Origin of the sequence: Dyella japonica, from assembly GCF_040545895.1 — a bacterium.
GTDB classification, from domain to species: domain Bacteria; phylum Pseudomonadota; class Gammaproteobacteria; order Xanthomonadales; family Rhodanobacteraceae; genus Dyella; species Dyella japonica_D.
The window spans coordinates 687840-745510 of the sequence record NZ_JBEPMU010000001.1; the positions used below are offsets into that span (position 1 = coordinate 687840).

Sequence of the window (57671 nt, forward strand, 5' to 3'; positions counted from 1 at the left end):
CTGCCCCGAAGCGACCGCTGGGGCACCGCGCTGCGCTAGTCGATGACGTTCGCGTGGAGAAATACCTCCAAACCCATTGCCAGCCACCCCGTCACCACGTAAAATCGCCGGCTCGCGTGGACCACACGCACATCTTTGGAGAGGTGGCAGAGTGGTCGAATGTACCTGACTCGAAATCAGGCGTACGTGTAAGCGTACCGTGGGTTCGAATCCCACCCTCTCCGCCAGAAAAGCAAAACGCCCCCTCGTGGGGCGTTTTGCTTTTCTGAAGGTGATGGCGGGGACGAGAACCCACCGGTTCGACAAATTTGCCAGGAGCAAATTTGGACAGCCGCAGGCTGGCCCCGTAGCGCATAGCGCGAAGGGGTCAGGGCCATGGATGGCCCTGACAATCACACCCCATCACGCTGCGACGCCTCTGCTCGAGAAGCATCAGCGCATCACAAACCCCACATACTTCTTTACGCATTCATCCCCAATCCGTCATGCTCGCGTCGCATCGCCACACCAGGCATCCCATGATCGAGTTTGGACACGGAACCCACGTCGGCCTGCGCCGCACGCGGAACGAAGACACCTACTACGCCGACGCGTCGCTCGGTCTTTTTCTCGTGGCCGATGGCATGGGCGGGCATCAGCATGGCGAAGTGGCTTCTGCGATCGTGCGCGACGCCGTTGCCGATCTCGTCGCTCGCGGACACAGCCTGGTGGAAGCGGTGCGCGCCGCGGACGAACGATTGATCCAGCACAGCCGCAGCTTTCGCGATCCGCGCCCTATGGGTACGACGATTGCCGCCATTCGCCTGCATGCCGACAGTTACGAGGTGGTGTGGGTGGGCGATAGCCGCGTCTATCTCTGGCAGAAGACATTGCGCCAGGTGAGCCACGATCATTCGCTCGTGCAAGAACTGGTGGCGGCCGGAACGCTCGATGCAGCGCAGGCGGCCCGACATCCTCAACGCAACGTGATCACCCAGGCCCTGGGCATCACGGCCGCCGAGCAGTTGCACATCGGCATGGCGCGCGGGAAGCTGGAACACGGCATGTGCTTCCTGCTTTGCAGCGACGGGCTTACCGAAGAAGTGGACGATGCCATCATCGCGAACATCGTCTCGCGCCAGGATCTCTCGGCCCAGGAGAGTGCGGAGCATCTGCTGCTCGCCGCGCTCGATGGCGGCGGCAGCGACAACGTCACCATCATCCTCGCCCGCATCAATTGACGCGGGCGTTCGGCGTCAATTGACGGCAGGCGCTTCTTCTCGGCGCCACACGGAAACACCGCCCGCACTCTTGTCCAGCGCATCGAGGCGCTTTTCGTGCGCGGCTATTTCATCCGCGTTGGCGCGCAGCACGCGCGGACGGCGATCGAGCACCATCGGTGCCAGCGTCACCGAAACACCCTGCTCGTGCGCGCCTTCAAAGCCCAGATCCAGCACGACCTGGCCCGACGTCATGGCGATATAGACGTCCGCCAGCAACTGCGCGTCGATCAGGCCGCCATGCAAGTCGCGCGCGGAATTATCGACGCCCAGGCGTTTGCACAAGGCATCGAGGCTGTTGCGCTGGCCGGGATAACGCTCGCGCGCCATCATCAGCGTGTCGAGAACGCTGCAACGATCTTCCAGGCGCCCGTACGATTCACCCAGGCGCGCAAGCTCGGCGTTGATGAAGCCGACGTCGAACGTTGCGTTGTGGATGATCAGTTCCGCGCCGTCGATAAACGCCAGAAATTCTTCCACCACGTCCCCGAAACGCGGCTTGTCGAGCAGGAATTCGTCCTCGATGCCCGTGACCTGCCGTGCACCTTCATCGATGGCGCGGTCGGGATTGAGGTAAGTCTGGTAGTGCTTGCCGGTGGGACGACGCTCGATCATCTCCACGCAGGCGATTTCGATCAGGCGATGGCCCTGACGGACTTCGAGACCTGTGGTCTCGGTATCCAGAACGATCTGCCTCATGCCTTGCTCCTGAATTGTTCGGCCTGTTCGCGCGCCGCCACATCGACGCGCTCGTTTTCAGCATGGCCGTTGTGACCCTTGACCCATTGCCAGCGCACCTGATGCATCTGGGTCGCGTTGGACAAACGTTCCCACAGATCCTGGTTCTTTACCGGTTTCTTGTCGGCAGTTTTCCAGCCGTTGGCGCGCCACTTGGGTACCCACTCTTCGATGCCCTGCATCACGTAGCGCGAATCGGTGGTGAGCGCGACCTTGCAGGGACGCGTCAACGCCTCGAGCGCCGCGATGGCGGCCATGAGTTCCATCCGATTATTGGTGGTGGCTGGCTCACCACCTGAGAGCATGCGTTCCGTGCCTTTGGCGCGCAGCAGTGCGGCCCAGCCGCCCGGCCCTGGATTGCCGAGGCATGCGCCGTCGGTAAAAGCTTCTACTTCAGTCATTGTCACCATCGATGTGCGAAAAATCAGGATGCCGCATTGCGTCGGGCACCCGGTGCCAGGCCTACGTTGACCGTGGCCGGCAAGGTCTTGGGTTTGAGTCGAATGGGCGTCGCCATGCGACGACGCTTGCGCGCGATCAGCAGATAGCCGCCGCCCAGGGCATGCGTCGATTCGATGCCGGCGCGACTGCTTGGCCACAAGCGTCCCACGCGCTCGATACGCTCGATTTCCAGCTCACGACGGCGCACCCAGCGCTCCAGCAGCAGTGGTGAATGCATGGTGGGCGAATGCCCGCGCGTGCGCCACATCATCCAGGGCAGCCATGCGCTGAAGGGGTGCAGCCCGGTGAGTGCAAGTACGCCGCCTGGCGCGAGCACGCGCGAGGCTTCTTCGAGCATCTCCTGCGGCGTGCTGGAGACCTCCAGTGCGTGTCGCAGCAGCACCAGGTCGAACGCATCGTCGAGGAACGGCAGCGGCTCGTCCGTGCGCGCCGTGAGATCGCCAGCGTAATGTTGACCGCTCACGCTGAGTCGGGTCCAGCTGCCCAGCAGGGGCAGCACGGGTGGCTTGTCGTCCAGAGTGGCGCTCACCAGCAGCGCGTGGTTGCCGCTGCAACGCTGCAGGCCAGGCGTAAGTGCCACGGTCTCCTCAGCCAGTAGATGGCGCAACGGGGCACTGCTGTAGATGTCTTGATCACGCTGAGACATGAAGGGCCGACCGGTCGTATCGATAGGCCACAGTGTACCGGCAGCCCGCCGACAACGTGTCCTGGTCGACAGCCAGACCGGGGCCGGCCCCACAAGTCTGAACTGCCCCACAGAGAGTTAACGTCTCACTAACGAGCGAGCGAAAGGGGGGCTTTATAGTCGGGCACTTCGCGCAAGCCAGGAGGGCCTGCGTCAGTCGATACGAAACCGCGGAGGACGACTCCTTGCACGTCGTACCGTTACCGGCGCTTGCCGACAACTATATCTGGGTGCTGCACGACGACGATGGCCAGGCCATTGTCGTGGATCCGGGCGACGCCCAGCCGGTCGAGGCTGCCCTCACACAGAGGCAGCTGCAGCTTCGCGCCATCCTGCTCACGCATCATCATCACGATCATATCGGCGGCGTGGCTGCGTTGCTGGCGAAACACGAGGTGCCTGTCTACGCGCCTCATGACGAGCGCATCATCCAGGCAACGCATCGCGTCAGCGACGGCAACGTCGTGGAACTCGTGTCACCGGCGGCGCGTTTTGAAGTCATCGAAGTGCCTGGGCACACGACGACGCACATCGCCTATACCGGCGAAGGCATCCTGCTTTGTGGCGACACGCTTTTCAGCATGGGGTGCGGGCGCCTGTTCGAAGGTACGCCGGCGCAGATGCTGGCATCGCTTGATCGCCTGGCTGCATTGCCGGGCAATACCCTGGTGTGCTGCGCCCACGAATACACCGCGGCCAATGGACGCTTCGCGCAAACCATCGAGCCGACCAACACCGCGCTTGCCGCACGCCGACAGGAAGTTGCCGCGTTGCGCGCGAACGACAAACCCAGCCTTCCGGTCGCCCTGGCGACCGAGCAGGCGACCAACCCGTTCCTTCGCACGGACAACGATGCCGTGATCGCCTGGAGCCAACGCCAAGGCGTGGCCGGTGATCGCGTGGCGCGTTTCGCGGCGTTGCGGGCCAACAAGGACGTTTTCACCGGATGAAGACCACACGACGCCTTCGCCCCCTGCCCTTGGCCACGTCGGTATTCCTTGCCGCGTGCGCATCCGGCCCTGCACAAAAGCCTGCGCAGGCCCCGGCGCCCGTACCGGCTCCGCAAAGCCCGGCGTCCCACACGGTGGTGCCGTCGCGTCCCGCCCCGGTAGCATCCAACGCAGTCGAAGACGGCAACATCTGGCAGAACCTGCGCAACAGCTTCGCCATGGCCGACTGCGACGCCGACCCGAATATCCTCGCCTGGGCGCGCCGCTACACCAGCAATCCCCAGCGCTTCGAAGACCAGATCGCCGCTGCCGCGCCACGACTGGCCTATGTGCAGCAGGTCGCCGCACGACACAACGTGGCCGGCGAATTCGCGCTCGTTCCCTGGGTCGAAAGCCAATATCGCCCGGTCTACGGCGCGAAGGGCATGCCGTCGGGCATGTGGCAGATCATGCCGTCGACAGCCAACGCCATGGGCATACGCGTCGACAAGAATTTCGATGGACGCCTGGACGTGCCGGCGGCCACGGACGCCATCATGACGCTGCTCAGCCGCTATCACGATGATCTCGGCGACTGGCGCCTGGTGGACTATGCGTTCAACGCAGGCGAGTTCGGCATCAAGCGCGTCGTCAGCCAACATGGCACGCCGCCGGACGAGCCGGTGATCCCGAAGATGCCCGTGAAGCCGGTGACGCGCGAGCACTTGGTCAAGCTGCTCGCCATCGCATGCGTCATCCGCGAACCCGATCGCTTCAACGTCAGCCTGCCCACGCTGCCGTCCGAACAACGCCTGGTGAAGGTGGACATCGACAACTCGATGCCGATGGCGCGCGCCGCCAGCCACGCCGGCATGTCGCAGGACGATCTTAAGGACATGAATGCCGCGTTCCGCAATGGCGTGATCGATACGAACGCCTCGCCCTATCTGATGCTTCCCAGCAACAAGGTGCAGCAATTCCGCAACGCGTTGCTCGCCGAGAACAACGGCAACATCCAGAGCGTGCCCGGCACGGCGACACTGCCGCCCCTCGGTGCGGCACTCAGCGCAGCCAACGGCGATGGCGACGACAGCTCGACGTCGAATCAGCGCAGCGCATCGACACCAAATCGCACGCATACGGTGAAACCCGGCGAGAGCCTGTGGTCCATCGCGAAGCGCTACTCCGTCGACATCAAGCAACTGCAGCAGTGGAATCACCTGGCCGGAGCGGTGGTCAAGCCGGGACAGGTGCTGAAGATCAGCGCGCCGGGCTGACATGCACCATGCGAATGGGCGGCGGACGCTGATGAAACGCTGAAGCCATCGAGCACAAAAAAGGGCGACCCGACGGTCGCCCTTTTTCTTTTGCAGCGGAAGCGCCGCTTACATGCGATCGGCAGCGATCTTGATCTCGGTCTTCGCCTTCAACGAATCGATGTACGCCTGCGTGGCAAGAATGCCGTACGCCTGGCCCATCTGGTCGCGCAGCGTGCTGCGCTGCTCGGCAGAAATCTTGCTCAGGTCGCCGTCCTGCACCTTGTCGACACCCACCAGCGCATAGTTGCCGTCCTGGAGGGCGACACGGGCGAACTGGGCCTTGCCAGCAGCAGGATGCGGCAACAAGAAGGCCTGCTGCAGCACTTCCGGCGCCACGCCCTGCTGCATGCGCACGGCATCGGCCACGACCTGCACGGTCGCACCCGAGGACGCTGCGACGGCCTGCATGTCTTCGCCCTTCTGAAGGCGAGCCAGCAATGCGTCCGCACGCTTCTGCTCTTCGGCCGCGGTACGCTCCGCGAGGATCTTCTGGCGCACCTGGTCGCGCACTTCCGCCAGCGGACGCGCCGCGGCCGGCACGTGCTTGTCCATGCGCACCACCACAGCGTGATCCGAGCCCAGGTCGATCAGGCCGGAGTTGTTGCCCTGGAGCAGCACGTCGTCGGAGAAGGCAGCCTGCACCAGCTTCGGATCGGCAGTGATGCCCTGGCCACCCTTGCGGGAGAACAGCTCCGTGGTCTTCACCGGCAGGTTCAGTGCCTGCGCGGCGGGATCGAGCGTGGATGGATTCTGATACGTCTGGTCGGTGAGCTTGCCGGCCAGTTCGTTGTACTGACGGTCACGCTCGGTCGAGAGATAGTCCTTGGCGATCTGGTCGCGCACTTCGGCGAACGGCTTGGCATCGCCGCTGCGCACGTCGCGCAGCCACAGCACGTGGTAGCCCTCGTCGGACAGCACGGGCTTGGAAATCTGGCCCTTCTGCAGGGCGAACAGAGCAGAGTCGAAGGCCGCGTTGGTCACGCCCTTCTCCAGCCAACCCAGGTCGCCGCCCGAACGCTTGGAGCCCAAGTCGTCCGAGTCCTGCTCGGCCAGCTTGGCGAAATTGTCGGTCGTCGCTTCCGAGGCGATCTTCTCTGCCTTGGCGAGCGCAGCCTTCTGCTGGTCCGGCGTCGCGTTCTTGGGCACGTTCACCAGGATGTGCGAGACCAGGCGCTGCTCCGGCTGCACGAAGCGCTGCTTCTGCTCTTCATAACGCTTCTTCAGCTCGTCTTCGCTCGGCTGCGCGTCGATCTTCAGGTCGGCGCCATTGACCTCGATGTACTTCACCGAGACCTGCTCCGGATTCATGAAATCGGCCTGATGCTCCTTGTAGAAGGCATCAAGCTGCGCATCGGTCACGTCGGTATCGGTCAGCGTCGGGCGCGGCACCGCGAACCAGCGCAGGTCGCGGCGCTGGTACAGCAGGCCGAGGTAACGATCCATGTCGGCATCGGTGACGATGGTGCTGGCAATGATGGCCCGCGGCAGCAGGCTCGGCTCGAGCGATGCGCGCTGGCTGTTCTCGAACATCGCCGGCGTCATGTTCTGCGCAGCGAGAATGGCGCGGTACGTGGCGGGGTCAAACTGGCCATTGACCTGGAACGCCTGTTGGGTGGCAATGCGATCGCGCAGCTCGGTGCTGGAAACCTTCAGGCCCAGCGTGTCGTTGGTCTGGCGCAGCAGCTGTTCGTTGATCAGCTGGTCGAGGATCTGGCGCTTGGTTTCCGGCTTCTCGAATTCGGCGGCATCGAACTGGTCGCCCATGCGAGCCATGGCATCGCGGCGCGCCTCGTTAATGCGGTCCTGGAAATCGCGCTGGCTGATCTCGTGCTTGCCGACCATCGCGACGTACGTATCGGTGCGCGATGCGAAATACGATTCGATGCCGAAGAACGAGATGGCGAAGACGCAGATACCCAGAATGACAATGGAAGGCCATCCGTGAAGCTTGGTACGCAATGCCTGCAGCATGGAAATGTTCCCGGGCTCTCGTTGTTCGGCGCACCGAAGTGCGGGGTATTGAAATGACAAGGGCGCCACACGGGCGCCCTTGCGAACTGTGGCGGAGCGGACGGGACTCGAACCCGCGACCTCCGGCGTGACAGGCCAGCATTCTAACCGACTGAACTACCGCTCCACTTATTTCTGGTGGGTGCTGTAGGGATCGAACCTACGACCCTCGCCTTGTAAGGGCGACGCTCTACCGCTGAGCTAAGCACCCGAAACTAAGCAAGTAGCCGCTTAGTTTAGGGCATCCTTGAGGGTCTTGCCAGCCTTGAACGCCGGAACCTTCGAGGCCTTGATCTTGATCGTCTCATTGGTGCGCGGGTTGCGACCGGTACGGGCAGCGCGCTTGCGCACGGTGAAGGTACCAAAGCCGACCACCGACACGTCGTCACCCTTCTTCAGCGCCTTCTGCACGGTCTCGAAGAACGCTTCGAGAGCACGGCCGGCGTCAGCCTTGGTGAGTTCGGCCTTCTCGGCAATGGCATTGATCAGATCGGTTTTATTCATTGAGACACTCCCTTAAACGGTTATGCAGCCCGCATGGTCATTCTGGGACCAGGCGACGTCACCTCGCGACAAAGGCACCGGGACATCACCAAGCAACCCCGCATCACTGCGCATCGTGCTCGGCGTCAGGCTGCGGTGTCGCCTTTATACCAGTGGCCCCCAGGGTCCGCAATGACAAGCAATACCAAGGGTTCGCGCGGTTCAGCATGGTTCGCGAACGCTTGCAAAGTATGTGCTGAAACGTTATGCGGCCGCGGTATTTTCTGACGTGATCCAGATACGAAAACGGGCGGTTGCCCGCCCGTCTTCGGTGACACTCATCACGGATCAGTGAGGCCGCGTGTACGACTCCTGGTCCTGCGTCTCTTCGTGCGGCGCCTCCACCTTCGGCTTGTCGCCTTCGTTGGCCTGACGCGGGTGCAGGGGACGTTCCAGCGCGATATCCAGCACTTCATCGATCCAGCGCACGGGATGGATGTCCAGCGACGCGGTGATGTTGTCAGGGATGTCGGCCAGGTCCTTCTTGTTCTCGTCCGGAATGATCACGGTGGTGATGCCGCCGCGATGAGCCGCGAGCAACTTCTCCTTGAGGCCGCCAATCGGCAGCACGCGGCCGCGCAGCGTGATCTCGCCGGTCATGGCCACTTCGGAGCGCACCGGCACCTTAGTCAGGGCCGATACCAACGCAGTTCCCATGGCGATGCCAGCACTCGGTCCATCCTTCGGCGTGGCACCTTCCGGCACGTGGATGTGGATGTCGTATTTCTCGTGGAAATCCGGCTCGATACCGAGACGATCGGCCCGTGCGCGCACCACCGAAAGCGCTGCCTGGATCGACTCCTTCATCACGTCGCCAAGTTGGCCCGTATGCACCAGACGGCCCTTGCCCGGGACTATCGAGGCTTCGATGCTGAGCAGGTCGCCGCCCACCTGGGTCCAGGCCAGGCCCGTCACCAGGCCCACTTCGTTCTGCAATTCCTTGCGGCCGAAGTCGAAGCGACGCACGCCCAGGTACTGCTCGAGATTCGCCGAATTGACCGCGACACGACCCGGCGTCTTGGCCTTCGATTTGGCCGTCTTTACGGCCGATGCCGACTTGGCCGCAGTGCTCTTGGCTGCCGCCTTCTTGACCTGGCCCAGGGTGAGCTCCTTCACCACCTTGCGGCAGATCTTGGAAATCTCGCGCTCGAGGTTACGCACGCCCGATTCGCGCGTGTAGTAACGCACGATGTCACGCACGGCCTCTTCGTCGACGCTCAACTCCTCCGGCTTGAGGCCGTTGGCCTTGAGCTGCTTGGGCAGCAGATACTTCTGCGCGATGCCGAGCTTCTCATCCTCGGTGTAACCCGGAATGCGAATGACTTCCATGCGGTCCAGCAGCGGGCCCGGGATATTGAGCGAGTTCGCGGTAGCGATCCACATCACCTCGGACAGGTCGAGATCGACCTCAAGATAGTGGTCGTTGAAGGCGTGGTTCTGCTCGGGATCGAGCACTTCCAGCAGCGCCGAGGACGGATCACCACGGAAATCCATGGACATCTTGTCGATCTCGTCCAGCACGAACAGCGGATTCTTCGAACCCACCTTGTTCAAGTTCTGCACGATACGGCCCGGCATCGAACCGATGTAGGTACGGCGATGGCCACGAATCTCGGCCTCGTCACGCACGCCACCCAGGCTCATGCGAACGAATTTGCGGTTGGTGGCCTTGGCGATCGACTGACCCAGCGAGGTCTTGCCCACGCCGGGCGGACCAACGAGGCACAGGATCGGGCCCTTCATGGTGTTCACGCGTTGCTGCACGGCGAGGTACTCGAGGATGCGCTCCTTGACCTTCTCCAGACCGAAGTGATCGGCATCGAGCACGTCCTGCGCAAGCTGGAGATCCTTACGGACCTTGCTGCGCTTTTTCCACGGCACGCCCACCAGCCAGTCCAGGTAGTTGCGCACCACCGTGGCTTCGGCCGACATCGGCGACATCTGGCGCAGCTTGCCGAATTCCGCGCGCGCCTTGGCCAGCACCGGCTTGGGCATGCCGGCCGCTTCGATCTTCTTCTGCAGCTCTTCGATTTCGTTCGGGCCTTCCTCGCTCTCGCCGAGCTCCTTCTGGATGGCCTTCATCTGTTCGTTGAGGTAGTACTCGCGCTGGCTCTTCTCCATCTGCGACTTCACGCGGCCGCGGATGCGCTTTTCCACCTGCTGCAAATCCATCTCGCCATCGACCAGGCCGATGAGGAGTTCAAGACGCTGACCGACGTCCGACGTCTCCAGCACCTTCTGCTTGTCGGCCATGCGCACGGACAGGTGCGCCGCAATCGAGTCGGCAACACGCGAGGGATCATCGATGCCCGACAGCGTCGCCAATACTTCCGGCGGAAGCTTGCGACTCTGCTTGACCAACTGCTCGAACAGCGAAATGAGCGTGCGCGACACGACGTCGAGCTCGCGCTCCTTGGAGCTGTACACCGGCTCGATGACGCGCGACGTGGCGGTGAGCATGCCGCCGTCTTCGTTGTAGTTCTCGATTTCCACGCGCGACTGCCCCTCGACCAGCACCTTCACGGTGCCGTCGGGAAGCTTCAGCAGCTGCAACACGCCAGCGAGCGTGCCGATTTCGTGGAGGTCGCTGATCTTCGGGTCGTCGATGTCCGGGCTCTTCTGCGCCACCAGCAAGATCTGGCGCTCGCCCTCCATCGCGCGCTCCAGCGCACGCATGGATTTATCGCGTCCAACGAACAACGGAATGACCATATGGGGATAAACCACCACGTCACGCAACGGCAACACTGGAAGAGCATCCAGCGTGGCACCGGTGGCTTGGGGGTTGGGGGCGGTCTTTGCCATCGAAGAGAATCTCTCGTGATGAATTCGTCTTTGCACCGACACTGCGCCGGGTGCATCTGTACGTCAAGTGGTGGCTTTTGGCCATGCACTCAAGTGCATGACGGACCACAAAAACAAAATGGCCCCGGCATTTCTGCCAGGGCCATTCAAGTCACTGTCGCGCTTGAACTGCTCAGGCGGCGTCGCCACCCTCACCCGCTGCGCGCGGCTGCTTGAGGTTGCCGCGATAGATCAGATACGGCTCGGCCTGGCCTTCAATGACGGCATCGTCCACCACCACCTTGCTCACGTGCTCCAGCGACGGCAGCTCGTACATAGTGTCCAGCAGTACCTGTTCAAGAATGGTGCGCAGACCGCGTGCGCCGGTCTTGCGCTTGAGCGCCTTGCGGGCAATCGCCTGCAGTGCTTCCGGGCGGAACTCGAGCTCCACGCCTTCCATTTCGAACAACTTCTTGAACTGCTTGGTGACCGCGTTCTTCGGCTCGGTGAGGATCTTCACCAGCGCCGGCTCGTCGAGCTCGTCGAGCGTAGCGACCACCGGCAGGCGACCGACGAATTCCGGGATCAGGCCATAGCGCACCAGATCGGACGGCTCCACGTCGGACAGCACCTTGCCAAGATTTTCCCTGCGCTCCTTGCTGCGAACCTCGGCCGAGAAGCCGATGCCCGTCGTCTCGGAGCGCTGCTGGATCACCTTCTCCAGGCCTGCGAATGCACCACCGCAGATGAAGAGGATGTTCTTGGTGTCCACCTGCAGAAATTCCTGCTGCGGATGCTTGCGACCGCCCTGCGGCGGCACCGACGCCAGCGTGCCTTCGATGAGCTTCAGCAGCGCCTGCTGCACGCCTTCGCCGGACACGTCACGCGTGATGGACGGGTTTTCGCTCTTGCGCGAAATCTTGTCGATTTCGTCGATGTACACGATGCCCGACTGCGCCTTGTCGACGTCGTAGTCGCACTTCTGCAGCAGCTTCTGGATGATGTTTTCCACGTCCTCGCCCACGTAACCGGCTTCGGTCAGCGTGGTGGCGTCGGCGATGGTGAACGGCACGTTGAGCAGGCGCGCCAGCGTTTCGGCCAGCAGCGTCTTGCCCGAGCCGGTCGGGCCGATCAGGAGGATGTTGGACTTGCCCAGCTCGACGTCGTCGCTCTTCTGACGCGACTCCATGCGCTTGTAGTGGTTGTACACGGCAACGGCGAGCGCCTTCTTGGCGCGCGTCTGGCCGACCACGTACTGGTCAAGCGTTTCCATGATCTCGCGGGGCTTGGGCAGCTGGCTGCGCCCGGAGGCGGCCTTTTCCTCAAGCTCTTCGCGAATGATGTCGTTGCACAGCTCTACGCACTCGTCGCAAATGAACACGGACGGGCCCGCGATCAGCTTGCGCACTTCATGCTGGCTCTTGCCGCAGAAGGAGCAGTAGAGAATCTTACCGCTGTCGTTGGAACGGCCCTGCCGATCGTCGCTCATGCCTGGATCCTGCTGATAAATCGATTGCGGTTTGAGAATAGCACAGCGTTCCGCGTCTGCAGCGAGACGCGGAACAGCTTGCAAACCTGGTACCAGGTGGCTGAAATCAGGCCGATTTCACCGTTTCGACGGCGCGGCGGTCGAGGACCTGGTCAATAAGACCATATTCCATGGCAGCCTCGGCGCTCATGAAGCGGTCACGCTCCATGTCCCGCTCGATCTTGTCCAGCGGCTGACCCGTATGCTGAACGTAGATGTCGTTCAGGCGGCGGCGCAGGTACAGGATTTCCTGGGCCTGGATCTCGATGTCGGTCGCCTGGCCGCGGGCACCGCCCGACGGCTGGTGGATCATCACGCGCGAGTTGGGCAGCGAGTAACGCTTGCCCTTGGCGCCGGCCATCAGCAGCAGCGACGCGGCGCTGCAGGCCTGGCCGATGCACATGGTGCTGACGTCGGGCTTGATGAACTGCATGGTGTCGTAGATCGCCAACCCGGCGGTGACGGCACCGCCCGGGCTGTTGATATAGAGATGGATGTCCTTGTCCGGATTCTCGGACTCCAGGAACAGCATCTGCGCGACCAGCAGGTTGGCCACCTGATCGTTCACCTCGCCGACAAGGAAGATCACGCGCTCCTTCAGGAGGCGCGAATAGATGTCGTACGAGCGCTCGCCGCGAGCGGTTTGCTCAACGACGATCGGTACCAGGTTGAGGTTTTGGATCGGATCCATAGCCATGCGTGTCGCTCTCCGGTGTATTGGCCTGAAGAATGCCTCAGGCGTTGACCGGGCGCATCACCTCGTCGAAACCCAGGTTCTGGACAGTGGTGGAGGCGTGATCTGCCACCCACTCTGCCACCTGGTCTTCCATCACGCGGTTCTGCAGCCCAGACATCAATTGGGGATCGCGATTGTAGAGTTCAATGACCTTCTCCGGCTCCTCGTAGGTCGAGGCGATGGCGGCCAGCTGCTCGGCCACGCGGCTGCGGTCGATCACCAGGGCCTGCTTGCGGGCAATCTCACCCATCAGCAGACCGGCGATGACACGCTTGCGGGCGACCGGCGTGGCGGCCTCGATCAGCTGCGGCGGAACCTGCTGGCCGCGCGGGATGCTGTTCTGGGCCAGAGCCTGGGCCTCGGACTGCACCATCACGTTCGGCACGTCCAGATCCGGGTGCGAATCGGCCAGCTTTTCAGCAACTTCGGACTTCAGGCGGGCCATCAGGGTGGCCTTCAGCTCGCGCTCGAGGTTGGCGCGCACTTCCTTGCGGAACTTCTCCAGGTCGCCATCGACGATACCGAACAGTTCGGCGAATTCGCCGTTCACTTCCGGCAGCTTCGGCTCCTGCACCTTGATGATCTTGAAGTGGCATTGGGCCGTCTTGCCGGCCAGGCCTTCGTTGCGGAAGTCGGCCGGGAACTCGACGTCGGCCGCGAATTCATCGTCAGCCTTGCGGCCGGTCAGCACCTCGTCCAGTGCCTTGAACAGATTGCCCGAGCCCAGCACGCTGCCCGCACGCTCCAGGCCTTCGGCCGGGAAACGGTAGTCACCAGCCTGCGCCGAGTATTCGAACATCACGAAGTCGCCTTCGGCGGAGACGCGAGCCACTTCTTCGAAGCTGCGGCGCTGCAGGCGCAGGGTTTCGATCATCTTCTCGATGTCGGCGTCGGTCACTTCGGCCACCGGGCGGGTCACGGCGAGCGTGGAAACGTCGATTTCCGGGAATTCCGGCATCACTTCGAAGGTGGCCGTATAGGCGATTTCGCCCTCAACCGGACGACCCGTGGTGTCGATCGACGGATTGGCGATCGGGCGCAGGTTCTCCTGGGTGACGGCTTCGCGCAGCGTGCTGCCGATCAGGTCGGAAAGCACCTCACCGCGGACCTGGTCGCCGAAGCGCTGCTGGATCACTGCGGTCGGCACCTTGCCCGGACGGAAGCCCTTGAGACGCACGGTGCGACCCATTTCGGCGATGCGAGCATTCACCTGCGACTCGAAACGCTCCGCGGGGAACTTCACCGTGAGCTTGCGCTCGAGCTTGCCGACGTTTTCAACCGAAACCTGCATGACGTCTCCTGGTGTACCGGTAAGGGCGCCCGTCAAAGGCGCCTGGCGGCTCCGGGCCGCCTGCAAAAAAGAAAAAACCAAAGGGATGGTGCGAAAGGAGGGACTCGAACCCTCACGGGGTTACCCGCTGGAACCTAAATCCAGTGCGTCTACCAATTCCGCCACTTTCGCATCAGAACTACTAAGAGGAAGTGTCCGTAAGCGTCGGATTCCCAAGGGAATAGTCAGGTCGAAAAACCCTTACGCCCCGCCCCGCCAGCTTCCGGGCGCTCCGCCCCTAAGTCGATGATTCCCTTACACGAAAGCGGGCCATTTTACGGTTCGCGCGGGGCACAGCACAAGCGGGGCAACCAAGAGCGTGCGGAGGATATCGACCCGCTTGCGACGCGCGGCATCTCACTTGAAGGTGAGCGACTTACAACTCACGAAGCACGCGGAAACCCACGCGCCCACTGCGCACGCTGGCATCGGCGCCTTGGCGATACGCCGAGCGCACCTGCTCCGGCGAGCTGCCCCACGAACCACCACGGACGACGCGTGAACCGCAACCAGGATTGACCCAGGCGCTGCCGTCACGAGGCGCCCGCAGGTAGCTGTCGTGCCAGCAGTCCTGCACCCACTCGGACACATTGCCGTCGATGTCGTAGAGGCCAAAGGCGTTGGGCGCGAAACTCCCGACCGGCGCTGGCCCCCAATAGCCATCGCGATAGCCCTGGAACGCGTTACTCCAGCGTCGGCCACTGGGTGAACGGTCTCCCGAGCCTGTGAGATTTTCCACCTTGCTGCTCGGCGTGCCGTCACCCCACCAGTAGCGTGAGGTGGTGCCGGCACGCAGGGCGTATTCGAACTCCGCCTCGCTGGGCAGCCGATAGGTTTTGCCGGTGCGCTGGCTCAGCCAGTCCACATAGGCCTTGGCGTCGTTCCAGGAGACATTGACCACGGGCATCCGGCCGTCCGCATTCTTGCCGGCATAGTCGTCCTGCCACCCGGCGCTGGTGTCGTCGCGCATCGCGCCGGTGGCTTCGTCATACACGCTGGCGCCGCCCAGCTTCACCGAATCGGGCTGGTAGCCGCTGGCACGAACAAATTCGCGGAACTGCCCCACCGTGACGGAAGTGCGCGACAGCGCGAAGCCCTTGCCGATGGTCACTTCGTGCTGAGGCGTCTCGTCGTCTTCCCGTCCCACTTCATTGTCGGGCGCACCCATCTGGAAGCTGCCGGTGGGAATGACCACCATGGACGGCGTCTGGCCCGGAATGTCCACGAACCGGTCGGTAAACACCTGGCCCGGCTTGTAGCTGGCATACAAACGCGCATTGGTAAGGCGCTCGCCGAATTCGGTGAGCCCAGCCAGGTCGGGACTGATGGCCTTGGCCTGCTCGGCCAGCTGCTGAGCCAGGGTGAGGTTGCCCGAGTCCAGGGCGGAGCGGGCCTGGCCGAGCAGACCGTTGGCGCGCGCCTGCCGCATGCTGTCGACGCGACCATGCACGTCACGCAGCGCCGGAGATTCGGGCGCGATCTGCGAAGCTTCCGTTAGCGCTTCATCGGCAGCCTTGAAATCGTTCTGCGCCACGGCAGCCAAGGCACGGTCGAGCACGGCACGCTGCACTTGCAAGGTGCCCTGTGCCGCGACGGCGTTGTCGGGGTCCAGCTGCTGCACCTGCCGATAGAGTTCCAGCGCGTTGTTGCCGGCCGGCTGATCGACATTCCCTTGCTGCAGCAAGGTGGCCGCCTTGGCGAGCAAGGGTCGAACCTGCGACAGCGTCTTCAGCTTGACCTGCAACTGGTTCACGTCGTCGGTGGCATCGGGAATGAGCTTGAGTGTGCCGAGCAGATCGCTGGCGGCATCGGCATCGCCCACGGCCAGGCTTTGGTTGATCTCCGCCACCAGTCGCACGCGCACTTCAAACAGTCCTTGTGCAGCGCGGCGGCTATCGGGCTTGAGCTTGAGTGCCTGCTCGTACAACGCCACGGCACTGCCGTCGTCGCCAGCGAGCTGCCCCGCCCTGAGTGCCTTGTCGGCGCGTGCGATCAGGGCTTCCACTTCGGGCGTATCCGCGCTCAGCTGCTCGGGAAGGTTGGTGTTCTTCTTGCTGAGCCGCGCCACCACCACGTCGGTGGGCGCAAGGGTGAGCGGCGGGCCCGCATCCACTTCCGAGGGTTCAGGCAATCGCACCGTGGACGCAGGCGCCAACGAAGCTGCCGGCCCGAGGTTCATCGCGCGATGCGCGGGATTCATCGACGGCTCGACATGAAACACGCGCGGAAAGAAATGGTAGACGAGCGCAAGCCCCAGCACGACGACACCCAAGGTGCCACCGAAGGCTCGCTGTCGTCGTACGGTTTCCTTGCTCGGCATGTTGGGCGTCCCTGGGCAGCCTGCTATGGTGGGCGATCTAAACCATAGGCACAAACCGATGTCAGGACAATGCGTGCGTGCACGTCCTGGCTCAGGATCACTGATGCATCAAGAATCTTCCCTGGCGCCTGACGCCGTCTGGATCCAGCGGCGCGACGACCTGCAGGCCTGGCTGGCGGAACTCCCGGCCGATGCCGCGCTGGGTTTCGATACCGAGTTCATGCGCCGAAACACGTTCTATCCACAGCTGGCGCTCATCCAGATGGGCTGGAACGGCCGCTACGCGCTGGTCGATCCCGTGGCGTTCGACATCGGCGACGCGCTGCAGCCACTCATCGGCGAAGGTGCTGCCGTCACCGTCATGCACAGCGCCAGCGAAGACCTGGAAGCCTTGTCCCCCTTTCTGCCCCACGGACCGCGCCAGCTGTTCGATACGCAGATCGCCGCCGCCTTCGTGGGCATGGGCCTGGGAATCAGCTATCGCGCACTGGTGGCGGAACTGACTGGTGCCGAGCTGGACAAAGGCGAAACACGCTCGGACTGGCTGCAGCGACCGCTCACCGATTCACAACGCGCCTACGCCACCCTGGACGTCGTCTATCTGAAACCCGTGCACGAGCAGTTGGCCGAGCGACTGGTGCAACGCAATCGCATGGCATGGCATGCGGAAGACTGCGAGCGACTCAAGCAGCGCGCCTGCTACCGCGAAGGCGATCCGCAACCGCAGCGCACGTTCCGCAGCGCGTCCGAATGGCGGCCCGAGCAGCGCGCCCTGCTCCGTCGCGTGCTGCTGTGGCGCGACCAATCCGCACGCACGCTCGACCGACCGCGCCCCTGGCTGCTCGAAGATGCCGCCGTGATGAGCCTGGTGCAGCAACTGCCGCGCACGGCTGCCGAGCTCGACAGCCGCACGCGCGGCCAACGTGCGCTGCGTTCACCACAGCGCAGCGAACTCCTGGCTGTATTGCAGCGCCCGATCGATGCCGACGAAATCGCCATCACCCAGACCATTCCCGAATCGCCGCAAGGTGAGGCGAAGCGCGCCCTGCCCGCCATGAAGGATTGCGTGGACAAACTCGCCGGCGAACTGGATCTTCCCGCCGGCCTGCTCTGCCCACGCAAGGTGCTGGAGGAATACGTGGTCACCACCCAGTGGCCGGAATTTCTCGAAGGCTGGCGTCGCGAGATCCTGTTCGAGCCGTTGAGCCGCCTGCTTCCCTGAGGCCATGCCGGGGGCTTGGCGAAGGCCAAAGGTCGCTGGTAACATCAACGGCTCGTGTGGGGCGGTAGCTCAGCTGGGAGAGCGTCGCGTTCGCAATGCGAAGGTCGGGAGTTCGATCCTCCTCCGCTCCACCAATCTACAAAAACGAACAGCGCTTTAAGCCTCGCGGCCTAAAGCGCTGTTTTGTTTTGGGCGATCAGGAAGCCGACCTCATCCAGATCATTCTTTTCCTGGCCATAGCGCGTTTTCCTCACGCATCACGCCTGCCCCAAAAAAACGAAGGGGCATGCGACATGTCGTGGGACTCACGACAGCACATACCCCATCGCCATGAGCCGCAAAGCGCGTGATGCGCGCTGCCAGCTCGGTGCGTTGTCGTTATCGACGATGCCGCGTATTCGGTGCGAGCGGGCGACTGGGAGCCGCACCGGTATGACCGGCCTCTCTCGCAAACCGCTGCGTCGTCTGATAGCTGAGCTTCTTGTCACTCGACTCCCGCTTGACGGAAGTTCCACTGTAGACGTCGTGGATGCGTGCCAGAGAAAGGGGCTCAGTAGGTTGCTTCATGAGAATTCCTTGGAAAGTGGCAGATGCGTGCCCAGCCGAGGCCGGACACAACGGTGACTGCAAAAACCGAGCAGAACGACTTAGTGCAGACAGTGATACCAAAGAGCCTCAATGCCCGTCCGTGTGGCACACACTTTCGCGTCCCTGACGGAGACAAACCCTTCTTGAAGCAAGCGACGAAGATCGAAACGACAACCCGCCGCTTTCAAAGGCAAGGCACAAACAACGGCAACATCACTCATTGCCTGGATGCGGGAACCTCGTGAGGGCTGGTGAATCCGTCCCTCACCGGAATGTGCTGACCACCCACGCTTGAAGCACCCTGAAGCGCTTCGGATATCCAACACTTCGAACCACCATACTCTCTATTCCCTGCTCGATTGTTAGGTTTTCCGGCAGGCTGGCATTGCACCGCTGAAGCGCCTCCGCCGCGTCTCCTTCGACTGCCGCCGCCCCCTTCCTCTCTCGTCGCTCTCGACCAAACATGGTCAAGTCACGTCATGCGTGACGAGGAACGATGAGTCGCATCGCGCGGCCTGATCAAACCATCCATTCCTCGACCGAAATGAATGGCCACACATTAATCATTTGCTTTTTAGGACGGCGACCTCTACTGTGCACGAGCTGAGTTTCAAGGGTCACCACGAATTGTGGCCCGATGCTGTAGATTGAAGTTACCTACACCGTTGCACCCGTTTCCTCCTTGTGACCAGCTTTTTCGCCGCTAAGCGGCTTTATTCGTTCCAAGGAGCAAATCATGTCTCAAGTCGAAACCGGTACCGTGAAGTGGTTCAATGACGCCAAGGGCTTTGGCTTCATCAGCCGTTCGAGCGGTGAGGACGTGTTCGTCCACTTCCGCGCGATCCAGTCGCAGGGCTTCAAGAGCCTGCAGGAAGGCCAGAACGTGTCCTTCATCGTGACCCAGGGCCAGCGTGGCCTGCAGGCCGAGAACGTGCAGATCGTCTGATCTCCGTTTCAGCCTGACGAAAAACCCGGCCTTGAGCCGGGTTTTTTTTGGCCTGTTGCACGCCCCATGGCCGCACCATGAGCGTCGGCGCCTGCCGGAAACGGCAAGCGCCAGGCAACGCTGCGCACGAATGCCTGGAAGAACGTCAGCGCTTGACCGGCTCAGGCACGTCGCGCGCCGCTTTCTTCTTTGCCTGCTTCTCGTCCTGCTGTTTCTTCTTCGCGATCTCGCGCTGACGCTTTTCGAATGAATAGTTCGGCTTTGCCAAGGGAGTCCTCGTGGAGTGAATCGCCGGCGACGAAAGCACTAGGCAACGTCGACAGCGTCGTTGGTGGGAAGGTCAAACCTGACGGTTGCCTTGGGTCTCGTCGAGCATGCAGGCGCACACTCAGCACTATCGCTACCGAGCTGCGGAAGCGCGTTCTTCGACATAGTCGGCACGCACCGCCTTGCAATACGGGCCATTCATCACGAAGCGGCGACACACCGAAGGCCGGCTTTCGTAAATGCCGCAATTCATGCGCGTGCTGTTGATGGCCACGCACCAGCCATCCTCATCGTGTTTCATCACGTGCAGCCCGTTGGGCAAATGCGTGGTGAGATGGGAAGGAATCTTGTCTTCCGGTTGCAGAACCACGGTAAGGCGACAACACACGGCGTCGCACGTGGCGCAGCCGGAAGCCTTTTTCGCAGCAGTACGCAGCTCTGTCATGACACCACCGGTTTGCTGGCGCGGGAGTAATAAAGCAGATGGCCGCGATATGGCGGCGCGTCCTGGTCGTCCATGGGACAACGCGTTTCCGTCAGTTCAAAGCCCTGCTCCGCCAGCAGACGACTGAAGCGCGCGCTATGGCCGCGCCCCGGATCGGTGACGATAATCTCGGCATTGGACGCCGCGTGGCGTTCCACAACGGCGGCGAGCAACGGCGAATGCGCGGGCTCGTAGAGAACATCGCTGGCAATGATCAACTCGAAGTGGCCCAGCGTCGGCAGCGGAATATCCCAGCGCAGCTGGCGATAGTGCACCGAAGGCAATTCGTTGAGCGCGGAGTTGTATGCGAGAAATGGTTCGGAAAGCGGATGCATGTCCGAAGCCACCACATCCGCGCCTCGACGCTGCAATACGAGGCTGGCCAGCCCGATCCCACAACCCAGTTCGAGGATGCGCTTGCCGGCGATGTCGAAGCGATGCATCGCCTGCGCAAGCAGCCGTCCGGACGGCCAGATCTGGCCGAACAGGCTCCATTGCGCGGAAGAAATGCCCAGTCGTGCGCTATGGCCGTCCTGGTCGGAAAACTGTTGCTTGTCGCTGAGAACGCGCAAGCGATACACGTGCCCCCCAACGGGAACACGTTCGTGACGAGTGGAATAACCTGGCATGGATGCTCCCAGGGGCGTCCCCGAAACACCGGGGCACATGTGAAAGGGAGCGAAGCGTGTGGCTGCCGTGACCACACATCACGCGCGAGGCGAGAAAGTACTTGCAACGCGATGCTACACCATTGTTACGGGGCAAATGTGACGGGTCCGTTCCGATCAAGGGCATTGAGATGGAGTCAGCGAATTGGCCGCGCGGTGCATACGCCACGCCTCGCAACGTTTGCGCGATTCAATTCGCCAGCGGCGGTTCGACCACTTCGGGTCGTCGCACGCTCAACGCCGTGCCCGCTGCCGCCACGATGATGGCGACGATCGCGAGCCATTGCAGCGCGCTCAGTCGCTCACCCAGCAACGCGACACCGGCAACCGCCGCCACGGCAGGCTCCAGGCTCAACAAAGTGCTGAAAGTGCGTGCAGGCAAGCGCGTGAGCGCCATCATCTCCAGCGAATAAGGCAGCGCCGAACTGAGCAGCGCCACACCCAGCGCGTAAGGCAGCAAGGCGGGCGACACCAATGTAGTGCCTGCATGTGCCACACCGAAGGGAATCGCCAGCAAGGCGCCGATGGATGTGCCCCAGGTCACCGCGTCTGCGCCATGCGCATCACCTGCCCGCCTGCCGAACACGATGTAGAGCGCCCAGCCCAGCCCGGCCGCCAGCGCATACATCACGCCAACCGGATCGAGTGCCTGCGCCGTTCCGCGCAAGGGCAGCAATAGCGCAAGACCCACGATAACCAGCGCAATCCACACAAAATCGACCAGGCGTCGCGAACTGAACACCGCCAAGGCCAGCGGACCGGTGAATTCCAGTGCCACGGCGATGCCGAGCGGGATCGTCCGCAGCGACATGTAGAACACCAGGTTCATCGCGCCCATGGAAAGCCCGTACGCCCATAGCGCACGCCAATGCGGACGATCGCCCAGCCGGCGCCACGGACGACGCCATAGCAGCAGGATCAGCGCACTGAGTCCCAGTCGATACGCCGTCGCGCCCTGCGCGCCAACCGTCGGAAACAGATGCTTGGCCAATGAGGCACCGCACTGATACGACACCATGCTGATTAACAGCACGCCAATCGCCAGTGCGACCGGGCCAATCGTGGAACGTGGGGACATGGGGCCATCGCAATGGAACAGTGGCGACATGATGCCTGCAGGCTCTTGCGATGCCCACCATGCAAAGCGGGCTATCCGCACGATTGCTGACAACACCCGTCAGCAGTGGCGCGGCCCGCGTGGCATGAGGCCATCGAAAGAGCTTGCGCATTCGCTGACTGCAAGGAAAACGACAGCGGCATGGCCCTTGATGTCACGCGAGGCGGGCACACTTTTGGCACTGCACGCCGAAGAAAACGACCGCCACAGTGCTCGTCATCCGCCGTCTCTTGGAGATTTGCTCGTCATGACACCGCAAGAACAACAGCTACTCGATGATTTTCTCCAGCGCCTTGCCGCCGCCGGAAGCGTGATGAAGGACCCGCAGGCCGACGCACTGATCCGCCAGCGACTGGCAACCCAGCCGGACGCGCTCTATCTGCTGGTGCAGCGCAGCCTGTTGCAGCAGCAGGCGCTCGATGCCGCCAAGGCGCAGATCGCGCAATTGCAGGCCCAGCTCGCGTCGCAGCAGGGCGGCGGCAGCTTCCTCGGCGGCCAGCCCTCGGCCTGGGGCGCTGTACCTCCGCCCGTTCCGCCGCAGCAGCCCATGCCCCAACAGGCCGCGCCGGGCTGGCGTGACCGCCTCTTCGGCAGCGCACCGGCACAACCTGCCGCGGCCGCGCCGAGCTTTCTCTCGCAAGCGGCAACGACCGCCGCGGGCGTCGCGGGCGGCATGTTCCTGTTCGATGGCATCGAGAACCTGCTGGGCGGCCACCATGGTGGCGGCTTCTTCGGCGGCGGTGGCCAGCCGACGGTGATCGAGAACATCACCGAGAACAACACCTACAACGACGACAACAACGACCGCCTCAGCGACCATCGCGATCGCGATGACTTCGCCTCCAACAACGACTTCTCGTCATCCAGTGATTTCGACGACAGCAACGATGGCGGATTCGACGACAACGGCTGGGCATAACCCAGAGCGTTGAATTCACGCCTCACCCGCGAAGCGCACCCGGTCCAAGGACGGGGTGCGTTTTTTTATGCCGACGTGGACGTGGTTGCCGCCAGCGTTCGCAGTTCCGCATGCTGCGAGTGGCGCAATTCTTCCCGCAACGCCTCGACGAAATACGCCGGCGCCGTGGCAAGCACGTGGCGCAGCAGATCGCAGGCTTCCTCGATGCGCCCCTGCTCGGTAAGTACGGAAGCCCAACTGCACTGGCCACGGTAGTCGCCCTTTTCCGCGGAACGGCGATACAGCTCGCGGGCGCGCTCCGCGTTGGGCTCCGTTTCCCAGCCGTGCTCGTGGTATTGCCCGAGGAAATGCATGGCGCGGCCGTGCCCGGCTTCCGCCGCGCGCGTGAACCAGTGGAATGCCGCCGCGCGATCGGCGCTCACGCCGCGCCCGTTGGCAAGCGCATGCGCGTAGTTGTACATGCCCCACTCCGAACCATGCTCCGCCGATTCCCGATACCACACGGCGGCGAGTGCGTGATCGACAACACCACCCCAGCCGTTTTCCAGGCAGCGACCCAGCATGTTCATGGCGAGCGATTCGCCCTGGTGCGCCGCGTGCTGGAACCAATAGCGCGCTTCCGCTGCGTCGCGCTCGCAACCAATACCCTCGAGGAACATCTGGCCCAAGGCCAGCTGCGATGCACGGTCGCCGGACAGCGCCTGTACCTGCACCATGCCGAACGCACGTGAGGGATCGCGTCGCAGCAGTTGCGGAAAGTCGTCGTTGTTCTTGGCGGATGCGTGCGTCATGGTTGCCTGATCGGTACCTACCGGAAGCGCGCTGGCGGTACGCGCCCCGATCAACATCGCCGCGACCCTATCAGAAACCGGAGCTGGTGGTGAGAAGGCCGGGGCACGTCCTGGCGCGGACGTGTCTGGCGTGGATCCCCGCCCCCCGAGGCCTGCGCACTGGCCATCCGGCGGATAGGCGGGCGGGCCGGCCGTGTGGCCCCCTCGCGGACCAACGCCAGTCGGCCCGCATGAAAACGACCTCTGACCCGCTCGCCGATAGCGGTCGAAAACAGAGTCCAGGCCAAGGTCATGTTCTGCATGGCGCGACATTGACAATATTGAGAACGATTCGCAATATCCCGCAGGAACAAGACAGGCACGCTCGCCACAACCACGGCTCGGCGGCCGCGGCATGCTCGCGCTGCCGTCGCACCCTCGCCCGTTTTCCATCGGTCGCCGCGCAAGCGGTGAGCCCGGTCACATCGCTACCTACGCCATCCGATAAGCATCCTCTGGCCTAGCGGAAAACCAGGGCGACCCTGCTAGCCTTTTGCCCGCTGCAACGGTTCAACCGATTCACGCGAATCGCCGCGCGCATGCATCAACAGGGGCTGCACGTTTCGTTCTCCAACAGGTGATCCATCGGATACCCTGCGAGTCGAATCCACGCCTCGCCCACGGACAGCGGAAGAACGGCATGCAAAATCTGGAAGACACCAAGCTCGCCATCATTGGACTCGGCTACGTCGGCCTGCCCCTGGCCGTGGAATTCGGCAAGCACTACGACGCCGTCGGCTTCGACATCAACCAGCGTCGCATCGACGAGTTGAGCACCGGCGTGGACCACACGCTGGAAGTGAACAGCGACGAGTTGGCCGAAGCCAAGCGGCTGCGCTTCAGCTCGCAGCTGGCGGACCTGGCCGACCGCAACGTGTACATCGTCACGGTGCCCACGCCCATCGACTCGGCCAAGCGCCCCGACCTCACGCCGCTCATCCGCGCGAGCGAAACGCTGGCCAAGGTGCTCAAGCGCGGCGACATCGTGGTGTACGAATCCACGGTGTATCCCGGCTGCACCGAGGAAGTGTGCGTGCCGCTGCTGGAGAAAGGCTCAGGCTTGGTGTTCAACCGCGACTTCTTCGCGGGCTACAGCCCCGAGCGCATCAACCCGGGCGACAGGCAGCACCGCGTCACCAGCATTCTCAAGGTCACCTCGGGTTCCACGCCGGACACCGCCGATTTCGTGGACCGCCTGTACGGCTCGATCATCACCGCCGGCACGCACAAGGCCAGTTCGCTGAAAGTGGCCGAAGCGGCGAAAGTCATCGAGAACACCCAGCGCGACCTCAACATCGCACTGGTCAACGACTTGTCCATCCTGTTCAACAAGCTCGGCATCGATACCCTGGAAGTGCTGCAGGCCGCTGGCACCAAGTGGAACTTCCTGCCGTTCCGGCCGGGGCTGGTAGGTGGCCACTGCATCAGCGTCGACCCCTACTACCTGACGCACAAGGCGCAGGAAGTGGGCCACCATCCGGACGTGATCCTCGCCGGTCGTCGCACCAACGACAGCATGGGCCCGTACGTGGCCAGCGAAGTCATCCGCCTGATGGTGCGCAAGGGCATCAACCCGGTGCGCGCGCGCATCCTGGTGCTCGGCCTGGCCTTCAAGGAAAACTGCCCCGACCTGCGCAACACGCGCGTGGTCGACATCGTGCATGCGCTGCGTGGCTACAACGCCGAGGTCGATGTGCACGACCCCTGGGTCAACGTGGCCGAGGCCGAGCACGAATATGCATTGAAGCCTATCGACACGCCGAATAACGGCGACTATGACGCGGTAATCATTGCTGTAGGCCATCGTCAGTTCACGACGCTGGGCGCCACGGGCATCCGCGCGTTCGGCAAGCCCTCGTCGGTAGTCTATGACGTGAAATATGTCCTTCCGCGCGAAGCGGTCGACGGTCGTCTCTAAGGAACAAGTGTCATGAAAGTGCTGGTTACAGGTACTGCGGGTTTCATCGGCTCCCACGTGGCCCAGCGTCTGCTGGAACGCGGCGACGAAGTGGTGGGCCTGGACAACCTCAACGACTACTACGACGTCACGCTGAAGAAGGCGCGCCTCGCGCGCTTCGCCGACAAGCCCGGCTACACGCACATCCACGCCGACCTGGCCGATCGCGCGGCGATGGAGAGAACGTTTGCCGAACACCGGCCGCAACGCGTCGTCCATCTCGCCGCGCAGGCCGGCGTGCGTTACGCCGCCCAGAACCCGCACGTCTACACCAGCAGCAACGTCACCGGATTCCTGCATATCCTGGAGGGTTGCCGCCACCACGGCGTGGAGCATCTCGTGTTCGCCTCCACCAGCTCGGTGTACGGCGCCAACACGTCGATGCCGTTCTCCGAACACAAGTCTGCCGAGCATCCGCTCACGCTCTACGCCGCCACCAAGAAGGCGAACGAGCAGATGGCGCACAGCTATGCGCACCTGTACGGCATTCCCAGCACGGGCCTGCGCTTTTTCACCGTGTACGGTCCGTGGGGCCGCCCGGACATGGCGCTGTTTCTTTTCACGCGCGCCATCCTCGCCGGCGAACCGATCCGCGTGTTCAACCATGGCAAGCACAAGCGCAGCTTCACCTACGTGGACGACATCGTCGAAGGCGTCATCCGCACGCTCGACAAGGTGCCGCCCATCGACGAACGCTGGGACAGCAACCAACCCGATCCTGCAACCAGCGGCGTGGCGCCCTATCGCCTGTTCAACATCGGCAACGAACGTCCCGTGGAGTTGCTGCAATACATCGAAGTGCTCGAATCGTGCCTCGGCCGCAAGGCCATCATGGAGATGCTGCCGCTGCAGCCGGGCGATGTTCCCGACACCGAAGCCGATGTAACGGACCTGATACAGACCGTTGGCTATAGGCCGCAGGTGTCGGTAGAAACCGGGGTAGCCAACTTTGTACGCTGGTACCGGGAGTACTACCGCGTGTGATCGACTAAGGCCACCACCAGTCCGGAGCGACTGCGCGTTGCGCCACGGACCTGATCCACGAATAACACCGTTGTGAAGAACGTGGATCCCGAAGGGGGTTGGTGTGATCATCGACTACTTGAGTGGTGCGCATCCCGCGGATGTGGAAGCCGATCTGTGTATCGTCGGCGCCGGCGCCGCGGGCATCGCCATTGCTCACAGTTTCATCGGCACGTCCGTGCGCGTCTGCCTGCTCGAAAGCGGCGGCCTGAGCGGCGAGCAGCGCAGCCAGGCGTTGTACGAAGGCAGCTCGGCCGGCCAGATGGAATTCGATCCGGGCACGTCGCGCATGCGCGTGTTCGGCGGCAGTTGCAACCTGTGGGGCGGCGGCTGCATTCCGCTAAGCAGCGACGATTTCAAGCAGCGCGACTGGGTGCCGCACAGCGGCTGGCCTATCGACTACGAGGAACTGGAGCCCTACTACGCACGCGCCCGTTCGTTCTGCCAGCTGGGTGATATCGGCTTCACCGAAGGCAGCTTCACCGCGCCCACCGCGCGGCCGGTGCTGCCCTTCGACGATGACAAGCTGGTGAACCAGTTGTTCGCGCGCTGCGGCATCCTGTTTGGCGAAGCCTATCGCGACATCCTGGATCGCGCGCCGAACATCACCGTGCTGCTGCACGCGAACCTGCTGGAACTCATGCCCTCGCCCGATGGCGCGCACGTGCAGGAAGCGGTGATCGGCTCGCTCGGCGGACACCGCAGCAAGGTGCGCGCCCGCCAGTACGTGCTGGCTTCCGGCGGCATCGAGAACGCGCGCCTGCTGTTGCTCTCCAACTCGGTGATCCCGCAGGGACTGGGCAACCAGCGCGACATGGTCGGCCGTTACTTCATGGATCACCCCAGCGGCACCATCGGCACGCTGACCACCGACGATCCCGAGCGCGTCACGCGTCCCTATGAACGCGTGCGTGGCAAGAACGCGCCGCAGTCGTTTCCGGAGATTGCGCTGTCGCCTGACTACCAGCGCTCGCAACGCGTGTTGAATGGCCGCGTGCATCCGTTCGGCGTGGAGGGGCCGCTTCCTCGCGGCATCCGAGCCCTGCGTGAACTGCGCACCGTCATGCGCAAGACCGTGCGGGACGAAAACGCCCTGCTGGAGGCCCGGCTCTCCGAGGCGCTACGCAACGCGCCTGCGGGCGAAGCGATCGCGGTACCCAACAGCATCGGCCTCACGGCGTTGAAGCTCGGCCTGGGCATCGGCGACATCGCCAAGGCGATGGTCTACAAACTCACCGACCGTCCCACCGTGAGCAACAGCCACGTCGAACTGGTGGGTTATTTCGAACAGGCGCCCAATCCCGACAGCCGCATCACGCTCGGCGATGAAACCGATGCGCTCGGCCAGCGCATGGTCCGTGTCGACTGGCAGCTCACGCCGCTGGACCGTCACACCTATCGCACCTCGGCCACGCTGTTCGGCAACGAGCTGGCGCGATCGTGCAACGGCCAATTCGAACTGGCCGAGTGGCTGGCCGATGAAAGCGGCACCAGGCCCGAGGTCCACGGCACGGCGCATCACATGGGTACGACGCGCATGTCCGACGATCCTGCCCAAGGCGTGGTCGACCGCGACTGCCGCGTGCACGGCATGGCCAACCTGCACATCGCAGGCAGTTCGGTCTTTCCCACGGGAGGCTGGGCGTTTCCCACCTTCACCATCGTGGCCCTCAGCCTCAGGCTCGCCGACGAACTGCGCGGACTGCTGATGGCCGGCTTCCTCTAACCCTGCCGACGAGACAACGGAATGCAAGCGGCCATGCTCCACAAGGCAACCTTTTCCCGTTTTACGCACCGCGTGGCGGCATCGCTGCGCGCCTGCGGCTTTGCGCCACCGACCGCCGACGAAGCACGCGTGATCGTGTTCGACAGCGCGCCCTGGTGGCCATTGCGCAGCGATGCGGCCAGCCTGCTTTCGCCGCACGAAGCAGCGCGCGCGGCGCGCTTTCGCCATGCGCTCGACCATGACACCTACACCATCGCGCACGCGTTCTGGCGCGTCGCGCTCGGCATCGCCATGAACATCGACCCGGCGCTGGTGGTGTTGTCGCGCGCACCCGATGGACAGCCGCAGCTTCCCGGCACCGGCTTCGCCACCAGCCTCAGCCACAGCGGCACCATGGTGGCCGTGGCGATTGCCCGGGGTGCGGCCGTAGGCGTGGACATCGAAGGCTTTCCACCGCGCACGAACCTGCAGGACATTGCCAGCGTGCTCTGCTCCGCCGCGGAAGCGCAGGCCATGGCAACGCTGGATGGCGAGGCGCGTACGCGCTTCTTGCTCGAACTGTGGACGCGCAAGGAGGCCTTGCTCAAGGCCTTTGGCGTCGGCCTGCGGGTGGCACCGTCCACCATCGATGCAAACATCGACGTCGCCATTGAGCCTCCCGTCAACACGGCGGGCGCAACGGCCTGTCGCCTTGCCACTCTGGCTATGCCAGTCGGCTGGCTGGGTGCGCTGGCGGTAGCGCAAGACATCAAAGGGCATTCGCTGCATCACGTCTGACGCGACGTGCTTGCGCGCCGTCGCGCATGCAAGGATGCGCATGCACATCGACTTGTAACACCCCTGAGACAGCCGAACAGGCTGTGCCGTCGGTCCGCCGTAAGTTGCATCGACATGCGCGAACGCGCCGCGATAGCCTCATTGCGCCACAGGACCGTGGCCACACTCGGGGAAGTAGGGGGATCGGATGCTTCGTTTTCTGCGCCGGCAATCGATGCGTTGGCTAGCCCTGCTCGGCATCTGCGAGCTGATGTTGCTGGCCATGTCGCTGACGCTTGCCACCTATATTCGCTACGCGCACAACGCGGACGAACTCGCCGAGTTCACCGTACACCTGCCCGAGCGCTCGATGGTGTTTGCCTCGATCATCGTGATCGGCATGATCGCGCTCGGCCAGTACCAGGCGCATATCCGCATGACGCGGTTCGGGCTGGTTGCTCGTCAGGTCGTCGCCTTTGTGCTGGGCGGCATCCTGCTGGCGATCGGCTATTACGTGGTGCCGCAGGCCTATGTCGGCCGCGGCGTGCTGGCCATCGCCCTGCTGCTGGGCTTCATCCTCGTGCTTGGGATTCGCCTGCTGTTCCTGCAGCTGGTGGAAGTCGAAGCGCTGAAGCGTCGCGTGCTGATCCTCGGCGCAGGCCATCGCGCCGCGCAGATCCACAACCAGATGCGTCGCCGCACCGATCGCCGCGGCTTCTGCGTGGTCGGTTACGTGCCGCGCATCGACGAAACGGTGGCCGTACCGGAAGATCACCTCATTCGTACCAACCTGCCCCTGCACGTACTGGTGCAGCGCCAACAGATCGACGAAGTGGTAGTGGGCGTGGACGACCGCCGCGGCCACATGCCGATGGATGACCTGCTCGAATGCCGCCAGATGGGCATCACCATCACCGACCTTACCTCGTTCTTCGAACGCGAATCCGGCCGCCTGCAGCTCACCATTCTCGACCCGTCGTGGCTGGTGTTCTCCGGAGGCTTCAACGCCACGCCGCTGCGCCAGTTGAGCAAGCGCTGCTTCGACCTGGGCGCCGCGGCATTGCTCCTGATTCTGTGCTGGCCGCTGATGCTGCTCGAAGCGCTGGCCATCATGATCGAATCCGGCGTTGGCCAGCCCATCCTCTATCGCCAGGAACGCGTGGGCGCGCACGGCCGCACCTTCCTGTTGCTGAAATTCCGCAGCATGCGCACCGATGCCGAGCGCGATGGCATCGCTCGCTGGGCCGCCAAGAACGATGATCGCGTCACCCGCGTGGGACGCATCAGCCGCAAGCTGCGCGTCGATGAACTGCCGCAACTGTGGAACGTGTTGAAGGGCGACATGAGCATCGTCGGCCCGCGCCCGGAACGCCCGCAGTTCGTGGCGGACCTGGCCACGCAGATTCGCTACTACAGCCTTCGCCATTGCCTGAAGCCCGGCCTCGCCGGCTGGGCGCAGCTGAGCTATCCGTATGGCGCCACGGTGGAAGAAGCCGCGGAAAAACTGAAGTACGACCTGTTCTACGTAAAGAACCACAACCTGCTGCTGGATCTGCTCATCCTTATCCAGACTGTGGAAGTGGTGCTGTTCGGCCGTGGGGCGCGCTGAACGTCATTGACCGCACTGGCCGCCGGGTGGTGGAAGCGCACGATGCGATCTGGCCTACCAACAGATCCCTTTGTGGCAGCCGCCTGGCGACCAGTGCGGTCTCGCGTTATCGCGCGGGGTCGGCCACGGCATGTGCTTCGGTATGCAGGGGATGCAGCGGTGAACTGTGCCACTCCACCACTTCCTCATGATCGAAGCGAATCCACGATGGGCCGTATTCCCAGAGATCGCCATGCATGACCAGCGGCTCGCCTTCGAGCGCACGCACGTCGTCGGCCGACATGCCCACGTGCAGCACCACGCCTTCGACAACGCCCTCATGCGACACGCTGCCCGCACCCGCCTGAATGGGCGTGTCGTCATCCGCCATGCCGCTGGACGACGTCAGCGACGCCGTATGCATGGCCCAACCCAGCGCACCCAACGCCACGATCACCAACAGCACGGCAACGCGAGCGTGCGGACGATGCGCAACGTGCGAAGGTTCATGTCCTGCCGACGCGGAGAACGGCGCACCGCGGCGTGCAGCAAAAGGATCGGGCATCTCGCGCACCGTGCCGGACAGGTCACGGCCACCCGCGTTTGCACCAGGCGAAGCGGTTTGCGCTGCACCGGGCAAGCGCCCGTAACGCCGGTGAAACTCCATGGCCGCCCCGTACTGCGCATTGAGCCGTTGCAGGCGCGATGCCGCGCGTGCGTCGACGGGACGTCCCTGCTGGCGATCGGGATGAAGCGCGGCAACGTGACGCCGATACGCCTGCTTGAGTTCGTCCAGCCCACAGCCAGGATTCAGGCCGAGACGCCGGTACAGGTCGAGGAAATCGGTCTCGTGCGTCACCACCGTCCCCCAAACCATGGCGTCGAACCGCTTGAAAACAAGGCTGGCACGTGGATCTCGTCCATCGCCTTGCTACACCGTTTGGCCGTCCATTCAACGGCTATCCGAGCTTGACACGACATATGCCTAATCACAATATCGACCTATTGCGACAGGAGAATGCACGCATGCACGCCGGTTTCTCCTTGTTATCCGTTCGTTCGCCCCGCGCACGCCGGAGCTTGCTCGCCCTGTTGCTTGCGATGGCCCTGCCCGCCAGCGCATCCGCCGCCATCGACGATGGGGTGCCGCCCATGCAGACCCCGCCTACGCTTGGCGCACACACCATGCTCAACCAGTCCGAGGGAGATGGCAGCTCGCCCGCCGTCACCTCCGGCATCCATACGCAGGACAACGGCAGTTCGCTGCTGGTGCTGGTGGCCGGCCATGCGGACAACGACGCCGAGCCTACCGACAGCTACGGCAACACGTGGAAACGCGTGGGCGATCCGGTCACCTATAACGGCTACGACGGCCGCTTCAACGCGCGTGCCTATATCGCCATCGGCGCCCACGGTGGCAAGCGTCACACCGTGCAGGTGCTCAAGGCCGGTTCGCCAAATGGCGAAATCACCATTCCATTCATCGAAATTGCGCATGCCGGCAAGCTGCAGGACGTGGCGCAGAACTACCCCACGCCCGGCGTGACGGCACGCGCCGCCAACAAGCTGTCGCGTGCCTGGCAAGGCATGATGGGCGGCAGCGACACCACCAGCACGCTGCTTACCAGCGGCACCGTCACCACCACCGGCCCGGCCACGCTCGTGGCGGTGTGGCTGGGTGAGGCGTACATCTACAACATGAGCGCCGTGCCTGGCGACGGCTTCAAGGTGATCGACAGCTATCTGCACCTGCCGCCCAACAGCGGCGTGCAATGCGCCGTGGCCATCAAACAGGTGGACAAGGCCGGCACCTATTCCGTCACCTGGAACGGTTCGCCAGCGCAGGGCGCGATCCTCTGGCTGTTCGCCTTCCAGGCACCCTGACACCATCGCAACAGCCGCACCTGTAACAGGTGTGTATCACTTTGCGACGCAACCATCGCCGTGCCTTCTGTTGCCCAGGCATGCAGTGTCGCTGCATCGCGCCGTGGCTATCCCTAACAGCCTATTCCGGTCGGGCCTGTGCAACGCAATTCGTTGCGTTCCCCTGCTGCTTAGGGCGTATTCACACAAAAACGCCTGCGACGGAGACTAAGCGCGTTCCGATGTATCACCGCAGTTGCATGACAACACGTCGGAACACGGCCCGGGGGAACGACATCGAGACATGATCGGATCGGCTTACGGTCCGCGCTGCAGAAACAGCGATCGTCGGCCACCGGATGGATGAGACGTCGCTGCCACGCGAACCACGCTTGTTCAGGGGGAGAAAACCATGAGCGCCGATGCCGACCGGCTGATTGAGGTGGACTGGGGCACCTTTGATCCATGGCGTATCCAAGCGGTGCGTCACCGCCTGATGGATCACCCGCTGCTGCAACTTCCTTCGCTGGTGGAACTGAGCAAGCGCCTGGAATCGCGCGGCCGCGTGCGCACGCACAGCAGCGACGCCACGCCGGGCACGCCGTTCAACACCGCGCCCAAACTGCACCCCAACCACATGACGGCCGCGAGCACGCTGCAGCAGATCGAGCAGGCCAAGGCGTGGATGTCGCTGTTGAACGTGCAGACGGATGACACCTATCGCACCCTCGTCGACGACGTGCTCGACGACGTGAAGCCAGGCGTCGACCGCGTGGACCCGGGCATGTGCTATCGCGGCGGCTGGATCTTCATCACCTCGCCGAACACCGTCACGCCGTTCCATTTCGACAAGGAACACAACTTCATCCTGCAGGTGAGCGGTCGCAAGACCATCTACGTGTGGGACCACCGCGACACCGTCGCCGCCAGCGAAGAAGCGCGCGACCGCTTCCACGCCTGCCACGAACGCGACCGCCTGCACTGGGACGAAAGCCTGCGCGCACGCGCCACCGTGTTCCATCTCGAACCGGGCCAGGGCGCGTACATGCCCTCCACCAGCCCGCACATGGTGGAGAACGGCGACAACGCCTCCGTCACCATCAGCTTCACCTACTACACGCACGCCACGCGCCGCGACAGCCTGCTGCACGCAGCGCACGAGCGCATGCGCGGATGGGGCATGCATCCACCTGCGGTGGGGCAGAACGCCCTGCTCGATTTCCTGTTGCACGCGGGTTTCCGCACCGCCATCGACTCGCGCGAATGGCTGCGTCGCTCGCTCGGCAAGCAGCCCTATACGGATGGCGCGGCCTATGCCATCGCCGGTTGATTGATCGCGCGACCACACGTCGCGTGCAGGTGAATGCCCATGACTCAACACAACATCGCGCAAACGTCACCGAGCGGCACTGAGCTGTCGCTGCTCGACGTGCTGGTTCGCCAGACGCCGGCGCCGGTCACGGGATCGATGCAACGGCTGGAAATGGCCATCGATGCCAGCGTGGTGCGCGCCATCGACGCACGCGCGGAACGCCTGGGCGTCGCGCCATCGGTGCTGCGTCGCGCCGCACTAGCCATGCTGGAATCCCGCTTCACCGGCCGCGAGGAAATGGTGCTCGCCACCGCATCGGGCAACATCTTCCACAAGGTGCCGGACGAAGGCACGGTGGACGCATGGCTGCTCACGCACGCCACGCCCGCATCGGCGGACGAGGAGGCAGCCAGCGCCATCGGCGCCTGGATCGACGATGCACCGGTCGCCTTGCCGCTGCGCTGGTCGCTCTCCGCGGAGGGCTCGCATCTCGCACTCGACTACGACACCGCCGTGTTCGACGAGTCGATGCTGCTCACCCTCGCCCACGCCCTGTCGCACGTGCTGCATGCGCTGGCGCACGACGACGCGCTCGAATCCGTCAGCGTGCTGGACGAGGAAACCCGCACGCGCCTGCTTCATACCTGGAACGACACGGCGATGCCGCGCCATGCCGGCGACACCGTGCACGGCCTGTTCGCCAGCGTCGCCGCCAAATGTCCGGCAGCCATCGCGCTCGATGGTCCGCTTGGAAAGCTCAGCTATGCCGAGCTCGACGCCAGCAGCCGTCGCGTTGCCGTGGGCCTCATTCGCGTCGGCGTGACGCAGGGCAGCACGGTCGGCCTGCTGCTGGATCGTTCGCCCGACGCCATCGTCGCCATCCTCGGCATTCTCAAGGCAGGTGCAGCCTATCTGCCGCTGGATCGCACCAATCCCGCAGAACGCCTGGCGTTCGTGCTCAAGGATGCGCAGGCCGCCGCCATCATCGTCGGCGACGGCATGGCGCCGCCTGAAGACATCGCCGCTCCGGTCTTGGATATCGGCGCGCTGATGCGCACGGCGGGTGATGCCGAACTTCCCGCGGTGGATGGCCAGGCACTGGCGTACGTGATGTACACCTCCGGTTCCACCGGCACACCGAAGGGCGTGGAAATTCGCCACCGATCCATCATCCGGCTGGTGCGCGACGTGCGCTACGTGGACTTCGGCGACAGCCCGCGCGTGCTGCACGCCGCGCCGCTGGGTTTCGATGCGGCCACGTTCGAAATCTGGGGTGCGCTGCTCAACGCCGGCACCTGCATCGTGCATGGCGAACGCGTGCCCAGCGGCGCGGGTCTCGCCGCCACCATCCGCCACCACGATGCGCGCATCGCGTGGCTCACCGCCGCGCTGTTCAACGCCATCATCGACGAGGACGGCAGTCATCTGCGCGGCCTTGAGCAATTACTCACCGGTGGCGAGGCGCTGTCCGTCGCGCACGTGCGCAAGGCGCAGGCGCTGTTGCCTGGGACCACGCTGATCAACGGCTACGGCCCCACCGAATGCACCACGTTCGCCACCACCTTCCGCATCCCGCCTGCGTTGGATGCATCGCTGCGCTCCATTCCCATCGGCCGCCCGATCGCCGACACCACGCTCTATGTGGTCAACGCACGCGGCGAACCGGTGCCGCCGGGCGTGATCGGCGAGCTGTACATCGGTGGCGCGGGCGTGGCGCGCGGCTACATGGCGCGCGAGGAACTCACCGCGGCGCGCTTCGTTCCCGATCCGTTCGCCGGCAATGACCATCGCCTCTATCGCACCGGTGATCTCGTGCGTTGGCTGCCGGAAGGCGTGATCGATTTCATCGGCCGCATCGACGGCCAGGTGAAGATCCGCGGCTACCGCATCGAAATCGGCGAAATCGAAGCCGCACTACAGGCGTTGCCGGGCGTACGCGCCAGCGCCGTGCTGGCGCGGGAAGACCAGCCCGGACAGAAGCGGCTCGTGGCCTATTTCGTGGCCGAAGACGCTGCGGTGACGGCTCGCGCACTGCGCGCCCAGTTGGCGCAGACACTGCCCGACTACATGGTCCCGGTGGCCTATGTGCGCATGGACAGCCTGCCCGTCACCACCAACGGCAAGCTCGATCGACGCGCCCTACCCGCACCGGGCCGCGGCCGTCCGGAGCTGGCAGACAACTACGTGCCGCCGTCCGGCCAACTCGAACAACAACTGTGCGCGCTGTTCTCCGACGTGCTGGAGATCGACCAGGTCGGCCGCGTCGACCACTTCTTCGACCTCGGCGGCAACTCGCTGCTCGCCGTGCGCCTGATGGAACGCGTGCACGCCACGGTGTCGACCACGCCGACGATTCCCGCCTTCTTCGCCGAACCCACGCCTGCTGCATTGGCATCGCTGATCGAAGGACGCGGCGCCAAGTCGGCCTTGTCTTCGCGCATCGCGCGTGGCCGCCAAGGCGATGCGGGCGAACCCGTGGCCATCATCGCGGCAGCGGGCCGCTTCCCCGGCGCTGCGGACGTGGAAGCGTTCTGGGCCAACCTCTGCGAAGGGCGCGACACCATCACGCACTTCGCCGCCGAGGAACTGGACGCATCCGTTCCTGCCTCGCTGCGCAACGATCCCGACTACGTGGCTGCGCGCGGCATCATCGATGGCGTGGAGGATTTCGACGCGGCGTTCTTCGGCATCTCCCCGCGCGAAGCCGAACTGATGGACCCGCAGCAACGCATCTTCCTGGAGCTATGCTGGGAGTGCCTGGAACGCGGCGGCTACACGCCGGACCGCCACGAAGCACCGGTCGGCGTGTTTGGCGGCATGTACCACGCCACCTACTTCCAGCATCACCTGACGCATCGCCCCGATCTCATCGAGAAACTGGGCGCGTTCCTGGTGTCGCTGGCCAACGAGAAGGATTTCTTCGCCACGCGCGTGGCGCACAAGCTCAACCTCACCGGCCCGGCGGTGAACGTGAGCTCGGCGTGTTCCACCTCGCTCGTCGCCATTTGCCAGGCCGTGGCCGCGCTGCGCGCCGGGCAATGCGAGATGGCGATTGCCGGCGGCGTCTCGGTCACCTGCCCGCCGCGCAGCGGCTACATCGCGCAGGAAGGCTCGATGCTGTCGCCCGACGGCCACACGCGCACCTTCGACGCGAACGCGCAAGGCACCGTGTTCAGTGATGGCGCCGCCGTGGTGCTGCTCAAGCGCTGGTCGGATGCGCAACGCGATGGCGACAACGTGCTCGCGCTCATCCGCGGCATCGGCATCAACAACGACGGCGGCGGCAAGGCCAGCTTCACTGCGCCGAGTACCGAAGGCCAGGCGGCGGTGATCACCATGGCCCTGGCCGATGCCGGCGTCGACGCGCGTTCCATTTCCTACGTGGAAGCCCATGGCACCGCCACGCCGCTGGGCGATCCCATCGAGATCGAAGGGCTCACCACCGCCTATCGCCAGCACACCGACGACTGCGGCTACTGCGCCATCGGTTCGGTGAAGAGCAATATCGGCCACACCGTGATCGCTGCGGGCGCCACCGGCGTGATCAAGACCGCACTGTCGCTGCACGAACGCGTGCTGCCGCCGTCGCTGCACGTGCAGGCCACCAATCCGAAGATCGACTTCGCGAACTCGCCCTTCGTCGTCAACGACACGCTGCGCCCGTGGCCGCAAAGCGAGCAGCCATTACGCGCCGGCGTGAGTTCGTTCGGCGTGGGCGGCACCAATGCGCATGTGATCCTCGAACAGGCGCCGGACATGCCGCCCTCGGATGCCGCCGAAGGCCCGCAGCTGCTGTTCCTCTCCGGCCGCACGCCCGCCGCCGTCACGACGTACGCGGCCAGGCTCGCCGATCATCTCGCCGCGAATCCCCAGATCAACCTCGCCGATGTCGGCAGCACGCTGCTGCATGGGCGCAAGGCGTTCAACCATCGCGCATGCGTGGTGGCGGCGAGCACCGACGAAGCCGTCGCACGCTTGCGCGAGTTCTCGTCATCCAACGTGCGCGAGTCGGCCAAGCCCGCGCCGGAAGTCGTGTTCCTGTTCCCGGGCCAGGGCTCGCAGTACGCGGGTATGGGCAAGGCCTTGTACGAAAGCGAGCCGGCCTTCCGCGCCGCTCTCGACGATTGCGCCGAGGCGTTGCGGGGCGAACTGGGCTTCGACCTGCGCGAGCGCATGTTCGACAGCGATGCGGCGGCGCTGCGGGAAACCTCGCTGACCCAACCGGCCACCTTCGCCATGGAATACGCATTGGCGAAACTGTGGCTCTCGATGGATATCGTTCCTGCCGCCATGATCGGCCACAGCGTGGGCGAGTTCGTCGCGGCCGTGATCGCCGGCGTGATGAGTCTTGATGATGGTGCGCGCCTGATCGCGCGTCGCGGCCGCCTGATGCAGTCCATGCCCGCCGGTTCGATGCTGTCGGTGCGACTGGCCGCCGATGCGGTGCGCGCTCGCCTGCCCGATGGCCTGCAGCTCGCGGCGGAAAACAGCCCGAATGCCAGCGTGGTCAGCGGCGACTCCACACGAATTGATGCGTTCCGCCTGCAACTGGAGGCCGATGGCGTGGCCTGCCGCGTGCTGCAGACCTCCCATGCCTTCCACTCCTCCATGATGGACCCGGTGCTCGAACCGTTCCGCGCCGAAGTGATGCGCGTGGCGCTGTCGGCGCCGAGCATCGCCATCATCTCCACACTCACCGGCGAGCCGCTGCGCGATACCGAAGCCACCTCGCCCGATTACTGGACCAGCCACCTGCGCGGCACCGTGCGTTTCTCGCCGGCCTTGCTTAGCCAACTTGGCGAACAGCCGCGCGTATTCCTCGAAGTCGGCCCGCGCAATGCGCTGACTACGCTCGCGCGCCAGCATGCGCAAAGCCGCAAGCATCATGTGGTTTCCAGCATCGCGGACGGCGAACCGGTGGAGCGCGGCGCGTGGGTCGCGGCCATGGGCGAGCTGTGGTGCGCCGGTTTGCCGGTGGCCGTGTGCGCACTGGATCGCCGCGCGAATCGTCGCCGCGTGCGCCTGCCCACCTATCCGTTCGAACGCAAACGCTATTGGGTCGAGGCCGCTGCACCTGCCGCCATCGCTCCCGCCGCCATCGCCGACAACGTCGTTCCGTTGTTCACCCCTTCGCCTGCACCCGTCGTGGAGCCCACCATGGATGTCAACGTCTCCGGCGCCAATGCCGGTTCCGCCCGTCAAACCCGCCTGCTCGCCCAGCTCACCGAGCTGTTCGAAGACGTCTCGGGCACGGAATTGCAAGGCGTCGATCCAAGCGCCGGCTTTGTCGAGCTGGGCCTGGATTCGCTGTCCCTCACGCAGGTCGCGCTGCAGTTGCAGAAGACCTTCGCGCTGAAGATCACCTTCCGCGAACTGATGGAGTCGTTCTCCTCCTTCGAGCGCCTCGCCATGCATATCGACCAGATGCTTCCGCCGGATGCCTCCGCGCCGGCCGCACCCGTCCCTCCCGCTGCAACCGGCGCGACCGTGGCTCCCGCCGCCATCGTCGCGCCGGTCATGCAGATGGCTGCGACCGGCAACGTCGTGCAGGACCTGATCCAGCAACAGATGCAGATCATGCAGCAACAACTCGCGCTGCTCGCCGGTGCAAGCCTCGCCGCCGCGCCTGCCGTCGCCGCAGCCGTAGCACCTGTGGCTGCAACGCCCGTGCAAGCTGCCGCACCCGCCGCACCTGCCACCGTCACGGCACAGGCGGCGCCGAACCAACCGCAGACGCAAGACGAGGAAGCTGCGCTGGCGCACACCACCTATGACGTCAAGAAGGCCTTCGGCGCCATTGCGCGCATCCACAACAACCAGACGGAACTGAGCGATCGCCAGCACGCGCGACTCGAAGCCTTCATGCGCCGTTACATCGATCGCACGCGCGCATCCAAGGAATACACGCAGCGTCACCGCAAGCACCTGGCCGATCCGCGCGTGGTGAACGGCTTCCGTCCGCTGCTCAAGGAAATGATCTACCAGGTGGTGGTGAACCGCTCCAAGGGTTCCAAGGTGTGGGACCTGGATGGCAACGAATACGTCGACATCCTCAACGGCTTCGGCATGAACCTGTTCGGCTGGCAGCCGGACTTCGTGCTCGACGCGGTGCGTCGCCAGCTCGATGCGGGCTATGAAATCGGCCCGCAGCATCCGCTGGCCGGCGAAGTGGCCGAGCAGGTCTGCGAGCTCACCGGCTTCGACCGCGCCGCGCTGTGCAATACGGGTTCGGAAGCGGTGATGGGCACCGTGCGCATCGCGCGCACCGTCACGGGACGCGACACGCTGGTGATCTTCACCGGTTCGTACCACGGCATCTTCGACGAAGTGATCGTGCGCGGCACCAAGAAGCTGCGCTCGGTGCCAGCGGCTCCGGGCATCCTGCGCAACACCTCGGAAAACGTGCTGGTGCTGGAATACGGCACGCCCGAGACGCTGCAGATCATCCGCGAGCGTGCATCGACCATCGCCGCCGTGCTGGTGGAGCCGGTGCAGAGCCGCCGTCCCGATTTCCAGCCGCGCGACTTCCTCAAGGAACTGCGCGCCATCACCGCCGATGCCGGCGCGCTGCTGATCTTCGACGAAGTGGTCACCGGCTTCCGCTCGCATCCGCGCGGCGCGCAGCACGTGCTCGGCATCGACGCCGACCTCGCCTCGTACGGCAAGGTAGTGGGCGGCGGCTTCCCCATCGGCGTGATCGCCGGCAAGCGCCAGTACATGGACGCACTGGACGGCGGTGGCTGGCAGTACGGCGACGCCTCCATCCCGACTGTGGGTGTCACTTATTTCGCGGGCACCTTCGTGCGCCATCCGCTGGCGCTCGCCGCGGCGCATGCGGTGCTCAATCACCTCAAGCAGAACGGCCCCGCGCTGCAGGAGCGCCTCAACGCACGCACCAGCCTGCTGATGGACGAACTCAACGCATTCTGCGCCAGCGTGGGCGCTCCTATCCAGTTGGTGCACTTCGCCTCGGTGTGGAAGACCAACTTCACCGAAGACCATCCGCTGCAGGACCTGCTGTTCGCCATGATCCGCAGCCGCGGCATCCACATGCTGGACAACTTCCCCTGCTTCTTCACCACCGCGCACAGCGAGCAGGATTTCCAGGCCGTGGCCAAGGCGTACAAGGAATCCGTGCTGGAAATGCAGGAAGCCGAATTCCTGCCGCGCAACAAGAAGGTGGAAGCGCTGGCTATCGATGCCAATCGGCCGCCGGTGGTGGGCGCAAGGCTTGGCAAGGACCTGGACGGCAACCCGGCGTGGTTCGTGCCCAATCCCGACGTGCCGGGCAAGTTCATGAGGGTGAACGCATGAACCCGAATGATCCGTCCCAGTTGCCGGATGCCGACGCCATCGCGGTCGACTACGACCCGTTTGCCGGTGCGGTGCTGGCACGCGTTGCACCGGCCACCGCACCGCAGCGCGAGGTGTGGCTGGCTTCCACGCTGGAGCCGGAAGCCTCGCTTGCCTACAACGAATCCGTTTCGCTGCGCCTGCATGGCGAACTCAATGTCGACGCACTGCAGACCGCGCTGCAGCAGCTGATGGAGCGGCATGAAGCGTTGCGCGCCACCTTCGCCAATGACGGCAGCGAACTGTGCATCGCCGCGCAGCAGGATCTTCCCTGCCCGCTGCGCGAACTGTCGTGGCTGGGACCCGACGAACAACAGGCCGAGATCGAAGCAACGCTCGTGCGCGTGGTGAGCGAACCGTTCAACCTCGACACCGGCCCGCTGGTACGCGCCGAACTGCTGCGCATCTCGTCGCAGGAACACCTGCTGGTGTTCACCGCGCACCACATCGTGTGCGATGGCTGGTCGTTCGGCGTGATCGTGCGCGATCTCGCCGCGCTGTATGCGCAGCAGATCGGCCAGGGCCAGGACCTGCCGCCCGCCGACACCTTCGCCGAATATGCATTGGCCGAAGCCGAACATGCGCAGAGTGCGGAAGGCAAGGCATCCGAAGCGTATTGGCTGAATCGTTTCGCCAACGCAACGCCCTCGCTCGACCTGCCCACCGATCATCCGCGCCCTCGCCAGCGCAGTTTTCAATCGCTGCGCGAGGACTTGCTGCTGGATGCTTCACTCATCGCCGACGTGAAGCGCGTGGGCGCGCAACGCGGTGCCAGTCTCTACGCCACCTTGCTCGCCGCGTTCGGCCTGCTGCTGCAGCGACTCACCGGGCAGGACGATGTCGTGATCGGCATTCCCTCTGCCGGCCAGGCCGCAGGCGGTCATCATGACCTCGTGGGCCACTGCGTCAACGTGCTGCCCTTGCGCGTGATGATGGACACCAACGCGCCGTTCGCCGACAGCCTCAAGCAGGTGCGTGGCGATCTGCTCGACGCCTTCGATCACGCGCAGTACACGCTCGGCAGCCTGCTGGCACGCCTGGCGCTGCCGCGCGACCCCGCACGCCTGCCGCTGGCCAGCGTGCTGTTCAACCTCGACCAGGCGCTGGACGAGCGCACCGTGAGCTTCCCAGGCTTGTCGTTCGAATTCGCCGGCAATCCGCGCGTGTTCGAGAACTTCGAGCTGTTCGTCAACGCCGTGCAGTTGCCCAACGGCATTCGCCTGGAATGCCAGTACAACCGCGACCTGTTCGAACCGGCCACGGTGCAGTCGTGGCTGGATGCGTATGCCACGCTGTTGCGCCAGGCCGTGGGCAGCCCCGAAGCCGCCGGCAACACGCTGGGACTGGTGTCCCCTTCGGCGCAGGCGAGCTTGATGGCGCTGCAGCCGATGCGCACGGCCTACCCCGCGCTGCAGCTCGCGCACGAGTACTTCGAGAAGCAGGTGGATCGCGCGCCTGCGCGCATCGCCATGGCCAGCGACGCACCACTCACCTACGGGCAGCTCGATGCTCGCGCCAATCGCATCGCGCGCGTGCTGCGCGAACGTGGCGTGGGCGAGGGCAACCTGGTCGGCCTGTCCGTGGCGCGCAGCAGCGACATGATGGCCGCCTTGCTGGCCGTGCTGAAATCCGGCGCGGGCTATGTACCGCTGGACCCTAGCTTTCCCGCCGAACGCCTCGCCTTCATGGCGCAGGATGCCGCGCTTGCCGCACTCATCGTGGATGACGAGGCGTCTGAATTCTTCGAGTTTCCCGCCTCGCAGGTGCTGTCCCTGCAGCGCGATGCCGCGCTCATCGATGCCACCAGCGACGCGCGCCTGCCGCGCGACGAACGCTCTGCCACGCCTGATTCCATCGCCTATGTGATCTACACATCCGGTTCCACGGGCAAGCCCAAGGGCGTGCGCGTGCCGCATCGCGCGACCTCCAATTTCATCAGCAGCATGCAGCGCGAACCGGGCATCCGCGAGGATGATCGCCTTGTCGCGGTCACCACGCTGTCGTTCGATATCGCCTTCCTCGAACTGATGCTCCCGCTCAGCGTGGGCGCGGCCATCGTGCTGGCCAACGCCGACGACGTGCGCGACGGCACGGCCCTGCGCCAGCTGGTGGAACGCCACCACGCGACGATGATGCAGGCCACGCCCGCCGGTTGGCGCGTGCTGCTGGAGTCGGGCTGGGAAGGCTCCCGCGGCTTCAAGGCGATTGCCGGTGGTGAACCGTTGCCGCTGGACCTGGCCGAGGCTTTGCTCGCGCGTTGCGGCGAAGTGTGGAATGCCTATGGCCCCACCGAAACCACCGTGTGGTCCACGCTGTGGCGCGTGCAGCATCCGCGCGCCGGCATCACCATCGGCCGGCCCATCGCCAACACCACCGTTCACGTGCTCGATGAACATGGCGCGCCCTGTCCGCTCGGTATGCCCGGCGAAATCTACATTGGCGGCGATGGCGTCACGCTGGGTTATCTCAACCGCCCCGAACTCAATGCCGAACGCTTCCTGCCCGATCCCTTCAGCGGCGAGGCGCAGGCGAAGATGTATCGCACCGGCGATCGCGGCCGCTGGCTCGCCAAGGGCGAACTGGAACACCTGGGCCGCCTCGATTTCCAGGTGAAGATTCGCGGCTATCGCATCGAACTGGGCGAAATCGAAACCGCGCTCGCGGATCTGCCGGAAGTGGCGCGCGCCGTGGTGATGGCGCGCGAGGATCGCCCCGGCGACGTGCGACTGGTCGCCTATGTGGTGCCCGCCGAAGGCGTAGACCTGGACACCGTGGATCTGTGTCCGCGCCTGCGCCAGCGCCTGCCCGACTACATGATTCCACAGCACTTCGTGGCGATGGCTGCCATTCCATTGCTGCCGAACGGCAAGATCGACCGCAAGTCGCTGCCCGCGCCCGCACAGCCCACCGCCGAAACTCGGCGCGACCGCCGTGCTCCGCAAACGGACACGGAACGCCGCGTGGCCGCCGCGATGGAAACCGTGCTCGCATTGCCCGATCTCGACGTACGCGACAACTTCTTCGCGCTGGGCGGCCACTCGCTGCTCGCCGCGCAGCTCACCGCGCGGCTGAACCGCGAGTTCGGCATCGCGCTCTCGTTCCGCACGCTGTTCGATGCACCGACCATCGAAGGCCTGGCCGACACCATCGACAGCCATCGCGTGCCCGAGCATGCCGCCGCAGCCATCGATATTCCACGACTGGCCGATCGCAGCGTGGCGCCGCTGTCGTCGATGCAGCAGCGCCTTTGGTACATGGAGCAACTGCACCCGGGACGCGTGGTGTACAACACGCCATCGGCACACCGCCTGCGCGGGCCCATGAACGTGGACGCGTTCCGCGAGGCCTTGCGCGATGTGGTGCAACGCCAGCCGGCACTGCGCACCTCGATCGAGACAGGCGACAACGGCGGCGTACAGCGCATCCATGCCGGCCTGCTTCCGGCGCTTCCCTTGGAAGATCTCTCCGATCTTCCCGCCGACGCGCGCCTGGATGCGATTCGCCAGGCGCTCGACGCGGATATCGCGATACCGTTTGACCTGTCGCAGCCGCCGCTGTATCGCGCGCGCCTGTTCCGCATCGACGAGAACGACCACGTGTTCTATTTCATGGCCCACCACATCGTGTGGGACGGCTGGTCGTTCGATCTGCTGTACGAAGACCTCTCGCGCGCCTATGTGTCCCGCTGTGCCGGTGGCAGTGAAGGTCTGCCCTCGCTCGCCGTGGAATACGCCGACTTCTCCGCCTGGCATCGCGACTGGATGCGCAGCGACAGCGTGCAGGAGCAACTGGCGCACTGGATGAAGACGCTCGATGGCGCACTGGAACCGCTGGAACTCCCCGCCGATCGTCCGCGGCCGGCACGCATGTCCGGCGCGGGCGCCACCGAGTGGGTGCGCATTCCCGCCGATCGCGTGGCCGCCGTGCATGCGCTGGCGCAACGCGAGCAAGCCACACCGTTCATGGTGCTCTTGGCCACCTACTACGTGCTGCTGCATCGTCTTGGCGGACAACACGACCTGATCGTGGGCACGCCCGTGCGCGGACGCAACCGCGTCGAGACCGAAGGCATCATGGGGCTGTTCGTGAACGCGCTGCCGCTGCGCGTGCAGATCAATCCTGACTCGCCGTTCCGCGACGTGCTGCGCGAGGTACGGCAGGTGGTGCTGGATGCCTTTGCGCATCCCGACGTGCCGTTCGAGCAGTTGGTGTTCTCACTGGGGCTGGCGCGCGATGAAAGCCGTCCGCCGATCTCGCAGGCGATGTTCTCCTTCCAGGATGCGCGCCGCCGCATCGTGTCGTGGGGCGAGCTGGCGCACGAACACCTGCCGGTGTTCCAGCGCGGCGCTGCCGACGACATCGGCCTGTGGTTCCTGGAACAGGAACACGGCCTGCTGGGTGGCATTACCTACAACACCGATATTTTCGATGCGCAAACGGCCGCGCGCTTCCGCGATTGCTACGAAACCCTGCTCGCCTCGGCGCTGGCCGAACCGGCACGCAGCGTGGCTCGCCTGGATCTGCTTCCGGCGCATGAAAGCACCTTGCTGGCCGATTGGAACCAGACGCAGCTGGACGTTCCCAACGTGCCTGTGCATGTTCTGTTCGAGCAGCAGTGCGATCGTTCGCCGGAACGTGCATCCATCCGCTGTCGCGACGTCACGCTCAGTTATCGCCAGCTCGACGAACGCGCCAATCGCATCGCGCATGCCCTGCGTGCGCGCGGTGCAGGGCGTGGCGCGCTGGTGGGCATCTCGCTCACGCGCGACATCGACATGGTGGCTACCATGCTTGCCGTGCTCAAGACGGGTGCGGGCTACGTGCCGCTCGATCCGGAGTTCCCGGCCGATCGTCTTTCGTACATGGCGCAGGATGCGAACCTCAGCGTACTGGTGACCGAATCGGCGCTGACGACGCGCATCGACAGTGAAGGCACCGCGCGCCTGCTGCTGGACGAAGCCGCGGATGAACTCGATGCATTGCCCACCACGCGACTCACCAGCGATGCGACTTTCGATGGCACCTCGGTCGCCTACGTGATCTACACCTCCGGCTCCACCGGCCGGCCCAAGGGCGTGGCGATTCCGCATCATGCCGTGGTCAACTTCCTTGCCGCCATGGCGCAGCGTCCGGGTCTTTGCGCGGATGATCGCCTGCTGGCAGTCACCACCTTGTCGTTCGACATCGCCGTGCTGGAGTTGTTCGGCCCGCTCAGCGTGGGCGGCGAAATCCTGCTCGCCACGCGCGAAGAAGCGACGGATGGCGATGCGCTGGAACAACTGCTGACGACGCAGTCGGCCTCCATGATGCAGGCCACGCCGGTCACCTGGCGCCTGTTGCTGCAAACGCCGTGGCAGCCGCCGCATGGGTTCCATGCGCTGTGCGGTGGCGAGCCGCTGTCCGCCGACCTGGCGCAGCAGTTGCTCGCGCGCGGCTGCGAACTGTGGAACATGTACGGCCCTACGGAAACCACCGTGTGGTCCACCTGCTGGCGCGTGGAGCATCCCGAGCGCGGCATTTCCATCGGCACGCCGATTGCCAACACCACCATCCACATCCTGGACGAGCACGGCCAGCACTGCCCCATCGGCGTGCCGGGCGAGCTGTGCATCGGTGGCGATGGCGTGGCGCTTGGCTATCTGCATCGCGACGAACTGACGGCGGAACGCTTTCCGGCGGATCCGTTCGCTCCGGGCGCGCGCTTCTATCGCACCGGCGATCGTGCGCGCTGGCTGGCCAACGGCACGCTGGAGCATCTGGGCCGCATCGATTTCCAGGTCAAGCTTCGCGGTTACCGCATCGAGCCCGGCGAGATCGAGGCCGTGGCGCGCACCGAACCCAGCGTGCTCGATTGCGTGGTGGTAGTGCGCGAAGTGGCGCCTAACGATGACCGCCTGGTGCTGTACGCCGTGTGCAGCGACGACGAAGAACACGTGTGGCCGAAGCTGCGCGCGCAACTCGCCGCGCGCCTGCCTGCCTACATGCAGCCGCAACACCTGGTGCGCCTAGCCGCGTTGCCGCGCACGCCCAACGGCAAGACCGATCGCAAGGCGCTGCCACCGCCCGTGCTCAATGTTGCCGCGCCAGTGGATGCGGAGCCTGGCGTGAGTGCCAGCGACGATCCGCGCGAACGCTACCTGGGCCAGCTTTGGTGCCGGTTGGTGGGCACGGACGACGTGCGCGCCAGCGACAACTTCTTCGACATCGGCGGCCATTCGCTGCTGGCCATCGAGATGGTCACGCAGGTGCGTAAGGAAATCGGCGTGAAGCTCAACCTGCTGGACGTCGCGACGAGTCCGCTCGCATCGCTGGCCGCCGCCCTGCCCGAAGGCGATTTGACGGAGGCGGGCAAGACGGCGTCGCTGGGCGGGCGGTTGCGGCAATTGTTCGGCAGGCGGTGAGAGGACCATATCGGTGCAAGGGGAACCGACATGACGACGCTAGCGATTCTGGTGTGCAGGGTCAGCTTCTGGCTGCTGCTCTACATCTTCGTCGGCTATCCGCTGATCATGTGGCTGTGGAGCAAGGTGATGCACCGCCCGGTACGCAAGCAACCCATCCTGCCCACGGTGTCCATCATCATCGTGGTGCGCGATGGCGTGCGACACATCCGCGCCAAACTGAAGAACCTGCGCGCGCTGGATTATCCGGCCGAGTACATCGAGATCATCGTGGCCTGCGACGGTTGCACCGATCGCACCGCCGCCCTGGTGCGCCATGCGCACGATGCGCGCGTGCGCGTGCTGGATTTTCCCGTGTCGCGCGGTAAGGCGCTTTGCCTCAACGACGCCGTGGCCACGGCGCGCGGCGAAGTGCTGCTGATGACCGACGTGCAGCACAAGCTTTCGCCGCTCGCCCTGCGCGAACTGGTGGGCAACCTCGGCGACCCGCGCGTGGGCGCCGTGAGCGGCAGCCTGGAGCTGGAGAACGTGAGCAGCACCTTCGCGCATGGCGTGAATGGGTACTGGCACTACGAGAAGTTCCTGCGGCTTCAGGAGAGTCGTTGTGGTTCTTCCATCGGCGTGTGCGCGGCGCTGTATGCCGTTCGCAGCGAACTGTTCAAGCCGCTGCCACCCGATACGCTGCTGGATGACGTGCTCATTCCCATGGATGTCGCGGCCTCCGGCCGGCGCGTGGTGTTCGAACCGCGCGCCGTCGTTTGGGGCGAAACCGCTCAGGTACCCCTCGACGAACAACCTCGCCGCATGCGCGCCATGGTGGGCTGTTTCCAACTGATGGACGTGGCGCCGTGGCTGCTTTCCCCGGCACGCAATCCGCTGTGGTTCCGGTTCATGAGCCACAAGCTCTTGCGCCTGCTGGCGCCCTGGCTCTTCCTTTCGCTGCTGCTGTCGACGGCCTATCTCGCACGCCACCACATGGCCTATGGCGCCTTGCTCGTGTTGCTGCTGTTGTGCATCGGGCTGGTGCCGATCGAGCGGGCACGCCCGCACGCGGGACGCTGGTTGCCGGTGCAGCTGGTGGTGGCGTTCTTCTATCTCAATCTTTATGCCGCGCAGGCTTCCATCGCCTACGCCCGGAGCCGAGGTGAGCACTTATGGTGAGCCCGACATCGAACGAAGCGAAGGGCCCCGGCATCCGCGAACGCTTGGGCGAGCTTTGCTACAACACCGGCCTGCTCAGCCCGCTGCAGAAGATGCGCGCGTGGTGGCAGAAGGATCTGCGCATCCTGGCCTATCACCGCGTGATGCCGGTGCCGGACCCGGATCACTATCCGTTCGACATGGAGCTGATCAGCACCACGCCGGAGGAATTCCGCGAACAGATGCTGCTGGTGAAGGAACGCTATCTGCCCATGCGCCTCACCGATGTCGCCGCTGCGATCAACGCCGGCCAGGCGCTGCCGCCGGACGCGGTGGTGATCACCTTCGACGACGGCTACGACGACAACTACCGCATCGTCTTCCCGATCCTCAAGGAGCTGGGTGTGCCGGCCACCTTCTTCATTTCGACCGGCCATATCGACAGCGGGCGCCCGTACGCCTACGACTGGCTGGTGCACATGATCCTGCTGACCAACGCGGAGCGTCTTGTGTTGCCCGAGTTGAACATGGACGTGCCCATGCCAGCCTCGCGCGCCGAGCGTCGCGCGCTGGCCACCAGCGTGCTGGACCACATGAAGGAGATCAGCGCGCTCGAGCAGGCCGCCATGATCCGCCGCCTGGAAAGCGCGTGGAACATGCCGTCCGATCATGCCTATCCCGCCGATTGCCGGCCCATGAACTGGGACCAGCTGCGCGAGATGCGCGCGGCCGGCCTGGAGATCGGCTCGCACGGCGTGAACCACTGGATGCTGTCCAAGCTGCCGCGCGAAGACCTGGAGCGCGAAGTGTTCGATTCCCGCAACGCCCTGCTGCGCGAACTCGGCCCGATGGCGCTGCTCATGTCCTATCCCGTGGGCAGCAACCGTGCGTTTGACCAGCAGGTGATCGAGGTGACGCGCGATGCTGGCTTCGACCTGGCCTGCAGCTACATCAGCGGCACCAATCTGGAGCCGGCCAACAATCGCTATTCGCTCTATCGCATCGCGGTGGAGCGCTACTACGGCAAGGCCTGGTTCGCTGCGTTGCTGACGCTGCCCGGCCTCATCGGTTATCCCACACCCGCTCATCTGGCTTCGACCGACTGATCATGTTCCCACTGATCCTCATCTACGTCGTACTGACCATCGTCCGACCGCAGGAATACATCACCGCGCTGATCGGCTTGCCGGTGCTGCCCGTGGTGCTGGTGCTGGCGTTCGCGGCGTGGCTGGCCTCGGGCACGCGGGCGCCGCGCGCACCGCAGTTCCTGATACTGATCGCGTTCTTCGTGGTGCTGATGGTTTCCGAAGTGGCCAACGGCTGGCTGGGCGGCGTGAAGGAGGAACTGGGCAAGTTCGGTCCCATCGTGCTGACCTTCTTCATGATCGCCACCGCCTGCACCACGCACCGGCGCATCCTCACCCTGATGGGCGTAATGGTGATGTGCGCCACGCTGCTCGCCTTGCATGGCATCGGGCAGAAGCATGCCGGCATCGGCTGGACGGGTATTCCCATCGGCGAGGATGGGCGCATCCAGTACGTGGGCATCTTCAACGATCCGAACGATCTTGGCATGCTGTTCGTCTCCGTGTTCCCCATGGCCGCCCTGCTGTGCAAGCGCGCAGGCTTCGTCGGCAAGCTGTTCTGGCTGGGCTGCATCCTCACCCTGCTCTACGGCGTGTATCTCACCAATTCGCGCGGCGCCATGCTGGGCGTGCTGGTGGTGATCGGCGCGTACATCTGGTATCGCCGCGGCCTGGTGGTGGCCGGCGTGCTCGGTGCGGTGGGGCTGGCCGCGATGAAGATGCTTTCCTCACGCATGCAGGAACTCGACGCCGGCGAGGAATCGGCCAACGGTCGCGTGGATGCCTGGTACGAAGGCCTGCAGATGTTCAAGTCGCATCCGGTATTCGGCGTGGGGCCCGGCAACTTCACCGACTACAACCAGCTCACCGCGCACAACTCGTTCGTGCTGGTGCTGGCCGAGACCGGCTTCGTGGGTTACGTGCTGTGGCTGGCGCTGATCGGCTACAGCTTCTGGATGGTGGCCGCCGTACTTCGCCTGAAGCCCGACGCGCAGGCCGAGCCCGAGCGCTTTGCCGCGTGGAATGCCGAGCGGCCGCTGGCGCTCACCTTGCTGCTCTCGCTGTGCGGCATGTTCATGTGTGCGTTCTTCCTCAGCCGCAGCTACATGATCGTGCTGTACGTGGTGCTGGCCATCGTTACCGGCTTTTACCTCGGCGCACGCCAGCGCGTGGAGGGCCTGCCCACCTTCAGCATGAGCGAGAGCGGTGGGCGATGGATTCCCGCCGCCGTCGGCAGCATCGCGGGCTTGTTCGTGCTGGTGACCATCCTACTGAGGACCACGGGATGAAGACGCCCCGACCTGTCTTGCTTCAAAGCGTGAGGGAGTGTTCGCCATGAGTGGTTGGTACGAGCAGGCTTTCCGCCGCGTGCTCTATCCTGCATACGAGAGCGGCCTTCGCCGCCGCAGCACGCTGTCCTGGCTGGCGTCCTACGAGCGCGACCAGTGGTATTCGCCCGAGGCGATCAAGGCGCTGCAGTTCCAGCGGCTGAAGACGCTCATCGAGCATTGCTATCGCGAGGTGCCCTACTATCGCCGCCGCTGGCGCGAGTTGGGCATCACGCCGGAAGACATCCGCAACCTGGACGACTACGCGCGCCTGCCCGTGCTCACCAAGACGGACATCCGCGAGAACTTCGCCGATCTGCAGGCGTCGTCGTGGCGTGGCCGCCTGCTGTTCAAGCGCACCGGTGGCTCCACGGGCGAGCCGCTGGAACTGGGTTATACGCGCGAAAGCTACGACCGCCGCATCGCCGTGATGTGGCGCGGCTACGGCTGGGCCGGCGCACGCCCGGGGCGGCGCACGCTGTACCTGTGGGCCGGCTCGGTGGGCACACCGGGCCGCGCGCACCAGCTCAAGGACAACCTCTACAACGCGCTGTTCGCCCGTCGCGTGCTCAACAGTTTCGAAATGACCGAGTCGAACCTGGCCGCGTACGCCGACGCCATCGACCAGTACCGGCCATCCATCATCGTGGGCTACGTGAATCCACTGGCGCAGCTGGCGCAATGGATGGTGGAGACCGGCCGCAAGGTGCATCGCCCGGAGAGCGTGATCGGTGCCGCCGAGGCCTTGCATCCGCACCAGCGCGAGACGATACGGCAGGCGTTCGGCAGTCCCGTCTACAACACCTACGGCTGCCGCGAATTCATGCTGATCGCCTCCGAATGCGCGCACCACCACGGTCTGCACGCGAACGCCGATCACCTCGTGGTGGAACTGCTGGGCGCCGACGGTAAGCCCGCAGCGCACGGCCCCGGCGAAGTGGCCATCACCGACCTCTCGAACTACGGCATGCCGTTCATACGTTACGTCAACGGTGACCTGGCCTCCGCATCGAGCTCGCACGATTGCCCCTGCGGACGCGGCCTGCCCTTGCTGGAACGCATCGATGGGCGCGTGCTGGACGCCATCCGCACGCCGGACGGCCGCATCCTGCCGGGCGAATTTTTCCCGCACATGCTCAAGGACGTGCCTGGCCTGGTGCGGTTCCAACTGATTCAACGGCAGCTCGACCGCCTTGAGCTTTCCATCGTGCGCAGCGATGCGTTCGACGACGCCTCCATCGCATACATCCAGCGCGAGACGGCCAAGGTGCTCGGTGACAGTGTGGCGCTGGATTACCGGTTCGTCGACGACATTCCGCTCACGCGCAGCGGCAAGCGGCGCGTGACCTTGTCGGAGCTGGCATGAACATCACGCACGTGGTCGAAAACCTCAACCGCGGCGGCCTGGAGCGCATGGTGCTCGACCTGGTGCAGCTGCAACAGCAGCAAGGCCATCAATGCCAGGTGGTGTGCCTGTATGAAACCGGCGCACTGGCGCACGAACTGGATGCGGCCGGCATTCCCGTGGTGGCCTGCAACAAGGGCCGCGGTTTCGATCTGCGCGCGCTGGCCCGTGCCCGTTGGGCTATCGATCGTCACGATACCGACGTGCTCCACACCCACAACGCGGTAGCCCACTACCAGGCCGTGCTGGCCTCGTGCGGACTGGACGTGCTGCGCGTACTCAACACGCGCCATGGCATGGGCGCGGGGCAACGCACCGGGCGCAAGGAATGGCTTTATCGCCGCGCGCTGGCACGCACGGACATCGTGGTCACGGTGTGCGAGGCGGCGCGGCGCAACGGCGTATCACGCGGCATGCTTCCGCACACCATGACACGCGTGGTGCCCAACGGCATTGCGGTGGATCGTTTCGTGCCTGCTTCCAACGACATGCGCCGGCACGTGCTTCAGCTGCTCGAGCTGGACGAAGACGCCTTTCTTATCGGCAACGTGGGGCGATTGAACTGGACCAAGGACCAGGCCGGGTTGATCCGCGCCTTCCGCCAGGTGCACCAACAACATCCCCAGGCGATGCTGTTGCTGATCGGCGATGGCGAGCTGCGCGCGGAACTCGAACGCTGCGCCGAGCACGAAGATGTGCATGACGCCGTGCGTTTCCTTGGCGATCGCAACGACGTGCGCGACCTGCTGCAGGGACTGGACCTGTTCGTGCTGTCCTCGACCAGCGAGGGCTACTCGATGGCCTTGCTGGAAGCCTGCGCGGTGGCGTTGCCCATCATCGCCACCGATGTGGGTGGCAATGGCGAGATCGTCCACAGCGGACGCACCGGTCAACTGGTACCGGCCGGCGATGCGGATGCATTGGCCGAAGCCATGTTGATGCTACTGCGCGATCCGCACCGCGCTTCCGCCTATGGCCGCGCAGCGCGCGACTGGGTGGAGAAGCATGGCTCGCTGGAAACCATGGCCGATCGCTACGAGCGCCTTTACCAGGCCATGGAGTGTGTCACGTGCGATTGAAGGTGCTCGTGCTGACCAACCTGTTCCCGTCGCCGTGGGATCCGCTGCGCAGCCCGTTCAATCGCCAGCAGTTTGAACGGCTGGGCCAGCACCACGACGTGGACGTGATCACGGCGGTGGACTTCCGCGAGCGCTTCGGCCGCAAGCGTGCGCCCTTCCGCGTGAACAACCTCAACACCGAACAATTCGTGTTCTTCTATCCGCCGGTGATCGGCCGCTCGCTGCACGCCGCCTGCTGGCTGGCTTCCCTGCTGAGCCAGAAACTACGCCGTCTGCGCCGCGCGCATTACGACTGCATGCTGCTGAGCTGGGGCTATCCCGATGCCGCCGCTGCCAGTTGGGTGGCGCGCCACCTGGGCATTCCCTACGTGGTCAAGGTGCACGGCACCGACCTCAACGTGAAAGCCGAACAAGGGTTGATCCGTCCGCAGATACGACAGGCGTTGCGTGGTGCGCAAGGCGTGGTGGCGGTGAGCCAGGCGCTCGCCGACAAGGCGGTGGCGATGGGCGTCGATCCATCGCGTGTGCACGTGCTCTACAACGGCGTGGAACCCAACCTGTTCACGCGCGGCTCGCTCAGTGATGCGCGCACCAAACTCTCGCTGCCGCAGGACGAACGCATCCTGCTCTACGTGGGCAACCTCAAGGACACCAAGGGCTGCCTGGATTTGCTTGAAGCATTCCCGCGCGTGCTGTCCACGCATCCGGATGCAAACCTCGTGTTCGTCGGCTCGGGCCCTGCTCGCGAAGCCTTGCTGCAACGTGCCGCCGCGTTGGGTTGCCAGGAGCGCGTGCGACTGGTTGGCGCGGTGGAACACTACGCCCTCGGCGACTGGTTCCGCGCTGCGGATCTCCTGTGCCTGCCCAGCCACAACGAAGGCGTACCCAACGTGGTGCTCGAAGCGATGGCCTGCGGAACGCCGGTGGTTGCGACGCGCGTGGGCGGCATTCCCGAAGTGCTGCCCGAGCAGGCGGGGATTCTGGTGGATGCGCATGACCGCATTGGCCTTGAAGGTGCATTGGTCGATGCGTTGGGCAAGGCGTGGGACGGTGAACGCATCGCTGCGTATGCCAGCCGGTTTCGTTGGGATGAGAACATCCAGCGGCTGGGGGATATCTTGCAGGGGGCGGCGATGAGTCGGGCGGGATGGGTGGGTTATTCGGCGTCGTGAGGAAGCTTTCGCCTGTTTAAGGCTGCAGCCTTCCTCAAAGGCGAGACAACTAAAGAAACAGCATTCTGTGGGCGACGTTCCTTGGGCGAACGCTTTTGCTCGTCATCCTGACGCAGGACGATTTTGCTCGTCATTCCGGCGGGGGCAGATTTTGCTCGTCATTCCGGCGCAGGCCGGAGGCGCTTTTTTCAACAGCCGAATGGCTGGTCATCCAGCGCCTCTGGTTTAGGTTATCGCGATAACTTTGGTCGCGCTTTTGTGGTGCTTCCGCCAGCGTGCCGCCTACGCGGCGGGCGTTTCGATCGGCTGCCGCCGCTCGAGTCACTTTTCTTTTGCTGGCCCAAAAGAAAAGTAACCCAAAGAAAATGGCCTTTAGAGCGATAGGCTCGTAGCGTTCTGTCGGATACGAGCCTTGAAGGTTTTGGAACCCGGATCGTCACGATCTCTCTAATCAGCGGTACGGCTACACCGCCACGCGCCGAAACGGAGAGGACTTAAAGCGCAACGTCGCTGCGCTGCCTCATGACTGCCGGCGTTGGATTCTCGCGAAGCACTGCACTTCTCCTTCTCCCCTACGGTGAGAGGGTTGGGGCATTGCCACCTTTACGGTGGTAAGGGGCGGGTGCTCGCGATCAGGTATCTACTTCGTGCCTTGGCTCTTGGCTCTTGGCTCTTGGCTCTTGGCTCTTGGCTCTTGGCTCTTGGCTCTTGGCTCTTGGCTCTTGGCTCTTGGCTCTTAGGGGTCCCCGTATGACAGCGGCGGGCGGGTGGAGGAAAGCCCGTAGGGTGGCCGCATGGATGCGGCCAGTTTTTCGACAGGACACGGATGTCCTGTCGAAAAACCCCGCAACCCGCCCGCGTACCTTCCGTCCACAGGACGGAAGGCGCGTCATCCGGGGGGCCTTTTCTTTTGGTTACTTTTCTTTGGGCAAGCAAAGAAAAGTGACCCGGACCGCGGTAGCGGTTCGGAAGCCCGCCGCAGGCGAGCCAGGTCACAGCACCGCAACAACCGAGAGAAAAATCATTGGGCTCCTGCCCTTGCCCCGTTGGGCGTTCGCAGGAATGACGAGCAAACGGCAAGAAAGATCTACTTGTCACCCACTGGCACAGCACTCCCCTGCGCCACCACCTCATTCCCAAACATCACATCCATCCCCCGCCTCAACCCCACATGCGGCGCCCATCCCAGCACGTCGCGCGCCACCCGCTGATCGAAATTCGCCAACGGCCGCAGCGACCTCACGCGATACCGCGTCAACGGTACGTTCCGGTGCAGCAGCTTGCCCAGACCTTCAACGCCCACTGCCAAGGTCATCAACAACGCTGTGGGCCAACGCATCAGCCGCAATTCGCCGCCCCGCTTGCGACGCACGCGATCGAGATACTCGCCCTGCGTCACGATGGCCGGATCGACCACGTGAATCACCTGCCCTTGCGCCGCTTGCGCATTCGCCGCAAGCAGCAACGCATCGACCACGTCATCGACATAAACCAGTGGCAGCGTCTGCGATGGCGAGCCCACCGCGATCCAGCGACCCGCGATGGCCAGCGTTCCGTTCGGCGTGGTGTGCTCCGATCCCGGCCCAACGATCTGACCCGGACGAAGAATCACGGCAGGAAGCCCATGCTCGCGAACCGCATCGCGAACCAGCGTTTCGGCAATCAACTTGGTCTGCGTGTAGCTGCCGCGCCAGTCGGGATGCGGCTCCAGCGGTGAACCTTCGTGGATGGCCACCGCCGGATCGCGTCCTGCGTGATCGAGCACGCTCATGGAGCTGACGTAGACGAGCTTCTTCGTGGCATGACGAAGGCAGGCGTTGACGATGTTGCGCGTGCCCCACACGGTGCCCGCCTCAAAATCGCGCGGACCGCCGCCCATGGCCGCGCCCACGTGATAGACCGTGCCCGCGCCCTGCACCGCATGTTCCACGATGCGCGGATCGCCAAGATCGCCCACCACCACCTGGTCGGCCAATGCGCTGATGCGCGGATCGGCGCGACGCACCAGCACACGCACGCGCTGGCCATTCCGCCTCAGCGCATGGAGCAGCGTTCGGCCGAGGAAACCGGATGCGCCGGTCACCAGCGCATCGACTGGTGCCAGGGTTTCGTAACGCGCTTCCAGTTCCTGTTTGCGTTCCTCGTCGGCGCGACGACAGGCCGCTTCCATCAAGGCGATGGGACGTCGTCCATCTTCGGCGCTGACAGGCGGCGCCTTGCTGTCATGCAAGGCCTGTGCAAACGCTTGTGCGCCGGCCTGGATGCCGGGCGAGGATTTCAACTGTCCTGTGGCGAAGCGCAGCACGTTCCAAGGAATGCGGAACACATCGCGCACGGCGTCGAAGAACGCGCCCAGCACGATGCCAATGAATTTCGGGCCCGGCAGCACGCGGCGCACATGACACACCTGCAGGAAGCGATCGATCTCGATAACGCCCCGCGTGCCCTGCACCACGATGCGATTGAGCATGGGACGGATGTTCCATGACAGCATCACGCGCCCCGTGCCGCGTGCGCACTCGGCCGTGGCATGCCACTCGTCGAACTTCAGCGTGGTCGACTTGCCGGTGGAGCGGTAACGGATGTCGAGCTGCTCGATATTCCCCAGGAACGCTTCCAGCGTGTACAGGCCGTGCACGCCGAGGTCGCGGAACGGATAGGAGCCCTGCGCCACCATGCCGGGCAGCGGTCCGCCGCCGTAGGGCGGATAGTCGGAGCTTCGCCATACGTCGACCGCGACCAGGTCGCCACAGGCACCCGAGGCCACCAGTTCGCGTGCGCGCACGACCATCGGATCGG

39 protein-coding genes and 5 tRNA genes (2 of these 44 cut by a window edge) are annotated in these 57671 nt (G+C 64.3%); 24 read left to right on the top strand and 20 right to left on the bottom strand.

The genetic code is table 11. The annotated features are described in order from the left end of the window. From lepB to ABIC75_RS02915, 3 genes are all read left to right on the top strand, one after another. A protein-coding gene (gene lepB / locus ABIC75_RS02905; protein ID WP_354012358.1) for a signal peptidase I crosses the window boundary here: on the top strand, positions 1 to 39 show its 3' portion. It extends 636 nt beyond the left edge of the window; 39 of the gene's 675 nt are visible here — the last part of the coding sequence; the start codon falls outside the window, past its left edge; its stop codon occupies positions 37 to 39. Positions 40 to 137: 98 nt separating this feature from the next. After that, positions 138 to 227 (top strand) — tRNA-Ser (locus tag ABIC75_RS02910). A 291-nt stretch (positions 228 to 518) separates the two neighbouring features. Beyond that, entirely contained in the window at positions 519 to 1220 is a 702-nt protein-coding gene (locus ABIC75_RS02915; RefSeq protein ID WP_354012359.1) for a PP2C family protein-serine/threonine phosphatase, read from the top strand. Between the two features lie 15 nt (positions 1221 to 1235). Here ABIC75_RS02915 and dnaQ read toward each other — a convergent pair whose 3' ends face one another. Genes dnaQ through ABIC75_RS02930 form a run of 3 tightly spaced genes read right to left on the bottom strand, consistent with a single transcriptional unit; the run spans position 1236 to position 3039 of the window. Further along, positions 1236 to 1958 (bottom strand): DNA polymerase III subunit epsilon, encoded by a 723-nt coding sequence (gene dnaQ / locus ABIC75_RS02920; protein ID WP_354012360.1) that lies wholly within the window; start codon positions 1956 to 1958, stop codon positions 1236 to 1238. Continuing rightward, the gene (gene rnhA / locus ABIC75_RS02925; protein ID WP_354012361.1) at positions 1955 to 2398 is read right to left on the bottom strand and encodes a ribonuclease HI; all 444 of its coding nucleotides are present in this window, start codon (positions 2396 to 2398) and stop codon (positions 1955 to 1957) included. The genes dnaQ and rnhA overlap by 4 nt, the downstream gene beginning before the upstream one ends. Positions 2399 to 2421: 23 nt before the next feature. Then, positions 2422 to 3039: a methyltransferase domain-containing protein gene (locus ABIC75_RS02930; RefSeq protein WP_354012362.1), complete on the bottom strand. Its 618-nt coding sequence runs from the start codon at positions 3037 to 3039 to the stop codon at positions 2422 to 2424. A gap of 290 nt (positions 3040 to 3329) precedes the next feature. On the opposite strand from ABIC75_RS02930, the gene gloB reads away from it, so the two are divergent. Then, a complete protein-coding gene (gloB, locus tag ABIC75_RS02935) occupies positions 3330 to 4094 on the top strand; it encodes a hydroxyacylglutathione hydrolase (protein WP_354012363.1) in 765 nt (254 codons plus the stop codon). Then, positions 4091 to 5350, top strand: a complete 1260-nt coding sequence (locus tag ABIC75_RS02940; protein WP_354012364.1) for a LysM peptidoglycan-binding domain-containing protein — start codon at positions 4091 to 4093, stop codon at positions 5348 to 5350. Before gloB ends, ABIC75_RS02940 begins: the two co-directional genes overlap by 4 nt. A gap of 108 nt (positions 5351 to 5458) precedes the next feature. Here ABIC75_RS02940 and ABIC75_RS02945 read toward each other — a convergent pair whose 3' ends face one another. The 10 genes from ABIC75_RS02945 to ABIC75_RS02990 form a co-directional block, all read right to left on the bottom strand. Further along, positions 5459 to 7363 (bottom strand): SurA N-terminal domain-containing protein, encoded by a 1905-nt coding sequence (locus ABIC75_RS02945; RefSeq protein ID WP_354012365.1) that lies wholly within the window; start codon positions 7361 to 7363, stop codon positions 5459 to 5461. A gap of 89 nt (positions 7364 to 7452) precedes the next feature. Continuing rightward, positions 7453 to 7529: transfer RNA gene (locus tag ABIC75_RS02950), tRNA-Asp, on the bottom strand. A gap of 9 nt (positions 7530 to 7538) precedes the next feature. Beyond that, positions 7539 to 7613 (bottom strand) — tRNA-Val (locus ABIC75_RS02955). Positions 7614 to 7633: 20 nt separating this feature from the next. After that, positions 7634 to 7906 (bottom strand): HU family DNA-binding protein, encoded by a 273-nt coding sequence (locus ABIC75_RS02960; protein WP_019465590.1) that lies wholly within the window; start codon positions 7904 to 7906, stop codon positions 7634 to 7636. Between the two features lie 327 nt (positions 7907 to 8233). Further along, positions 8234 to 10750, bottom strand: a complete 2517-nt coding sequence (lon, locus tag ABIC75_RS02965; protein WP_354012366.1) for an endopeptidase La — start codon at positions 10748 to 10750, stop codon at positions 8234 to 8236. A gap of 172 nt (positions 10751 to 10922) precedes the next feature. After that, complete coding sequence (gene clpX / locus ABIC75_RS02970) at positions 10923 to 12218, bottom strand: ATP-dependent Clp protease ATP-binding subunit ClpX (protein WP_354012367.1); 1296 nt, start codon at positions 12216 to 12218, stop codon at positions 10923 to 10925. Positions 12219 to 12324: 106 nt separating this feature from the next. Then, positions 12325 to 12954: an ATP-dependent Clp endopeptidase proteolytic subunit ClpP gene (gene clpP / locus ABIC75_RS02975; RefSeq protein WP_354012368.1), complete on the bottom strand. Its 630-nt coding sequence runs from the start codon at positions 12952 to 12954 to the stop codon at positions 12325 to 12327. 37 nt (positions 12955 to 12991) lie between these two features. Further along, positions 12992 to 14284, bottom strand: a complete 1293-nt coding sequence (tig, locus tag ABIC75_RS02980; protein ID WP_354012369.1) for a trigger factor — start codon at positions 14282 to 14284, stop codon at positions 12992 to 12994. Between the two features lie 86 nt (positions 14285 to 14370). After that, positions 14371 to 14455 (bottom strand) — tRNA-Leu (locus tag ABIC75_RS02985). 244 nt (positions 14456 to 14699) lie between these two features. Then, positions 14700 to 16643, bottom strand: coding sequence for an SUMF1/EgtB/PvdO family nonheme iron enzyme (locus ABIC75_RS02990; RefSeq protein ID WP_354012370.1), 1944 nt, complete (start codon positions 16641 to 16643; stop codon positions 14700 to 14702). A 103-nt stretch (positions 16644 to 16746) separates the two neighbouring features. Between ABIC75_RS02990 and rnd the strand changes: the two genes are divergently transcribed. The 3 genes from rnd to ABIC75_RS03005 all read left to right on the top strand — a co-directional run bounded on the left by rnd (position 16747) and on the right by ABIC75_RS03005 (position 19399). Beyond that, positions 16747 to 17865, top strand: a complete 1119-nt coding sequence (gene rnd / locus ABIC75_RS02995) for a ribonuclease D (protein ID WP_354012371.1) — start codon at positions 16747 to 16749, stop codon at positions 17863 to 17865. A 58-nt stretch (positions 17866 to 17923) separates the two neighbouring features. Further along, positions 17924 to 17999 (top strand) — tRNA-Ala (locus ABIC75_RS03000). A gap of 1190 nt (positions 18000 to 19189) precedes the next feature. Further along, a complete protein-coding gene (locus tag ABIC75_RS03005; protein WP_121879590.1) occupies positions 19190 to 19399 on the top strand; it encodes a cold-shock protein in 210 nt (69 codons plus the stop codon). Positions 19400 to 19544: 145 nt separating this feature from the next. Here the strand turns inward: ABIC75_RS03005 and ABIC75_RS03010 are convergent, their stop codons facing one another. The 4 genes from ABIC75_RS03010 to ABIC75_RS03025 all read right to left on the bottom strand — a co-directional run bounded on the left by ABIC75_RS03010 (position 19545) and on the right by ABIC75_RS03025 (position 21896). Further along, positions 19545 to 19667, bottom strand: a complete 123-nt coding sequence (locus ABIC75_RS03010) for a hypothetical protein (RefSeq protein WP_354012372.1) — start codon at positions 19665 to 19667, stop codon at positions 19545 to 19547. A 132-nt stretch (positions 19668 to 19799) separates the two neighbouring features. Further along, complete coding sequence (locus ABIC75_RS03015) at positions 19800 to 20111, bottom strand: YkgJ family cysteine cluster protein (protein ID WP_354012373.1); 312 nt, start codon at positions 20109 to 20111, stop codon at positions 19800 to 19802. Then, positions 20108 to 20779 (bottom strand): class I SAM-dependent methyltransferase, encoded by a 672-nt coding sequence (locus tag ABIC75_RS03020; protein ID WP_354012374.1) that lies wholly within the window; start codon positions 20777 to 20779, stop codon positions 20108 to 20110. The genes ABIC75_RS03015 and ABIC75_RS03020 overlap by 4 nt, the downstream gene beginning before the upstream one ends. Before the next feature lie 229 nt (positions 20780 to 21008). After that, a complete protein-coding gene (locus ABIC75_RS03025; protein WP_354012375.1) occupies positions 21009 to 21896 on the bottom strand; it encodes an EamA family transporter in 888 nt (295 codons plus the stop codon). Positions 21897 to 22182: 286 nt separating this feature from the next. On the opposite strand from ABIC75_RS03025, the gene ABIC75_RS03030 reads away from it, so the two are divergent. After that, positions 22183 to 22854, top strand: coding sequence for a DUF2076 family protein (locus ABIC75_RS03030; protein WP_354012376.1), 672 nt, complete (start codon positions 22183 to 22185; stop codon positions 22852 to 22854). A gap of 65 nt (positions 22855 to 22919) precedes the next feature. Here the strand turns inward: ABIC75_RS03030 and ABIC75_RS03035 are convergent, their stop codons facing one another. Further along, on the bottom strand, positions 22920 to 23645 hold the full coding sequence (locus tag ABIC75_RS03035; protein WP_354012377.1) for a tetratricopeptide repeat protein: 726 nt from the start codon (positions 23643 to 23645) through the stop codon (positions 22920 to 22922). 679 nt (positions 23646 to 24324) lie between these two features. Here ABIC75_RS03035 and tviB point away from each other — a divergent pair. The 5 genes from tviB (at position 24325) to ABIC75_RS03060 (ending at position 30755) form a co-directional block, all read left to right on the top strand. After that, the gene (gene tviB / locus ABIC75_RS03040; protein WP_354012378.1) at positions 24325 to 25602 is read left to right on the top strand and encodes a Vi polysaccharide biosynthesis UDP-N-acetylglucosamine C-6 dehydrogenase TviB; all 1278 of its coding nucleotides are present in this window, start codon (positions 24325 to 24327) and stop codon (positions 25600 to 25602) included. A 12-nt stretch (positions 25603 to 25614) separates the two neighbouring features. Next, a complete protein-coding gene (locus ABIC75_RS03045; protein WP_354012379.1) occupies positions 25615 to 26625 on the top strand; it encodes an NAD-dependent epimerase in 1011 nt (336 codons plus the stop codon). Positions 26626 to 26728: 103 nt separating this feature from the next. Further along, a complete protein-coding gene (locus ABIC75_RS03050; RefSeq protein WP_354012380.1) occupies positions 26729 to 28390 on the top strand; it encodes a GMC oxidoreductase in 1662 nt (553 codons plus the stop codon). Between the two features lie 33 nt (positions 28391 to 28423). After that, a complete protein-coding gene (locus tag ABIC75_RS03055; protein ID WP_354012381.1) occupies positions 28424 to 29167 on the top strand; it encodes a 4'-phosphopantetheinyl transferase family protein in 744 nt (247 codons plus the stop codon). A 187-nt stretch (positions 29168 to 29354) separates the two neighbouring features. Continuing rightward, positions 29355 to 30755 (top strand): TIGR03013 family XrtA/PEP-CTERM system glycosyltransferase, encoded by a 1401-nt coding sequence (locus ABIC75_RS03060; RefSeq protein ID WP_354012382.1) that lies wholly within the window; start codon positions 29355 to 29357, stop codon positions 30753 to 30755. Positions 30756 to 30861: 106 nt separating this feature from the next. On the opposite strand, the gene ABIC75_RS03065 is transcribed toward ABIC75_RS03060, so the two are convergent. Further along, the gene (locus ABIC75_RS03065; protein ID WP_354012383.1) at positions 30862 to 31611 is read right to left on the bottom strand and encodes a J domain-containing protein; all 750 of its coding nucleotides are present in this window, start codon (positions 31609 to 31611) and stop codon (positions 30862 to 30864) included. Positions 31612 to 31886: 275 nt separating this feature from the next. Between ABIC75_RS03065 and ABIC75_RS03070 the strand changes: the two genes are divergently transcribed. The 10 genes from ABIC75_RS03070 to ABIC75_RS03115 all read left to right on the top strand — a co-directional run bounded on the left by ABIC75_RS03070 (position 31887) and on the right by ABIC75_RS03115 (position 54872). Continuing rightward, positions 31887 to 32618: a hypothetical protein gene (locus tag ABIC75_RS03070; RefSeq protein ID WP_354012384.1), complete on the top strand. Its 732-nt coding sequence runs from the start codon at positions 31887 to 31889 to the stop codon at positions 32616 to 32618. A 391-nt stretch (positions 32619 to 33009) separates the two neighbouring features. Further along, positions 33010 to 33927, top strand: a complete 918-nt coding sequence (locus tag ABIC75_RS03075) for a lysine-specific demethylase (protein WP_354012385.1) — start codon at positions 33010 to 33012, stop codon at positions 33925 to 33927. Positions 33928 to 33966: 39 nt separating this feature from the next. Next, complete coding sequence (locus ABIC75_RS03080) at positions 33967 to 41223, top strand: amino acid adenylation domain-containing protein (protein WP_354012386.1); 7257 nt, start codon at positions 33967 to 33969, stop codon at positions 41221 to 41223. Next, positions 41220 to 47663, top strand: coding sequence for an amino acid adenylation domain-containing protein (locus ABIC75_RS03085; protein WP_354012387.1), 6444 nt, complete (start codon positions 41220 to 41222; stop codon positions 47661 to 47663). Before ABIC75_RS03080 ends, ABIC75_RS03085 begins: the two co-directional genes overlap by 4 nt. 30 nt (positions 47664 to 47693) lie before the next feature. Continuing rightward, a complete protein-coding gene (locus tag ABIC75_RS03090) occupies positions 47694 to 48824 on the top strand; it encodes a glycosyltransferase family 2 protein (protein ID WP_354012388.1) in 1131 nt (376 codons plus the stop codon). Further along, positions 48818 to 49909, top strand: a complete 1092-nt coding sequence (locus ABIC75_RS03095) for a polysaccharide deacetylase family protein (protein WP_354012389.1) — start codon at positions 48818 to 48820, stop codon at positions 49907 to 49909. Before ABIC75_RS03090 ends, ABIC75_RS03095 begins: the two co-directional genes overlap by 7 nt. Positions 49910 to 49911: 2 nt before the next feature. Then, positions 49912 to 51177, top strand: a complete 1266-nt coding sequence (locus tag ABIC75_RS03100; protein ID WP_354012390.1) for an O-antigen ligase family protein — start codon at positions 49912 to 49914, stop codon at positions 51175 to 51177. Positions 51178 to 51223: 46 nt separating this feature from the next. Beyond that, positions 51224 to 52582 carry a phenylacetate--CoA ligase family protein gene (locus tag ABIC75_RS03105; protein ID WP_354012391.1) on the top strand — a complete coding sequence of 453 codons (1359 nt, stop codon included), beginning with the start codon at positions 51224 to 51226 and terminating at the stop codon, positions 52580 to 52582. Further along, positions 52579 to 53700, top strand: coding sequence for a GT4 family glycosyltransferase PelF (pelF, locus tag ABIC75_RS03110; protein ID WP_354012392.1), 1122 nt, complete (start codon positions 52579 to 52581; stop codon positions 53698 to 53700). The genes ABIC75_RS03105 and pelF overlap by 4 nt, the downstream gene beginning before the upstream one ends. Beyond that, positions 53691 to 54872 carry a glycosyltransferase family 4 protein gene (locus tag ABIC75_RS03115; protein ID WP_354012393.1) on the top strand — a complete coding sequence of 394 codons (1182 nt, stop codon included), beginning with the start codon at positions 53691 to 53693 and terminating at the stop codon, positions 54870 to 54872. Before pelF ends, ABIC75_RS03115 begins: the two co-directional genes overlap by 10 nt. A gap of 1087 nt (positions 54873 to 55959) precedes the next feature. On the opposite strand, the gene ABIC75_RS03120 is transcribed toward ABIC75_RS03115, so the two are convergent. After that, on the bottom strand, positions 55960 to 57671 hold the 3' portion of the coding sequence (locus tag ABIC75_RS03120; RefSeq protein WP_354012394.1) for an NAD-dependent epimerase/dehydratase family protein. 391 nt of this gene lie beyond the right edge of the window; the window shows 1712 of its 2103 coding nt (coding positions 392-2103); the start codon falls outside the window, past its right edge; the stop codon is at positions 55960 to 55962.

What these genes read in the sequence shown, in the direction of transcription:
- ABIC75_RS02915 (WP_354012359.1), top strand. Translation starts at nt 519, where the DNA reads ATGATCGAGTTTGGACACGGAACCCACGTCGGCCTGCGCCGCACGCGG.
- dnaQ (WP_354012360.1), bottom strand. Translation starts at nt 1,958, where the DNA reads ATGAGGCAGATCGTTCTGGATACCGAGACCACAGGTCTCGAAGTCCGT.
- rnhA (WP_354012361.1), bottom strand. Translation starts at nt 2,398, where the DNA reads ATGACTGAAGTAGAAGCTTTTACCGACGGCGCATGCCTCGGCAATCCA.
- ABIC75_RS02940 (WP_354012364.1), top strand. Translation starts at nt 4,091, where the DNA reads ATGAAGACCACACGACGCCTTCGCCCCCTGCCCTTGGCCACGTCGGTA.
- ABIC75_RS02945 (WP_354012365.1), bottom strand. Translation starts at nt 7,363, where the DNA reads ATGCTGCAGGCATTGCGTACCAAGCTTCACGGATGGCCTTCCATTGTC.
- ABIC75_RS02960 (WP_019465590.1), bottom strand. Translation starts at nt 7,906, where the DNA reads ATGAATAAAACCGATCTGATCAATGCCATTGCCGAGAAGGCCGAACTC.
- lon (WP_354012366.1), bottom strand. Translation starts at nt 10,750, where the DNA reads ATGGCAAAGACCGCCCCCAACCCCCAAGCCACCGGTGCCACGCTGGAT.
- clpX (WP_354012367.1), bottom strand. Translation starts at nt 12,218, where the DNA reads ATGAGCGACGATCGGCAGGGCCGTTCCAACGACAGCGGTAAGATTCTC.
- clpP (WP_354012368.1), bottom strand. Translation starts at nt 12,954, where the DNA reads ATGGCTATGGATCCGATCCAAAACCTCAACCTGGTACCGATCGTCGTT.
- tig (WP_354012369.1), bottom strand. Translation starts at nt 14,284, where the DNA reads ATGCAGGTTTCGGTTGAAAACGTCGGCAAGCTCGAGCGCAAGCTCACG.
- ABIC75_RS02990 (WP_354012370.1), bottom strand. Translation starts at nt 16,643, where the DNA reads ATGCCGAGCAAGGAAACCGTACGACGACAGCGAGCCTTCGGTGGCACC.
- rnd (WP_354012371.1), top strand. Translation starts at nt 16,747, where the DNA reads ATGCATCAAGAATCTTCCCTGGCGCCTGACGCCGTCTGGATCCAGCGG.
- ABIC75_RS03005 (WP_121879590.1), top strand. Translation starts at nt 19,190, where the DNA reads ATGTCTCAAGTCGAAACCGGTACCGTGAAGTGGTTCAATGACGCCAAG.
- ABIC75_RS03015 (WP_354012373.1), bottom strand. Translation starts at nt 20,111, where the DNA reads ATGACAGAGCTGCGTACTGCTGCGAAAAAGGCTTCCGGCTGCGCCACG.
- ABIC75_RS03020 (WP_354012374.1), bottom strand. Translation starts at nt 20,779, where the DNA reads ATGCCAGGTTATTCCACTCGTCACGAACGTGTTCCCGTTGGGGGGCAC.
- ABIC75_RS03025 (WP_354012375.1), bottom strand. Translation starts at nt 21,896, where the DNA reads ATGTCCCCACGTTCCACGATTGGCCCGGTCGCACTGGCGATTGGCGTG.
- ABIC75_RS03030 (WP_354012376.1), top strand. Translation starts at nt 22,183, where the DNA reads ATGACACCGCAAGAACAACAGCTACTCGATGATTTTCTCCAGCGCCTT.
- ABIC75_RS03035 (WP_354012377.1), bottom strand. Translation starts at nt 23,645, where the DNA reads ATGACGCACGCATCCGCCAAGAACAACGACGACTTTCCGCAACTGCTG.
- tviB (WP_354012378.1), top strand. Translation starts at nt 24,325, where the DNA reads ATGCAAAATCTGGAAGACACCAAGCTCGCCATCATTGGACTCGGCTAC.
- ABIC75_RS03045 (WP_354012379.1), top strand. Translation starts at nt 25,615, where the DNA reads ATGAAAGTGCTGGTTACAGGTACTGCGGGTTTCATCGGCTCCCACGTG.
- ABIC75_RS03055 (WP_354012381.1), top strand. Translation starts at nt 28,424, where the DNA reads ATGCTCCACAAGGCAACCTTTTCCCGTTTTACGCACCGCGTGGCGGCA.
- ABIC75_RS03060 (WP_354012382.1), top strand. Translation starts at nt 29,355, where the DNA reads ATGCTTCGTTTTCTGCGCCGGCAATCGATGCGTTGGCTAGCCCTGCTC.
- ABIC75_RS03065 (WP_354012383.1), bottom strand. Translation starts at nt 31,611, where the DNA reads ATGGTTTGGGGGACGGTGGTGACGCACGAGACCGATTTCCTCGACCTG.
- ABIC75_RS03070 (WP_354012384.1), top strand. Translation starts at nt 31,887, where the DNA reads ATGCAGACCCCGCCTACGCTTGGCGCACACACCATGCTCAACCAGTCC.
- ABIC75_RS03075 (WP_354012385.1), top strand. Translation starts at nt 33,010, where the DNA reads ATGAGCGCCGATGCCGACCGGCTGATTGAGGTGGACTGGGGCACCTTT.
- ABIC75_RS03080 (WP_354012386.1), top strand. Translation starts at nt 33,967, where the DNA reads ATGACTCAACACAACATCGCGCAAACGTCACCGAGCGGCACTGAGCTG.
- ABIC75_RS03085 (WP_354012387.1), top strand. Translation starts at nt 41,220, where the DNA reads ATGAACCCGAATGATCCGTCCCAGTTGCCGGATGCCGACGCCATCGCG.
- ABIC75_RS03090 (WP_354012388.1), top strand. Translation starts at nt 47,694, where the DNA reads ATGACGACGCTAGCGATTCTGGTGTGCAGGGTCAGCTTCTGGCTGCTG.
- ABIC75_RS03095 (WP_354012389.1), top strand. Translation starts at nt 48,818, where the DNA reads ATGGTGAGCCCGACATCGAACGAAGCGAAGGGCCCCGGCATCCGCGAA.
- ABIC75_RS03100 (WP_354012390.1), top strand. Translation starts at nt 49,912, where the DNA reads ATGTTCCCACTGATCCTCATCTACGTCGTACTGACCATCGTCCGACCG.
- ABIC75_RS03105 (WP_354012391.1), top strand. Translation starts at nt 51,224, where the DNA reads ATGAGTGGTTGGTACGAGCAGGCTTTCCGCCGCGTGCTCTATCCTGCA.
- pelF (WP_354012392.1), top strand. Translation starts at nt 52,579, where the DNA reads ATGAACATCACGCACGTGGTCGAAAACCTCAACCGCGGCGGCCTGGAG.